49 protein-coding genes and 5 tRNA genes (2 of these 54 cut by a window edge) are annotated in these 57,671 nt (G+C 40.8%); 36 read left to right on the top strand and 18 right to left on the bottom strand.

The window, feature by feature from the left end:
* Nucleotides 1–640, top strand: partial view of a TonB-dependent receptor gene (locus AC570H_RS12375; RefSeq protein WP_497355224.1) — the 3' portion only. Its footprint begins 2,126 nt before the window's first position; the window shows 640 of its 2,766 coding nt (coding positions 2,127–2,766); its start codon lies off the left edge, out of view; it ends in the stop codon at nt 638–640.
* Between the two features lie 113 nt (nt 641–753).
* Nucleotides 754–2,196, top strand: a complete 1,443-nt coding sequence (locus AC570H_RS12370; RefSeq protein ID WP_497355222.1) for a beta-helix domain-containing protein — start codon at nt 754–756, stop codon at nt 2,194–2,196.
* 72 nt (nt 2,197–2,268) lie between these two features.
* Here the strand turns inward: AC570H_RS12370 and AC570H_RS12365 are convergent, their stop codons facing one another.
* Both AC570H_RS12365 and AC570H_RS12360 read right to left on the bottom strand, forming a co-directional pair.
* Complete coding sequence (locus AC570H_RS12365) at nt 2,269–3,432, bottom strand: hypothetical protein (RefSeq protein ID WP_497355220.1); 1,164 nt, start codon at nt 3,430–3,432, stop codon at nt 2,269–2,271.
* 366 nt (nt 3,433–3,798) lie between these two features.
* On the bottom strand, nt 3,799–5,550 hold the full coding sequence (locus AC570H_RS12360; protein WP_497355218.1) for a bifunctional lysophospholipid acyltransferase family protein/GNAT family N-acetyltransferase: 1,752 nt from the start codon (nt 5,548–5,550) through the stop codon (nt 3,799–3,801).
* Between the two features lie 70 nt (nt 5,551–5,620).
* Here AC570H_RS12360 and AC570H_RS12355 point away from each other — a divergent pair, with 70 nt between their 5' ends.
* The 4 genes from AC570H_RS12355 to AC570H_RS12340 all read left to right on the top strand — a co-directional run bounded on the left by AC570H_RS12355 (nt 5,621) and on the right by AC570H_RS12340 (nt 9,646).
* Nucleotides 5,621–6,535 (top strand): ComEA family DNA-binding protein, encoded by a 915-nt coding sequence (locus AC570H_RS12355; protein WP_497355216.1) that lies wholly within the window; start codon nt 5,621–5,623, stop codon nt 6,533–6,535.
* A gap of 1 nt (nt 6,536) precedes the next feature.
* On the top strand, nt 6,537–7,064 hold the full coding sequence (locus AC570H_RS12350) for an adenine phosphoribosyltransferase (protein ID WP_497355214.1): 528 nt from the start codon (nt 6,537–6,539) through the stop codon (nt 7,062–7,064).
* 302 nt (nt 7,065–7,366) lie between these two features.
* The gene (locus AC570H_RS12345; protein WP_497355212.1) at nt 7,367–8,518 is read left to right on the top strand and encodes an acyl-CoA dehydrogenase family protein; all 1,152 of its coding nucleotides are present in this window, start codon (nt 7,367–7,369) and stop codon (nt 8,516–8,518) included.
* 216 nt (nt 8,519–8,734) lie between these two features.
* Nucleotides 8,735–9,646 (top strand): hypothetical protein, encoded by a 912-nt coding sequence (locus tag AC570H_RS12340; protein WP_497355210.1) that lies wholly within the window; start codon nt 8,735–8,737, stop codon nt 9,644–9,646.
* Nucleotides 9,647–9,721: 75 nt separating this feature from the next.
* Here AC570H_RS12340 and AC570H_RS12335 read toward each other — a convergent pair whose 3' ends face one another.
* The gene (locus AC570H_RS12335; protein WP_497355208.1) at nt 9,722–10,096 is read right to left on the bottom strand and encodes a DUF8785 domain-containing protein; all 375 of its coding nucleotides are present in this window, start codon (nt 10,094–10,096) and stop codon (nt 9,722–9,724) included.
* A 237-nt stretch (nt 10,097–10,333) separates the two neighbouring features.
* On the opposite strand from AC570H_RS12335, the gene rpsU reads away from it, so the two are divergent.
* From rpsU to AC570H_RS12240, 19 genes are all read left to right on the top strand, one after another.
* A complete protein-coding gene (gene rpsU, locus AC570H_RS12330) occupies nt 10,334–10,528 on the top strand; it encodes a 30S ribosomal protein S21 (protein WP_199141706.1) in 195 nt (64 codons plus the stop codon).
* A gap of 115 nt (nt 10,529–10,643) precedes the next feature.
* Nucleotides 10,644–11,552, top strand: coding sequence for a tyrosine-type recombinase/integrase (locus AC570H_RS12325; RefSeq protein ID WP_497355206.1), 909 nt, complete (start codon nt 10,644–10,646; stop codon nt 11,550–11,552).
* A gap of 13 nt (nt 11,553–11,565) precedes the next feature.
* Entirely contained in the window at nt 11,566–11,913 is a 348-nt protein-coding gene (hpf, locus tag AC570H_RS12320) for a ribosome hibernation-promoting factor, HPF/YfiA family (protein ID WP_497355204.1), read from the top strand.
* A gap of 209 nt (nt 11,914–12,122) precedes the next feature.
* A tRNA-Thr gene (locus AC570H_RS12315) sits at nt 12,123–12,195 on the top strand.
* Nucleotides 12,196–12,280: 85 nt separating this feature from the next.
* Nucleotides 12,281–12,366 (top strand) — tRNA-Tyr (locus AC570H_RS12310).
* 77 nt (nt 12,367–12,443) lie between these two features.
* A tRNA-Gly gene (locus AC570H_RS12305) sits at nt 12,444–12,516 on the top strand.
* A gap of 83 nt (nt 12,517–12,599) precedes the next feature.
* Nucleotides 12,600–12,671 (top strand) — tRNA-Thr (locus AC570H_RS12300).
* Nucleotides 12,672–12,796: 125 nt separating this feature from the next.
* Nucleotides 12,797–13,984, top strand: a complete 1,188-nt coding sequence (tuf, locus tag AC570H_RS12295; protein ID WP_497355202.1) for an elongation factor Tu — start codon at nt 12,797–12,799, stop codon at nt 13,982–13,984.
* Nucleotides 13,985–14,047: 63 nt separating this feature from the next.
* A tRNA-Trp gene (locus AC570H_RS12290) sits at nt 14,048–14,118 on the top strand.
* A gap of 57 nt (nt 14,119–14,175) precedes the next feature.
* Nucleotides 14,176–14,370: a preprotein translocase subunit SecE gene (gene secE, locus AC570H_RS12285; protein WP_497355200.1), complete on the top strand. Its 195-nt coding sequence runs from the start codon at nt 14,176–14,178 to the stop codon at nt 14,368–14,370.
* Between the two features lie 9 nt (nt 14,371–14,379).
* Nucleotides 14,380–14,922 carry a transcription termination/antitermination protein NusG gene (gene nusG, locus AC570H_RS12280; protein WP_055132257.1) on the top strand — a complete coding sequence of 181 codons (543 nt, stop codon included), beginning with the start codon at nt 14,380–14,382 and terminating at the stop codon, nt 14,920–14,922.
* A 156-nt stretch (nt 14,923–15,078) separates the two neighbouring features.
* On the top strand, nt 15,079–15,522 hold the full coding sequence (rplK, locus tag AC570H_RS12275) for a 50S ribosomal protein L11 (protein WP_497355197.1): 444 nt from the start codon (nt 15,079–15,081) through the stop codon (nt 15,520–15,522).
* Between the two features lie 23 nt (nt 15,523–15,545).
* A complete protein-coding gene (rplA, locus tag AC570H_RS12270) occupies nt 15,546–16,244 on the top strand; it encodes a 50S ribosomal protein L1 (RefSeq protein WP_497355195.1) in 699 nt (232 codons plus the stop codon).
* A 2-nt stretch (nt 16,245–16,246) separates the two neighbouring features.
* On the top strand, nt 16,247–16,768 hold the full coding sequence (rplJ, locus tag AC570H_RS12265; RefSeq protein WP_497355193.1) for a 50S ribosomal protein L10: 522 nt from the start codon (nt 16,247–16,249) through the stop codon (nt 16,766–16,768).
* A 64-nt stretch (nt 16,769–16,832) separates the two neighbouring features.
* A complete protein-coding gene (gene rplL, locus AC570H_RS12260) occupies nt 16,833–17,213 on the top strand; it encodes a 50S ribosomal protein L7/L12 (RefSeq protein WP_497355191.1) in 381 nt (126 codons plus the stop codon).
* Between the two features lie 154 nt (nt 17,214–17,367).
* The gene (gene rpoB / locus AC570H_RS12255; RefSeq protein WP_497355189.1) at nt 17,368–21,171 is read left to right on the top strand and encodes a DNA-directed RNA polymerase subunit beta; all 3,804 of its coding nucleotides are present in this window, start codon (nt 17,368–17,370) and stop codon (nt 21,169–21,171) included.
* Between the two features lie 81 nt (nt 21,172–21,252).
* Complete coding sequence (rpoC, locus tag AC570H_RS12250) at nt 21,253–25,539, top strand: DNA-directed RNA polymerase subunit beta' (protein WP_497355187.1); 4,287 nt, start codon at nt 21,253–21,255, stop codon at nt 25,537–25,539.
* Nucleotides 25,540–25,940: 401 nt separating this feature from the next.
* On the top strand, nt 25,941–26,708 hold the full coding sequence (locus AC570H_RS12245) for a hypothetical protein (protein WP_497355185.1): 768 nt from the start codon (nt 25,941–25,943) through the stop codon (nt 26,706–26,708).
* Between the two features lie 409 nt (nt 26,709–27,117).
* Nucleotides 27,118–27,432: a DUF3467 domain-containing protein gene (locus AC570H_RS12240; RefSeq protein ID WP_497359151.1), complete on the top strand. Its 315-nt coding sequence runs from the start codon at nt 27,118–27,120 to the stop codon at nt 27,430–27,432.
* A 24-nt stretch (nt 27,433–27,456) separates the two neighbouring features.
* Here AC570H_RS12240 and miaA read toward each other — a convergent pair whose 3' ends face one another.
* From miaA to AC570H_RS12205, 7 genes are all read right to left on the bottom strand, one after another.
* Nucleotides 27,457–28,365 (bottom strand): tRNA (adenosine(37)-N6)-dimethylallyltransferase MiaA, encoded by a 909-nt coding sequence (miaA, locus tag AC570H_RS12235; RefSeq protein WP_497355183.1) that lies wholly within the window; start codon nt 28,363–28,365, stop codon nt 27,457–27,459.
* Between the two features lie 96 nt (nt 28,366–28,461).
* The gene (locus AC570H_RS12230; protein ID WP_497355181.1) at nt 28,462–29,115 is read right to left on the bottom strand and encodes an IS1096 element passenger TnpR family protein; all 654 of its coding nucleotides are present in this window, start codon (nt 29,113–29,115) and stop codon (nt 28,462–28,464) included.
* Between the two features lie 61 nt (nt 29,116–29,176).
* Entirely contained in the window at nt 29,177–30,583 is a 1,407-nt protein-coding gene (locus AC570H_RS12225; protein WP_497355179.1) for a CCA tRNA nucleotidyltransferase, read from the bottom strand.
* 108 nt (nt 30,584–30,691) lie between these two features.
* Nucleotides 30,692–31,258 (bottom strand): L-threonylcarbamoyladenylate synthase, encoded by a 567-nt coding sequence (locus AC570H_RS12220; RefSeq protein WP_497355177.1) that lies wholly within the window; start codon nt 31,256–31,258, stop codon nt 30,692–30,694.
* Nucleotides 31,251–32,033, bottom strand: coding sequence for a DUF5672 family protein (locus AC570H_RS12215; protein ID WP_497355175.1), 783 nt, complete (start codon nt 32,031–32,033; stop codon nt 31,251–31,253). Before AC570H_RS12215 ends, AC570H_RS12220 begins: the two co-directional genes overlap by 8 nt.
* A gap of 5 nt (nt 32,034–32,038) precedes the next feature.
* Nucleotides 32,039–33,010, bottom strand: coding sequence for a glycosyltransferase family 9 protein (locus AC570H_RS12210; RefSeq protein WP_497355173.1), 972 nt, complete (start codon nt 33,008–33,010; stop codon nt 32,039–32,041).
* Between the two features lies 1 nt (nt 33,011).
* On the bottom strand, nt 33,012–33,830 hold the full coding sequence (locus AC570H_RS12205) for a 2,3,4,5-tetrahydropyridine-2,6-dicarboxylate N-succinyltransferase (RefSeq protein WP_497355171.1): 819 nt from the start codon (nt 33,828–33,830) through the stop codon (nt 33,012–33,014).
* 251 nt (nt 33,831–34,081) lie between these two features.
* Between AC570H_RS12205 and rfaE1 the strand changes: the two genes are divergently transcribed.
* Genes rfaE1 through AC570H_RS12185 form a run of 4 tightly spaced genes read left to right on the top strand, consistent with a single transcriptional unit; the run spans nt 34,082 to nt 36,524 of the window.
* Complete coding sequence (rfaE1, locus tag AC570H_RS12200) at nt 34,082–35,026, top strand: D-glycero-beta-D-manno-heptose-7-phosphate kinase (RefSeq protein WP_497355169.1); 945 nt, start codon at nt 34,082–34,084, stop codon at nt 35,024–35,026.
* A gap of 3 nt (nt 35,027–35,029) precedes the next feature.
* Nucleotides 35,030–35,593 carry a D-sedoheptulose 7-phosphate isomerase gene (locus AC570H_RS12195; protein WP_497355167.1) on the top strand — a complete coding sequence of 188 codons (564 nt, stop codon included), beginning with the start codon at nt 35,030–35,032 and terminating at the stop codon, nt 35,591–35,593.
* Nucleotides 35,594–35,602: 9 nt separating this feature from the next.
* Nucleotides 35,603–36,097, top strand: coding sequence for a D-glycero-beta-D-manno-heptose 1-phosphate adenylyltransferase (gene rfaE2 / locus AC570H_RS12190; RefSeq protein ID WP_497355165.1), 495 nt, complete (start codon nt 35,603–35,605; stop codon nt 36,095–36,097).
* A 34-nt stretch (nt 36,098–36,131) separates the two neighbouring features.
* A complete protein-coding gene (locus tag AC570H_RS12185; RefSeq protein WP_497355163.1) occupies nt 36,132–36,524 on the top strand; it encodes an RNA-binding S4 domain-containing protein in 393 nt (130 codons plus the stop codon).
* 163 nt (nt 36,525–36,687) lie between these two features.
* Here AC570H_RS12185 and AC570H_RS12180 read toward each other — a convergent pair whose 3' ends face one another.
* Nucleotides 36,688–37,428 (bottom strand): EcsC family protein, encoded by a 741-nt coding sequence (locus AC570H_RS12180; protein ID WP_497355161.1) that lies wholly within the window; start codon nt 37,426–37,428, stop codon nt 36,688–36,690.
* A gap of 146 nt (nt 37,429–37,574) precedes the next feature.
* Between AC570H_RS12180 and AC570H_RS12175 the strand changes: the two genes are divergently transcribed.
* The 6 genes from AC570H_RS12175 to AC570H_RS12150 all read left to right on the top strand — a co-directional run bounded on the left by AC570H_RS12175 (nt 37,575) and on the right by AC570H_RS12150 (nt 49,916).
* Entirely contained in the window at nt 37,575–39,491 is a 1,917-nt protein-coding gene (locus AC570H_RS12175; RefSeq protein ID WP_497355159.1) for a TlpA family protein disulfide reductase, read from the top strand.
* Nucleotides 39,492–39,840: 349 nt separating this feature from the next.
* On the top strand, nt 39,841–40,923 hold the full coding sequence (locus AC570H_RS12170; protein WP_497355157.1) for an efflux RND transporter periplasmic adaptor subunit: 1,083 nt from the start codon (nt 39,841–39,843) through the stop codon (nt 40,921–40,923).
* A gap of 22 nt (nt 40,924–40,945) precedes the next feature.
* Nucleotides 40,946–44,116: an efflux RND transporter permease subunit gene (locus tag AC570H_RS12165; RefSeq protein WP_497355155.1), complete on the top strand. Its 3,171-nt coding sequence runs from the start codon at nt 40,946–40,948 to the stop codon at nt 44,114–44,116.
* On the top strand, nt 44,109–45,542 hold the full coding sequence (locus AC570H_RS12160; protein ID WP_497355153.1) for a TolC family protein: 1,434 nt from the start codon (nt 44,109–44,111) through the stop codon (nt 45,540–45,542). The genes AC570H_RS12165 and AC570H_RS12160 overlap by 8 nt, the downstream gene beginning before the upstream one ends.
* A gap of 240 nt (nt 45,543–45,782) precedes the next feature.
* Nucleotides 45,783–47,708 (top strand): redoxin domain-containing protein, encoded by a 1,926-nt coding sequence (locus AC570H_RS12155; protein ID WP_497355151.1) that lies wholly within the window; start codon nt 45,783–45,785, stop codon nt 47,706–47,708.
* Nucleotides 47,709–47,945: 237 nt separating this feature from the next.
* The gene (locus tag AC570H_RS12150) at nt 47,946–49,916 is read left to right on the top strand and encodes a tetratricopeptide repeat-containing sensor histidine kinase (RefSeq protein WP_497355149.1); all 1,971 of its coding nucleotides are present in this window, start codon (nt 47,946–47,948) and stop codon (nt 49,914–49,916) included.
* 81 nt (nt 49,917–49,997) lie between these two features.
* On the opposite strand, the gene AC570H_RS12145 is transcribed toward AC570H_RS12150, so the two are convergent.
* The gene (locus AC570H_RS12145) at nt 49,998–50,456 is read right to left on the bottom strand and encodes a nucleoside deaminase (protein ID WP_497355147.1); all 459 of its coding nucleotides are present in this window, start codon (nt 50,454–50,456) and stop codon (nt 49,998–50,000) included.
* Nucleotides 50,457–50,520: 64 nt separating this feature from the next.
* Nucleotides 50,521–51,120 carry an OmpH/Skp family outer membrane protein gene (locus AC570H_RS12140; protein ID WP_497355145.1) on the bottom strand — a complete coding sequence of 200 codons (600 nt, stop codon included), beginning with the start codon at nt 51,118–51,120 and terminating at the stop codon, nt 50,521–50,523.
* A gap of 254 nt (nt 51,121–51,374) precedes the next feature.
* Between AC570H_RS12140 and gyrB the strand changes: the two genes are divergently transcribed.
* Nucleotides 51,375–53,333, top strand: coding sequence for a DNA topoisomerase (ATP-hydrolyzing) subunit B (gyrB, locus tag AC570H_RS12135; protein WP_497355143.1), 1,959 nt, complete (start codon nt 51,375–51,377; stop codon nt 53,331–53,333).
* A 118-nt stretch (nt 53,334–53,451) separates the two neighbouring features.
* Here gyrB and AC570H_RS12130 read toward each other — a convergent pair whose 3' ends face one another.
* The 5 genes from AC570H_RS12130 to AC570H_RS12110 all read right to left on the bottom strand — a co-directional run.
* On the bottom strand, nt 53,452–54,378 hold the full coding sequence (locus AC570H_RS12130) for a bestrophin family protein (RefSeq protein ID WP_497355141.1): 927 nt from the start codon (nt 54,376–54,378) through the stop codon (nt 53,452–53,454).
* 15 nt (nt 54,379–54,393) lie between these two features.
* Nucleotides 54,394–54,891, bottom strand: coding sequence for a P-loop NTPase family protein (locus AC570H_RS12125; RefSeq protein ID WP_497355139.1), 498 nt, complete (start codon nt 54,889–54,891; stop codon nt 54,394–54,396).
* A gap of 217 nt (nt 54,892–55,108) precedes the next feature.
* Entirely contained in the window at nt 55,109–56,461 is a 1,353-nt protein-coding gene (locus AC570H_RS12120) for a HAMP domain-containing sensor histidine kinase (RefSeq protein ID WP_497355137.1), read from the bottom strand.
* Nucleotides 56,462–57,139 (bottom strand): response regulator transcription factor, encoded by a 678-nt coding sequence (locus AC570H_RS12115; protein WP_497355135.1) that lies wholly within the window; start codon nt 57,137–57,139, stop codon nt 56,462–56,464.
* 167 nt (nt 57,140–57,306) lie between these two features.
* Nucleotides 57,307–57,671 carry the 3' portion of an SRPBCC family protein gene (locus AC570H_RS12110; protein WP_497355133.1) on the bottom strand. Its footprint extends 172 nt past the window's final position, so 365 of the gene's 537 nt are visible here — the last part of the coding sequence; the start codon falls outside the window, past its right edge; the stop codon is at nt 57,307–57,309.

Raw genomic sequence — 57,671 nt, 5'->3', positions numbered from 1 at the left:
TCAAGCTGGACAAATCCTTTCGATATCTGGTTTTTACAAAAAATTCCATAACGCCATTGAGACGTTTAACATGGACGCAGCATCATCGAGGATCATCACCTTTATGAACTCAGATAAGGTAGATGTGTATGGGATAGAATTAGAGTTACGTAAGTCACTAGATTTTATCAGTCAGACCGATTTCTTAAAGAAAACTACTTTCTATACCAATTTCTCGTTAATCAAATCAAAAGTTGACCAAAGCAATACAGGTTTAAATCTATTAGAAACTAGTCGCCCAATGGTTGGTCAGGCACCTTACGTAATCAATGCAGGCTTGCAACACACTTTCTTAGAAGACAGGTTGAGCTTTAATGCCTTGTTTAACAGAGTTGGACGCAAATTGGCCGTTGCACCAGGCGTTTTGTTCCCTGGTATTTGGGATGCACCAAGAAACGTGGTTGATTTACAATTGGCTTTAAAAGTAATTAAAAACAAAGGCGAGCTGAAGTTTAATGCCGGTGATATTTTGAATAACCGCATTACGCAATACTACGATAGAGATAAAAACAAAAGCTACGACCGCGCAAAAGGCGATGAGACCATTTTGAGCTACAAACCTGGATCAAACTATTCGTTGTCGTTCTCTTACAGCTTCTAATGTTAACTTATTGTTTAGATAAGCCCTTGATTGTTAACAATAACTTAAGCTTTATTTAATCACTGAATTATATCTATTTAACAATTTTGAGAAAATAAATTAAAAAAATAAAAATGAAAAAACACTTATTATTTTGCGCATTGAGCGTATTGATCTTCTTGGCAAGTTGCTCAAAGAACGATAGTGGAGATGGCGATATCAATCCACCTACGCCTTCAAACACTGTTGAAGTATCAGGCGATATCTCAGCCAGTACAACTTGGACAGCAAATAAAATTTATTTATTAAAAGGTAATGTTTTTGTAACAGGTAATGCAACCCTTACAATTGAGCCTGGTACCATTATCAAAGGTGATAAAGCTACTAAAGGTGCCTTGATCATTACCCGTGGTGCAAAAATCATGGCTGTAGGTACAGTTGATAAACCTATTGTATTTACTTCAAGTATCGCTGCCGGTGCCCGTAAAGAAGGCGACTGGGGTGGTATCATCTTATTAGGTAAAGCACAAAACAACGTAGGTACTTCAGTGGCAATCGAAGGTATTTCTGATGCAACCGATAAAGGTAAGCACGGTGGTACCGATAATGCTGATAACTCAGGTACAATGAAATATGTACGTATTGAATATGCAGGTATCGCTTTAAGTCCAGATAACGAAATCAATGGTTTAACTTTTGGTTCAGTTGGTTCGGGTACTACAATCGATTATATCGAGGTTTACCGTTCAGGTGACGATGCTTACGAGTGGTTCGGTGGTTCGGTTAACTGTACGCACTTATTGGCTATCGATACTTGGGATGATGATTTTGATACAGACAATGGTTTCTCTGGTAAAGTACAATTCGGTTTGGCTCAACGTTTAGCTGTAACTGCTGATGCTTCTGGATCAAACGGTTTCGAATCTGATAACAACGCCGCTGGTGACAACTTAACTCCTCAAACTTCACCAGTTTTCTCTAACATGACAATCTTAGGCCCAGTTGGTTCAGGTGGTTCTACTATCAATCCAGCTTTCCAACATGGCGCACAAATCCGTCGTAACTCTGCAATGAGCTTATTCAACTCAGTAATTGTAGGTTATACAGAAGGTATCTTCTTTGACGATGCTTTGCCTGCTTCTGGTAATTTAAACGCTTCAGGTAACTTAAGTACTGGAAAATCAGTAATTGCAAACAACTTGATTTTCAACAGCAATAGCAAAAGCAACCAGATCAAAGCTTCTAACGCAACCGCTTTGGGCGTAATCACTCCATTGTTAACTGGTGTAGCTGCAACTAATACATTCGATGCAAGTGCTACTGCTGCAAGTATCATTACCGATCCTTACAAATACTCAGCTGACTTAGTAGGTGGTGCAAGAATTGGCGTTCCTAACTTTACTGTAGTTGCCGCTTCTGCCGCTGCTTCTGGTGCTTCATTCACTAACGCTAAAGTAGCTACTGGCTTTACTGCAGTTGCTTACAAAGGTGCTTTTGGTACTGAGAACTGGGCTGCAGGTTGGGCTCATTTTGATCCACAATCGTTGCCTTACACTACTCCAGGTGCTGTGAAATAATAAGATATTAAATTGTTTATTTGAATCCGTTCTGACTTTAGTCGGGACGGATTTTTTTTTGGACCAAACTCGCTATTTATTAAGCGGATCGTAATGATATACTACTTCGTAAGGCTTGTTTTTTAAGCTAGCTGATAATTCGCCCAATTTAAGGTTCTGCTGCTGTGGCGTAGGCTCGCATACGGTGTACGATTTGCCATTGTAGATGATTGCATTGCCACTAGGCTTATCAAACTGTACGGCCATGGTAATATGCGTAGGGTAGAGCATGGCGATCATAGGCAAGTTGTAGATCTCTTTTACCAAAAAGAAGAACAAGGCGGCTCTATCGTCGCAATCGCTGTATTTGTTTAACAAAGTCTGTTCTGGCGACATTCGCTTTTCCTTGCCAAAATTTTCCTCGTCATTTTCATACAAGAAGGCATAACGGGTAAAACGCATCAAATAATCTACGCCTTTTTTGGTATTCATGCCTTTTACATTTTCCTTTAATATCGGAATGAGCGATTGGTAGGTTTCTCTGCTTAAAGGAATATTAAAATAGGTTTCAAAATCAACACCTGGGTAGTTGGCAAAAATCTTTTCCACCTCGTTGTTCAGCTTTACCTTAAAATGGTAAGCCTTGTGCTTGTAATTAAAGGCGATCTGTTTTTCTACATAATCCTCAGGCTTAAAATCGGGCATGCGTGTAACCTTGTAGCTAAAAGCATCCTTAGCCTCCGGTATTTCGATGTTAACCGGTTTGTAGGCATCTTCACGCTTAAACAACTTGCCATAATCATGATAGTTAAGGCAGGTGTATTTTTTCTGATCAACCATAAAGTAGGGGATATCGGCAATATCCTCGTTGTTGCGGATGTAGAAAATAATTTGGTCGTTCCCAACGGCTACTTTGGCATCATAACCAGATTTGCTCATTAAAAACCATTTGTACAATGTATACCGGCCATAGTTTTCGGCTTTTGGGCTAAGTTCTTGAGCGGTTTTTCGTACCAGCTGATAATAGAGCCAATCATTCAGCTTGTATTTCTCTTTATAGCCGAGCAAGGCCTGGATGAGTTCTTGATAATGTCCAGTATTTATTTTGCTGTAAAAATCCTTTACCGATTGGCTAGTGAGTTGTGCTGCAAAAGGAATGTCAAGTGTAGAATCAGCCTCGAAATTGAAAGTGCCATCATAAAATTCAAAGCTATGGCGCTGTGCTTTTGCCTGCGCAAATAAAAGCACTAATCCCATGACGATGAGAAGCTTACGGACGATATGTTTGGCTTGACTTTTCAATGGCTTAACATTGAGATAATATTAAATATATATAAATTTAACATTAAAGCCTAGCGAATATTGTCCAAAAAATGTTAAATATTCGGAAAATTCAGTTTTTGCCGAATCCTATATTAAATAATCTTAAGATAATCCCGATTTCATAGGTTCTTAACATTGCCAACCTACTTTTGTGGTGTTAAATATTTGGTTAGTATTTATCATTACAGTTTAGGTTAGTTGATAGCAAAAAGCCCCGATGGATGTCAGGGCTTTTGCTTTTACCCCCAACCCCCTGAAGGGGAGTTATAGGTAAAAAGTCCCCTTTAGGGGATTTATGGGTTAGAAGTTTTTACCAATCTTCTCCAGCATCTCTGCCGGGATTTTATGTACATCAACCACCAAGAAGCCATCTAAACAATCAGAGAATTTCGGATCGATGTTAAAACAGATGATTTTGGCATTCAGCGTCATATACTGACGCAACAATACTGGAATTTTAATGTGTGAGTTTTCAATATCGCCAATCAAACTGTCGAGATCCTTTAGCGAGTCGCTGTTTTCGATCAACAAGTCGGTATCAATTGGCGTCAAATCTGCCTTGAATTTGTTTCGAGGCTTTACATAATGGGCTAATTCGTAGTTGAAGTGGTTTTTGGTAATGTAATCTACAATCAGCGATTTAGAGAATTTGGAGAAGTTGTTGCTGATACTTACCGGTCCAAACATATAACGATATTTCGGGTTTTCTACCAGGTATTTCAAAATCCCTTTCCACAACAAGAAAAGCGGCAATGGTTTTTGCTGGTACTCTTTTCTGATCCACGAGCGTCCCAATTCAATTCCCTGTCTTAAAACAGGATAAAAAGGCTCCTTTATTTTGAAAAGTTCCGATAGGTAAAAACCTCTCCGGCCCATGGTATTCAAAATCTCATCGCCTTTGCCTATGCGGTAAGCCCCAACAATGGTCTGGGCATCCTTATCCCATATAAAAAGGTGGTTATAGTAAATGTCGTAATTGTCAAGGTCGATTTTTTTGTTGGTTCCTTCTCCAACTTCCCTAAAAGTGATCTCGCGGAGACGCCCAATTTCTCTTAATATATTCGGAATATTAGAAGTTGGCGTAATGTAAACCTCATAGTTTTTTTCTTCCCAAACCCTAAAATCTTCCAGTTTGGCCACTTCCTTTATAATTAAATTGCGGTCGGTTTCCTCAACGATCTGAGCAGGAACTTTCTTCCTTTTGAAAAGGTTAATGGGGTTGAAGAGCTTCTTTTCCTCTTCTAAACTGGTTCCAAGCGCATAAGTTCTCGCCCTTAAGAAATCAAGCAGCTTATTGGTATTGTTCTTATAGGAAATGTCTTCGATCTTGATGGGCTTGCCAATCCTCACTTTGATTTTCAGTCCCTGCTTGTTCAAGAATTCTGAAGGCAGTTTGGCCGTTCTTAGCGTAGGGTGGATGAAACTCAGGATATTAAACAAAATACCATTGTTGCCATGAAAATAGATTGGCACAACAGGCAGCTTGGCCCTGGCAATCAACTTCCCCACTACCGGATGCCAAAGCCTATCGGTAATTTCTTGGGTTTCTAAGTTAAAGGTAGATACCTCGCCTGCTGGAAAAATACCAATTGGAGTACCGCTCTGCAATAAATCGAAAGTGGCTTTCAGTCCGCTGATGCTCGAGGAGTGCTGTACGTTTTCGAAAGGATTAACCGCTACAAAAAACTCGCTCAGGTTAGGAATCTTCTTTAAAATAAAGTTCACCATTACCTTGGCTTCTGGCCTTACCGTACAAAGCAGCTTAACTAGCGCCAAGCCTTCTACACCACCATAAGGATGGTTGGCAATGGCAATAAAACCACCACTCTTGGGTATGTTTTTAAGGTCATCTTCATCAAAATCTATAGAAACACCAATGGTTTCTAAAATCTTGTCAACAAATTCAAGGCCTTCAAAATGTTCGTTTTTAGAGAAGACTTTATTGATGTCGTTCAGCTTCATCACTTCCATCAACAAAGCGGCCAAACCCGGTACTCCTAACTTATCTATCTTGGTTGCTTTTGCAAACTCTTTTGTGGTAATAATCTTCATCTGTAAGGAGAAATTAATTCATAAAGCAATCTCAAAAATAAGATTTATATTTATAGTACCTATCTTATCTATGAAAAATTGGTTAAATAAGTACTTTGGCTTTACAAAGCGAGAGTACAATGGCTTATTGTTTTTAATGGCCTTACTGCTGATATTGGCGGTGTTTCCGTATGTTTATAACCTCTTGCCTACCAGGCAAATGCCTTTGAGGGAACCTGAACTTTTGGCTATCCAAAAGCTGCAGTTGGTGAGCGATGAAGAACCCGATGCTTACAGCCGTTCAGACCGTCGCTATGCAAAAGATGTGCGAAATGAAAAATCAGCGCTCTTTCGTTTCAACCCCAATCAGATCGAGGCATCAGCTTGGCAGCGCTTGGGATTGTCGTCTAAACAGGCGCAAACTATTGTGAACTATCGCAACAAGGGGGGCAAGTTTTATAAGGTGGAAGACCTGCAGAAAATGTTCGTCATTTCTCCGGATATGTATGAAAAACTGAAGCCTTATGTGGTGATAGAAAACCGCGAATCCGAATTTGAAAACAAAAAGCAGTTTGATCAAAGCAAGGTTTTTGTACCTAAAAAAGAGTTGACGATTATCGAGATCAATATGGCCGATACGGCACAACTCGACGAAATCAAGGGCATAGGAGCGGCCTTCGCCAAGCGCATAGTTAAATACCGGGAAAGACTGGGAGGCTTTTACAAAAAGGAACAGCTACTGGAAGTTTTTGGTCTAGATAGCCTCAAATTTGAAGAAATTAAAAATCAGGTACGCGTTGATGCCAGCCAGCTCAAGAAAATAAACATCAATACGGCTGTTTTTGACGATCTTAAAAACCATCCTTACCTCAAATACAAACAGATCAATGCCATTATCCAATATAGAAAGCAGCACGGTGCCTATAAAGATGTGGAAGATTTGAAGAAAGTAGCTATCTTAACGCCTCAAAATATTCAGAACTTAGCACCTTATCTTACTTTCTAACATGCTTGAAGCAAAAATCAAACAGACCTTGCGCGATGTAGCCGATTTTCCGAAACCTGGAATTATTTTCAAAGACATTACTCCGGTACTCCATAACCCAGAATTGTGTGCCGAAATAACCGAAGCTTTGGCCACGCAGTTAAAAGGGGTACAGATAGATGTGGTTGCAGGCATAGAAAGCAGGGGTTTTTTGTTCGGCTTGGCTTTGTCGCAGGCGCTTAATGTGCCGTTTGTACCTATTCGAAAGGCAGGTAAATTACCTTATAAAACCGTTCGGCAATCTTATGACCTGGAATATGGCAGTGCTACGCTCGAAGTGCATGAAGATGCATTTAAGACCGGTCAAAATGTGTTGATCCACGACGATTTATTGGCAACCGGAGGGACGGTAGTTGCGGCTTCTAAACTGGTAGGCCAATTAGGTGCAAAAGTGACCGGCTATTCCTTTCTCATTAGCCTCGATTTCTTGAATGGCAGGGATCGCCTAACCAGCTTTTGTCCGCATGTTTTTTCTTTGGCCAAGTTCTAGGCTGAGCTCATTTTCTGGGTAAAATTGTAATATTGATGTCCTATTAGCGGAAACCTGAAATTTTTTTTAATTTTTTTTCAGGCAAACGTTTGCCTTGTTTTATAAAGCTGTGTTTAATAGGTTAAATAATTGAACCAAATACTAAATCATTCTACTTTTTATGCCCAGAAATTAAGTTGTGGGGTATATATTATTTGTTTAATATTGCCCTCAACCAAATATAAATCTTAAGAAACTGTTTAAATCAAAACGCCAATTTTAGGCAGAATTTAAACAGTTTCTTTTTTTAATCTACTACTTATATGCAAACGGGCTTTAGCTTTGAAATAGCAGAAAACCAAGACATGATCAGAAAGATGGTCAGCGATTTTGCCGAAAAAAACATTCGACAAAACGTAATGGAATGGGACGAAGCACAACATTTTCCAATAGAAATTTTTAAACAATTAGGCGAATTGGGCCTAATGGGTGTTTTAGTGCCCGAAGAATACGGTGGTTCTGGCTTCGGCTATCAAGAATATGTAGACGTAATTGTAGAAGTAGCGAAAGTTTGCGGCTCTATCGGCTTATCGCTGGCTGCGCACAACTCTTTATGTACCGGACACATCTTGGCATTTGCCAATGATGCCCAAAAACACAGGTGGCTGCCTAAATTGACTTCGGCCGAGTGGATAGGAGCTTGGGGCCTTACCGAAGCTAATACCGGTTCTGATGCCTTACGCATGCGTACCACGGCTGTGCTCGATGGCGACGAATATGTAATTAACGGTGCCAAAAACTGGATTACACATGGCAAATCTGGCGATGTGGCAGTTGTGATGGTGCGTACAGGAGAAGCAGGAAGTTCTAAAGGAATTTCGGCTATTGTGGTAGAGCGTGGCACGCCGGGATTTTCGGCAGGCAAAAAAGAAAATAAGCTGGGCATGCGCGCCTCTGAAACTACCGAGATGATTTTCGATAATTGCCGCGTGCCCAAAGAAAATTTGTTGGGCAATGAAGGCGATGGATTTAAACAGGCGATGAAAGTGTTGGATGGCGGCCGTATTTCTATTGCAGCCTTGTCTTTGGGTATTGCAAAAGGTGCCTATTTGGCCGCCTTAGCCTATGCGCAAGAACGTTATCAGTTTGGAGTGCCAATTTCGAGTTTCCAGGGCATTAGCTTTAAACTGGCCGATATGGCTACCGAAATCGAAGCGGCAGAATTACTGATCCGCCAAGCAGCTGATTTGAAGAACCGCCACCTGCCAATGACCAAAGAATCGGCAATGGCTAAATACTATGCGTCGGAAGTGGCTGTGAGATGCGCTACGGAAGCGGTGCAGATTTTTGGTGGCTATGGCTATACCAAAGATTTTCCGGTAGAAAAATACTATCGCGATAGCAAGCTTTGCACCATTGGCGAAGGAACTTCTGAAATACAGAAGATCGTTATTGCTAGAGAAATCATGAAATAAGAAACTATTAACTAACCATAATTACTAAACTGGAGGCCGTTTGCAAATGCAGACGGCCTTTTTTTGTTTTTCCGTGGTCTCGAAACCACAGATCGGGCAAGAAGATTTTCAATCGGGGGGTAACAAATCTTCATGGTCTTTGATATGATGTTAACAAACAAATGGCGAAAGCAGAAAAGCCTGAACAGAGTAAGCAAAAGACTTAATAACAAGACCATGAAAAAATTGACTTTAATTGTAGCATTGGCCGTTAGTGTAATGGCCTGCAAAAAAGATGGAACGAACTTAGGCAGCAATACGCTTAGCCTAAATGAATTTAATGCCAAGTTTTCGGTGCCTTCGCAAAGCTTTAACGGCAACGCCGGAACCGCATTTAGCATTACCGGAACAAAAGGCATCAAACTGGATTTTCCGGCAAATGCGTTTTTAGACGCCAGTGGCAATCCTGTTTCAGGAAACATCAAATTAACTCTAAAAGAGGTGTTGAGCAAAAGAGACATCATGCTATCGGGCAAAATGACTGAATCTAACGGGCAGTTGTTGGTGTCGGGTGGAGAGTTCCAGATCCTGGCTTCCCAAAACGGACAAGCACTCAAATTAAATCCAGCGAGTATTACGACCGTAAAGGTGCCTACTACATTGAGCACGCAGCCAATGAATTTATTTGTTTTTACCGGTACAACAGTATCTGATAGCACTTGGATTACCAATGATAAATTTAGGGTAACCACCTCGCCGAGCTATTATGAATTCTCGTTGCCAAACTTTGGATGGATAAACTGCGACTATTTTTACAGCACCCCCAATCCTAAAACCACCATTACTGCAAGCCCGGTTTATGCAGGTGTTACACCAAGTATCAAAGAACAAAAAGCGTATTTAATATTTGATAACCTAAACACAGTGATAGGATTGCCATTTGTGTTGGCCATCAACAAACATCAATCTTACCTTAACTCCATGCCAATTGGTTTAACGGGAAAATTGGTCATTATTTCTGTAGGAATGGACAATGTGATCTATTTTGGGCATACCAATTTTACGGTAAGCGCTGATATGCATATCAATGTGCCATTGGCAACGGCCAACCAGCAAACTATTGATGATTACTTGAGCACAATTAATTAATCAGATAGTCAGGTACGCGCTCTTTTAATGAAAAATCCCCATCCTGATTTTACGCTAGGATGGGGATTTCATGTATTAATGCATGCTCACAATACTATCTACTACGAACACGCTAAAGCCTCGCCAAGGCAAGGCGCCTTTGTATTCGCGGTAATGGACCTCGAAAGATTTGCCGCTGTTGGCCATCATCTTTTTGGCCACTTCCTCGTCGGAAACCGAAAATTCGAATTCGTTAGATTGCACGCTGCCTACTTGCTTCGATTTAATGCCGCTTTGTATGATTTTGCCTTCGTAGGTTTTAAAGACATAGCCTTTCTTTACAATGTAATTAAGGTCGCCAGATTTTACCCCTTCGCCAAAAACAAAGAAGTAGCGGTAATAGACAATGATGGCCAGCACCAAAATAACAATTGTAGAGGTAATGAGTATGAACTTTTTCTTGGTCGTCATGATTTATGTTTTAGGTAGCTAAATGTAGCAAATGCATAGCACAATTCATACCAAGATACAAAGCGGAAAGCTCACTTGAACCAATTGTGATGTGCCTAAGCTTCAATCAGCTATTCTAGGAGGCCGATCAAACAAAAAAGAAGACAAAAACTTTCTCGTTTTCAATAATTTACTTACATTTGCATCCCCTACATAAACAGGGCATTTAAAATCGACTGAGAGGAGGTATTTCACGTTATGATCATTATTAATATTAAAGACGGCGAATCATTAGATAAAGCGTTAAAACGTTTCAAGAAAAAGTTTGAAAAAACTGGTGTGTTAAGAGAACTACGTAGCCGTCAGGCATACGAGAAAAAATCTGTAACCCGTCGTACTGAAATTAAGCACGCTGTTTACATCCAAGGATTGAACCAAGAAGGAACGCTATAGTTTCTAATTGTTTAAGATATTAAACGCCTCCGATTTTTCGGGGGCGTTTTTTTTTGAAAAAAAATACTTGCGCTTGCTATTTTTTGTATATTCACCAATATCGAACCCTAAGCCTATGCTGGTGAGCAATTTCATCATCTATTTGCAGCACGAGAAGCGTTACTCTCCGCATACCATACAAGCCTATCAAACAGATTTGCTACAGTTTGAAGACTTTATGCAGAAGGAATTCGAATTAGGCCTCGCATCTGCACAAGCCACCCATATCAGAAGCTTTATGGTATACTTGCTCGACAACAAGATGGCAGAAAGCACCGTTAAGGCAAAACTATCAACCTTGAGAAGCTTCTATAAGCACCTGCTCAGGGAAAAGGCCATAAAGGCAAGTCCGATGGCTCTTATCAAATCGCCCAAAGTTCCCAAAAGGCTTCCGGTTTTTATTGAAGATGCCAAAATGGACGGCCTGTTAGATGGCAGAATAACCGAAACAGGAGAAAAGATTGAATACTTTGACGACAGCTTTGCAAGCCAGCGCGATAAACTGGTGCTCGAGCTGCTTTTTGGAACGGGCATGCGTTTGGCAGAATTACTGTCATTAAAAGAAAGCGACATCAACTATTATGAAAGTGCCATTAAAGTGCTGGGCAAGAGGAGCAAAGAGCGAATCATCCCGTTGCATGGCGCATTGTTGCAACAAGTGAAATCGTATGTAGACTTGAAGTTTTTGCAGAATTTTAATAACAAAAGCGAGGCATTAATCGTTACTCATCTAGGCGCAGCTGCCTATCCAAAATTGATCTACAGAATTGTTACCCGTTACTTGACATACATATCAACGCAAGACAAGAAAAGCCCCCATGTGCTGCGGCATTCGTTTGCCAGCAGCCTTTTAAACAAGGGCGCCGATCTTAATGCGATAAAAGAACTGTTGGGGCATGCAAGCCTGGCCGCTACCCAGGTGTATACGCACAACTCAATAGAGCGTTTAAAATCTATATATAAACAAGCCCATCCAAAGGCATAAAAAAGGAGGAAAAATGAAAATCAGAGTTCAATCCATTCATTTCAATGCAGACAAAAAGTTATTAGACTTTATCCAAAAGAAAGTAGACAAATTAGATCAGTTTTTTGATCAGATTATAGGTGGCGAGGTTTATTTGAAGCTAGAAAACGTTGAAGACGAAGAGAATAAGATAACGGAAATTAAATTAATGGTTCCAGGAATGACGCTCTTTGCCAAAGAGCAGTGCAAGTCTTTTGAAGAGGCTACTGATTTGGCTATCGAATCCCTGAAAAAACAAATCACTAAACATAAAGACAAAACTCGTGCAAAATTAAGTGAGCATAAAGCCATACTTAATGCAGATGAAGTATCTGATTATTAGACGGATATTTCCATATTGAATTTTAAAAGACTTTGGCGGGCCTTGTCCCGCCAAATTTTTTTTTCAAATATATTTTTTTCCGAAATTAATTTTTGTAGATTTGCATTCCATTTCGGAAAGGGCGTTTGTTTAAGCCGAGAGATGGAAGTTCTGTGAAAGATTAAAAAGATACAAAACACATCAATTATTTAGATTGGTGTACCGTATAAGCCTCCTTAGCTCAGCTGGTAGAGCAACTGACTTGTAATCAGTAGGTCATTGGTTCGATTCCGATAGGAGGCTCTTTTTATTTTAGGTCGTAGATTGGCGATTTTAGGTTGGAGCATTTCAATTCTGGGTCGAAAATCAGAAAATCGCAAATAAAAAGGGGGAGATACCAGAGTGGCCAAATGGGACAGACTGTAACTCTGTTGTCGCAAGACTTCGAAGGTTCGAATCCTTCTCTCCCCACCAAATTAGTTGGCAGTAGCACTTGCCGGTTCTCAGTTGATTAAACTGTGAGCTGAAAATTGCAAGCTGAAAACTGAAAAGCGGAAGTAGCTCAGTTGGTAGAGCGATAGCCTTCCAAGCTATAGGTCGCGAGTTCGAACCTCGTCTTCCGCTCTTTATTAAGAGTTGAGCAGTTGGCGGTTAAATAGTTGGCAGTTTGAACTGTAAACTGAATACTGAGAACTGAAAACTAAAAAGCCGAAGTAGCTCAGCGGTAGAGCACTTCCTTGGTAAGGAAGAGGTCGTGGGTTCAAGTCCCATCTTTGGCTCAAAAGATATAAATGCTTTGTTAAAACTGCTCAAAAAGCAGATTGAACAAGGTTTTTTGTGTTGAAAATTGTATCAAAGCAATAAATAAATAAAAAAAAGTTAACCTACTAATAAGTATAAAAAAATGGCAAAAGAAAAGTTTGACCGCAGTAAGCCGCACTTAAACATCGGTACTATCGGTCACGTTGACCACGGTAAAACAACCTTAACAGCAGCTATCACTAAAGTGTTATCTGATGCTGGTTTATCTGAGGCACGTTCATTTGATTCGATTGACTCTGCACCAGAGGAAAAAGAAAGAGGTATCACTATCAACACTGCTCACGTTGAGTATTCAACAGCTAACCGTCACTATGCACACGTTGACTGTCCAGGTCACGCGGATTATGTAAAAAACATGGTTACTGGTGCGGCTCAGATGGACGGTGCGATTATCGTGGTTGCTGCTACAGATGGTCCGATGCCACAAACTCGCGAGCACATCCTATTGGCTCGTCAGGTAGGTGTACCTTCATTGGTAGTATTCATGAACAAAGTGGATATGGTTGATGATCCAGAATTGTTAGAACTAGTAGAGATGGAAGTTCGTGAACTATTGTCGTTCTATGAATTCCCAGGTGATGATATTCCAGTTATCCAAGGTTCAGCTCTAGGTGGTTTGAACGGCGATCCTAAATGGGTTGGCAAAATCATGGAATTAATGGAAGCTGTAGATAGCTACATTCCAATTCCTCCACGTTTGACAGACCTTCCATTCTTGATGCCAGTTGAGGACGTATTCTCAATCACTGGTCGTGGTACAGTAGCAACTGGCCGTATCGAGCGTGGTCAAATCAACTCTGGTGATCCAGTAGAGATTTTGGGTATGGGTGCTGAGAACTTGAAATCAACTGTAACAGGTGTGGAAATGTTCCGTAAAATCCTTGATTATGGTGAAGCAGGTGATAATGTAGGTTTGTTGTTGCGTGGTATTGAGAAAACTGATATCCGTCGTGGTATGGTAATCTGTAAACCAGGTTCAGTAACTCCTCACACCGATTTCAAAGCTGAGATCTATGTATTGTCAAAAGCTGAAGGTGGTCGTCACACTCCATTCTTCAACAAATACCGTCCTCAGTTCTATTTCCGTACCACAGACGTAACTGGTGAGATTTCACTAGCTGAAGGTACTGAGATGGTAATGCCAGGTGATAACGTAACGATCACTGTAAAATTGATCAACGCTATCGCAATGGAAAAAGGTCTACGTTTCGCTATCCGTGAAGGTGGTAGAACAGTAGGTGCTGGTCAGGTAACTGAAATCCTTAAATAAGGATAAAACATAACAAACAACAATTAGCTAATTAGCAAATTCGCTGATTAGCTAATTGTGTCTACGGGAATAGTTCAATGGTAGAATAGAGGTCTCCAAAACCTTTGATCAGGGTTCGAATCCTTGTTCCCGTGCAAAACAATATGAGAATTAGCTAATTAGCTAATTAGCTGATTTTAATTTTTATAAATATGGCTGGTGTAGTTCAATTTATTAAAGAATCATACGAAGAAATGACCCAGAAGGTAACTTGGCCTACATGGGGAGAATTGCAAAATTCTGCAGTATTGGTTTTGGTGGCATCACTTATCATTGCCGTTGTGATCTTCGGTATGGATAAAGGTGCCAACTATCTATTAGAAACTTTTTATAATTCATTAAATTAAGGACACTAGATGAACGATCAGTTAAAGTGGTATGTAGTTAGAGCGGTAAGTGGCAAAGAAAAGAAAGTTAAACAATATATCGACTCTGAAATCAGCCGTTTAGGTTTTTCTCATCTGGTTCCTCAAGTATTGATCCCTATGGAGAAATACTACCAAATGAAGGAAGGAAAGAAAATTGCCAAAGAACGTAACTTTTACCCAGGCTATGTATTGATCGAGGCGATTTTAGACGGAGAGTTAGAACATATTATAAAAGGTATCAATAGTGTAATCGGATTTTTGGGCGACAAGGCCGGAAATCCTATTCCTATGCGCCAAGCTGAAGTTAACCGTATCTTGGGTAAGGTTGATGAAATGAGCCAACAAGGTGAAACAATGAACATCGCTTATTATGTAGGCGAGAACGTTAAAGTAATGGATGGCCCTTTCAACGGATTTACCGGAGTAATTGAAGAGGTTAACGAAGAGAAGAAAAAACTAAAAGTAATGGTTAAGATCTTCGGTCGTAAAACACCGTTGGAGCTTAACTATATGCAGGTAGAGAAAGAGTAAGAAGTAGCAAGATATTAGTATCAAGTAGCAAGAGGGAAATCTCCAGATGAATAAGCTTGATACCTGATACTTACTACTCGATACTACCAATAAAAATCTTAAATGTTACATGCTTCCAATATTTAACATTGAGTATTACAATTAACAAATCAGAAAATGGCAAAAGAAGTCGGTGCACTTGTTAAATTACAAATCAAAGGCGGAGCGGCAAATCCATCACCACCAGTAGGACCTGCATTGGGTGCTAAAGGTGTTAATATCATGGAATTTTGCAAGCAATTTAATGCTCGTACCCAAGATAAGCCAGGTAAAGTACTACCAGTTGTAATTACTGTATATGCTGACAAGTCTTTCGAATTCATCATCAAAACCCCTCCGGTTGCTATCCAATTATTGGAAGCTACTAAATTACAGAGCGGTTCTGCTGAGCCCAACCGTAAAAAAGTTGGTTCGGTGACTTGGGATCAAGTTAAGACAATTGCTGAAGATAAGATGAGCGATTTAAACGCTTTCACTATCGAATCTGCTATGAAGATGGTAGCGGGTACAGCACGCAGTATGGGAATCACCGTTAACGGTGACGCACCCTGGTCTAATTAATTAACCAAAAACAGTTTACAACAGTGGCTAAGTTAACAAAAAATCAAAAAAAGGCACACGCTAAACTAGAAGCCGGCAAAGTGTATTCTTTACAGGATGCAGCTGCTTTGGTAAAGGAGATTACAACAACTAAATTCGATGCATCAGTTGATATTGATGTGAGTTTAGGCGTTGATCCACGTAAAGCCAATCAAATGGTACGTGGTATTGCTACTTTGCCTCACGGTACAGGTAAAACTGTACGTGTTTTAGTGCTTTGTACTCCTGACAAGGAAGAAGAGGCTAAAGCAGCAGGCGCGGATTTCGTAGGATTAGACGAATATGTGGCCAAGATTGAAGGTGGTTGGACAGATGTTGACATTATTATCACTACTCCTGCTTGTATGGCAAAAGTAGGTAAACTGGGCCGTGTTTTAGGTCCACGTAACCTTATGCCAAACCCTAAGTCGGGTACAGTAACCAACGAAGTTGGTAAAGCTGTAACTGATGTAAAAGGCGGTAAGATTGATTTTAAAGTTGACAAAACTGGTATCATCCATGCTTCGATAGGAAAAGTATCATTCTCAGCAGAGAAAATATATGAAAATGCGTTAGAAGTACTTCAAACCATTTCAAAATTAAAGCCTTCTGCTGCAAAAGGAACTTATTTTAAAAGCATTCACGTGTCTTCTACAATGAGTCCTGGAATTGCAATCGAAACTAAATCAGTAGCGGGGATCTAATTATGAACAGAGAAGAAAAACAAGAAGTAGTTTTAGCTCTTCAAGAGAAAATGCAGGAGTTTGGCAATTTTTATATTGCTGATACCTCAAGCTTATCTGTTGAAAATGTAAATAACATCCGTCGCAAATGTTTCGAGAGCGGTATCGAAATGAAAGTTGCCAAAAATACCTTGATCAAAATTGCGATCGAAGGTTTAGATGGCGATGCATCTGAGATATTCCCAGCATTAAAAGGCCAGTCGGCTTTGTTGTTCTCTAAAGTAGGTAATGGTCCAGCCAAGCTGATCAAAGCCTTGAGAAAAACATCTGACAAGCCAGTGCTTAAAGCAGCTTATATCGAGTCGGCTATTTATGTTGGCGATAACCAATTAGATTCACTAATCAGCATCAAATCGAGAGAAGAGTTGATCGGAGATATCGTTGGTCTATTACAATCACCAGCTAAAAACGTGATCTCGGCATTGAAATCGAGCGGAGGCAAACTTGCAGGTATAGTTAAAACACTACAAGAAAGAGAAGGTTAACGAAAACCTTGAGAAATTTCGTTATAAATTAAATTATTAAGTAAAATTTTTAAAAATCTATAAAATGGCAGATTTAAAAGCGTTTGCTGAGCAATTAGTAAACTTAACAGTTAAAGAAGTTAATGAGTTAGCTCAAATCTTGAAAGACGAGTATGGTATTGAGCCTGCAGCAGCAGCTGTAGCTATCGCTGGTCCTGCGGCTGGTGGTGCTGATGCTCCTGCAGCTGAAGAAAAATCAACTTTCGATGTAATTTTGAAAGAAGCTGGTGGTCAAAAATTAGCAGTTGTTAAATTGGTAAAAGACTTAACTGGCTTAGGTTTGAAAGAAGCTAAAGATCTAGTTGACGGTGCACCTAAAGAATTGAAAGCTGGTGTTGCTAAAGACGAAGCTGAAGCTTTGAAAAAACAATTAGAAGAAGCTGGAGCTACAGTTGAGATTAAGTAATCACTTAATTTCAATAAACCTTTAAGAAAAGACTCCGACTATTTAGTCGGAGTCTATTCCTGTTTATGAACATTGCATCTTGTTTGGTTGATCAATGTTCCCGAAAGCAAACCAAACTAATAGTTTATTCTTAAACTAAATTAAATTTAGTCCCTTGGCAAATAAAGTCGACCAAAGAGTAAATTTTGCACGTAGTAAGCATATCATAGATTATCCAGATTTTCTGGATGTGCAGTTGCAATCATTTAGAGAATTTTTTCAGATCGAAACTACTTCAGATAACCGTCACACAGAAGGTTTATTTAAGGTATTTGCTGAAAATTTCCCGATTACAGATTCAAGAAACATCTTTGTCCTTGAATTCTTAGATTATTTTATTGACCCACCGCGTTATGACATTCCAGAATGTATTGATCGTGGGTTAACTTACAGTGTTCCGTTAAAAGCAAAGTTGAAGCTTTCTTGTAACGATGCAGAACACGAGGATTTTGAAACCATCATTCAGGATGTATACCTGGGAACCATACCTTATATGACTCCCAAAGGTACTTTCGTGATCAATGGCGCAGAGCGCGTTATCGTGTCTCAGTTGCACAGGTCACCAGGTGTGTTCTTCGGCCAAAGCCGCCACACCAACGGTACTAAATTGTATTCAGCCCGTGTGATTCCTTTCAAAGGTTCTTGGATCGAGTTCGCTACAGACGTTAACAACGTAATGTACGCGTATATCGACCGTAAGAAAAAGTTCCCGGTTACCACCTTGTTGCGTGCCATCGGTTACGATTCTGATAAAGACATCTTGGAGCTTTTCGATTTAGCTGACGAAGTAAAAGTGAGCAAATCTGGCTTGAAGAAATTTATCGGCCGTAAATTGGCTGCAAGGGTTTTAAGAAAATGGGTTGAGGATTTCGTAGATGAGGATACTGGTGAGGTGGTTTCGATTGACCGTAACGAAGTTATCTTAGATAGGGATACCGTTTTAGAAGACGACCATATCGATATGATCATTGATGCAGGCGTAAAAACTATTATCTTGTCAAAAGACGATGGTGCCTCTCAAGCTGATTATACCATTATATATAATACCTTACAAAAAGATACTTCAAACTCTGAAAAAGAGGCTGTTGAAAACATCTACCGTGCTTTGCGTAACGCAGAACCACCTGATGAGGAAACTGCAAGAGGTATCATCGAGCGTTTGTTCTTCTCGGATAAACGTTATGATTTGGGCGATGTAGGTAGATACCGCATCAACCGTAAGCTGAAAATGGATACGCCTGATGACGTGAAGGTATTAACCAAAGCAGATATCATTGCGATTGTTAAATATTTGATCAAATTAATCAACTCTAAAGAAGAGGTGGATGATATCGATCACTTGTCTAACCGTCGTGTTCGTACCGTTGGTGAGCAATTATACGCACAGTTCGGTGTAGGTTTGGCACGTATGGCCAGAACGATCCGCGAGCGTATGAACATTCGCGACAACGAGGTATTTACGCCAACAGATTTGATCAATGCCCGTACTTTATCGTCGGTTATCAATTCATTCTTTGGTACCAACCAGCTGTCGCAGTTCATGGACCAGACCAATCCTTTGGCAGAGATTACGCACAAGCGTCGTTTGTCGGCTTTAGGTCCAGGCGGTCTGTCACGTGAGCGTGCAGGTTTCGAGGTTCGTGACGTTCACTACACCCACTATGGTCGTTTGTGTACCATTGAAACACCAGAGGGACCAAACATCGGTTTGATTTCTTCTTTGTGTGTTCACGCGAAAATCAACAACTTAGGTTTCATCGAAACTCCTTATAAAAAAGTAGTAGAAGGTGTAGTAGCAGTTGATGAGGATGTAATCTACCTGTCTGCAGAAGACGAAGACGGAAAAACCATCGCGCAAGCCAATGCCGAGTATGATGATAAAGGTAACTTTACCACTCCTCGCGTTAAGGCACGTTACGAAGGTGACTTTCCGATTATCGAGCCTGAGAAATTAGACTTGATGGATATTGCACCAAACCAGATCACTTCTATCGCGGCTTCGTTAATTCCTTTCTTAGAGCATGATGATGCGAACAGGGCTTTGATGGGATCGAACATGCAGCGCCAAGCGGTGCCATTGTTGCGTCCAGAAGCTCCAATTGTTGGTACAGGTTTAGAAGGCCGCGTAGCCCGCGACTCAAGAACCCTAATCAATGCAGAAGGCGAGGGTGTAGTTGAATATGTAGATGCAAACGAAATCACCATCAAATATGTAAGAAACGAGTCAGATCGTTTGGTTTCATTTGAAGGCGATAGCAAAACATATAGATTAACCAAGTTCAAAAAAACCAACCAGAATACTTGTATCAACTTGAAGCCGATTGTTCAAAAAGGCCAAAAAGTAACCAAAGGACAAGTGCTTTGCGAGGGTTATGCAACCGAAAACGGAGAATTGGCATTGGGAAGAAACCTAAAAGTTGCTTTCATGCCTTGGCAGGGATATAACTTTGAGGATGCGATCGTAATCAACGAGCGTATTGTGAGAGATGATATCTTTACTTCTTTGCATATCGAAGAGTTTGAATTGGAAGTACGTGATACCAAACGTGGAGAAGAGGAATTAACACCAGATATCCCTAACGTATCAGAAGAAGCGACTAAAGATTTGGACGAAAACGGTATCATCCGTATCGGAGCCGAAGTGAAAGAAGGCGATATCCTAATTGGTAAGATTACACCAAAAGGAGAGTCGGATCCTTCACCAGAAGAGAAATTGCTTCGCGCTATCTTCGGTGATAAAGCCGGCGACGTAAAAGATGCTTCGTTAAAAACTCCACCTTCAATCAAAGGTGTGGTAATTGATACTAAATTGTTCTCAAGAGCTAAGAAAACCACTAAAGCAGAGGAAAAATCAGCAATTGAGAAACTAGATAAAAAATACAATTTAGCTGTAGAGAACCTAAAGAACGAGTTAGTTGACAAATTGTTCCAAATTGTAAATGGCAAAACATCGCAAGGTGTATTTAACGTATACAAAGAACTATTGGTAGCTAAAGGCGCTAAGTTTACCCAAAAGATTTTGGCCGACCTAGAGTATGCACACATCAATCCATACAAATGGACTACTGATGACGACAAAAATGACCAGATCAAAATGTTGTTGCATAACTACGGTATCCGTGTAAACGAAGAATTAGGTGCTTATAAACGCGATAAATTTGCAGTAAGCGTAGGTGACGAATTGCCTTCGGGAATTGTTCAAATGGCGAAAGTTTATGTAGCTAAAAAACGTAAGTTAAAAGTAGGTGATAAAATGGCAGGCCGTCACGGTAACAAGGGTATCGTTGCCCGTATCGTACGTGATGAGGATATGCCATTCCTTGACGACGGAACACCGGTTGATATCGTGTTGAACCCACTGGGTGTACCTTCACGTATGAACTTGGGCCAGATCTACGAAACCGTATTGGCATGGGCCGGTAAAGAATTGGGCGTTAAATTTGCAACTCCGATCTTTGATGGTGCCAAGCATGATGAGGTGGAAGACTGGATCTCTAAAGCAGGTATTCCGGCTTCAGGTAGAACTTACTTGAACAATGGTTTAACTGGCGAGAAATTCGATCAGCCAACTACAGTAGGTATTATCTATATGCTGAAACTAGGTCACATGGTTGATGATAAGATGCACGCACGTTCTATCGGACCATACTCATTAATTACACAGCAGCCATTGGGTGGTAAAGCCCAGTTCGGTGGTCAGCGTTTTGGTGAGATGGAGGTTTGGGCATTAGAGGCATTCGGTGCAGCTAACATCCTTCAAGAAATCCTGACTGTGAAGTCTGATGATGTAATTGGAAGGGCCAAAACTTACGAAGCCATTGTAAAAGGCGAAAACCTACCAACCCCAGGCGTACCAGAATCGTTCAACGTATTGGTACATGAGCTTCGTGGCTTAGGTTTGGATATTACGTTAGACTAAAGTGAAAAGTATAAAGTTGAAAGTTAAGTCATTGTGACACTTTCAACTTTTTAAACTTTGAACTTTCAACTTAAAAAAGCTATGTCTTACAAAAAGGATAATAAATTAAAAAGCAATTTCACCTCGATTACCATTAGCTTGGCATCGCCTGAGAATATCTTGGAGCGTTCGAGCGGTGAGGTGTTAAAACCTGAGACCATTAACTATCGTACCTACAAACCTGAACGTGATGGTTTGTTCTGCGAGCGTATCTTTGGTCCGGTAAAAGATTACGAATGCCACTGCGGTAAATACAAGCGTATCCGTTACAAAGGGATTGTTTGCGACCGTTGCGGTGTGGAGGTAACTGAGAAAAAAGTACGTAGAGAGCGTATGGGACACATCAATTTGGTGGTTCCTGTAGCGCATATCTGGTATTTCCGCTCATTGCCTAACAAAATCGGATACCTTTTAGGCTTGCCAACCAAAAGATTAGACCTGATCATTTACTACGAGCGTTATGTAGTAATCCAAGCTGGTTTAATGGCTGAGCAGGGAATCCAATACATGGATTTCTTAACCGAAGAAGAGTATTTAGACATTTTGGATAAATTGCCTAAGGAGAACCAATACCTTGACGATAAAGACCCTAATAAATTCGTTGCCAAAATGGGTGCCGAAGCATTAGAGGACTTATTGAAACGTATTGACTTGGATACTTTATCTTATGATTTACGTCACCAGGCAGCTAACGAAACTTCTCAGCAACGTAAAAACGAAGCTTTGAAACGTTTACAGGTTGTTGAAGCTTTCCGTGGTTCGCAAACTCGTATCGAGAACAACCCAGAGTGGATGATCATCAAGATCGTTCCGGTTATTCCGCCAGAGCTGCGTCCATTGGTGCCATTAGAAGGTGGCCGTTTCGCTACTTCAGATTTGAACGATTTATATCGTCGTGTAATTATCCGTAACAACCGTTTAAAACGTTTGATCGAGATCAAAGCACCTGAGGTAATCTTGCGTAACGAAAAACGTATGTTGCAGGAAGCTGTAGATTCGTTGTTCGATAACTCGCGTAAGGTAAATGCGGTTAAAACAGAAGGTAACCGTGCCTTGAAATCGCTTTCAGATATCTTGAAAGGTAAACAAGGCCGTTTCCGTCAGAACTTATTAGGTAAACGTGTAGATTATTCTGCCCGTTCGGTAATTGTTGTAGGTCCAAACCTTAAATTACACGAATGCGGTTTGCCAAAAGATATGGCTGCTGAATTATTCAAACCGTTCATCATTCGCAAGATGATTGAAAGAGGTGTGGTTAAAACAGTAAAATCAGCCAAAAAAATCGTAGATAGAAAAGATCCATTGGTATGGGATATCCTTGAAAACGTATTGAAAGGACACCCAGTATTGCTTAACCGTGCGCCTACGTTGCACAGATTGGGTATCCAGTCTTTCCAACCTAAATTGGTTGAAGGTAAAGCGATCCAATTGCACCCATTGGTATGTACAGCATTTAACGCGGATTTTGACGGTGACCAGATGGCAGTCCACTTACCATTGGGTAATGCTGCAATTTTGGAAGCCCAAGTACTAATGCTAGCTGCGCACAACATCTTGAACCCTGCTAACGGTACGCCGATTACAGTACCTTCGCAAGATATGGTTTTGGGTCTTTATTACATTACTAAAGGCCGCAGAACCGATGCATCTCGCGTAGTTAAAGGTCAGGATTCGTCATTCTATTCTCCAGAAGAGGTAATCATTGCCTACAACGAGAAAAAAGTTGATTTGCATGCTTTTATCAAGGTAAAAGTGAATGTAAAACAAGAGGATGGCACTATCGTTAACAAATTAACAGAAACTACTGTTGGTAGGGTATTGTTTAACCAATTGGTTCCAGAAGAAGTAGGGTATATCAACGAGCTATTAACCAAGAAATCTTTAAGGGATATCATTGGTGAAGTAGTAAAAATGACTGGTATGGCCCGTTCGGCAAGGTTCTTGGATGATATCAAAGAACTAGGTTTCCAAATGGCATTTAGAGGAGGTTTATCGTTCAACTTACAAGACGTAAACATTCCTGTAGAAAAACATGCGCTATTAGAACAAGCGGCAGGCGAAGTTGAAGAGGTAAGAAACAACTATAACATGGGTTTCATTACCAACAACGAGCGTTACAACCAAATTATCGATATCTGGACTCGTATCAACAACCGTTTAACTACGTTTGTAATGACCCAGTTAGCTAACGATAACCAAGGTTTCAACTCTGTTTACATGATGCTTGACTCTGGAGCCCGTGGTTCTAAAGAGCAGATCCGTCAGTTGGCAGGGATGAGGGGCTTGATGGCGAAACCGCAAAAATCAGGTTCAGGTGGCGAGATTATCGAGAACCCGATCTTATCAAACTTTAAAGAAGGACTATCGGTATTAGAGTACTTTATCTCTACCCACGGTGCCCGTAAAGGTTTGGCAGATACGGCCTTGAAAACGGCCGATGCTGGTTACTTGACTCGTCGTTTGCATGATGTTGCCCAAGATATGATCGTTAATGCTGCAGATTGCGGTACTTTGAGAGGTATGTATACTACAGCCTTGAAAGATAACGAGGATATTGTTGAGCCACTTTACGAAAGAATTTTAGGCCGTACTTCACTGCACGACGTATTTAACCCGCTAAACGGCGAGTTATTGGTAGGCGCGGGCGAAGATATCAACGAAGAGGTTGCCAAAGCGATCGAAGAATCTCCGTTAGAAGGCATCGAAATCCGTTCGGTATTAACCTGCGAAAACAAAAGAGGTGTTTGTGCCCTTTGCTATGGCCGTAACTTGGCCTCTGGTAAACGCGTTCAAACCGGTGAGGCTGTTGGTGTAATTGCGGCACAGTCAATCGGTGAGCCGGGTACACAGTTAACACTTCGTACCTTCCACGTGGGTGGTACCGCATCTAACATCGCGGCAGAATCTCAAATCAATGCCAAATTTGATGGTGTGATCGAGTTTGAAAACCTACGTACGGTTGAAACCGTAACTGAAGATGGTAAAACTGATATCGTTTTAGGTCGTTCAGGCGAGTTTAAAATTGTTGAACCAGGTACCAACAAGGTTATAGTAAGCAATAACATCCCTTACGGTGCATTCTTGTACGTAAAAGAAGGAGATACGATAGCCAAAGGCGATAAGATCTGCTCGTGGGATCCATATAACGCGGTAATTATCTCAGAATTTGCAGGTAAGATCGAGTTTGATGCGATTGTTGAAGGTGTAACCTTCCGCGAAGAATCAGATGAACAAACTGGTCACCGTGAAAAAGTGATTATCGATACCCGTGATAAAACCAAAAACCCGTCAATCCGTGTGGTTGATAAAAAAGGTGAACTCATTAGAGGTTATAACATTCCGGTAGGTGCACACATTTCGGTTGATGAGTCTGAAGCGATCCAACCAGGTCAAATCTTGGCTAAAATCCCTCGTGCTACTGGTAAAACCCGAGATATTACAGGTGGTTTGCCACGTGTAACCGAGTTGTTCGAAGCACGTAACCCATCAAACCCTGCGGTAGTAACCGAGATTGATGGTGTGGTAACCTTAGGTGGCGTTAAACGTGGTAACCGTGAGATGACTATCGAATCGAAAGATGGAGAAGTTAAAAAATATCTAGTACCATTGTCTAAACACATTTTGGTACAGGATAACGACTTTGTGAAAGCAGGTATGCCATTATCTGACGGATCAATTTCTCCAGCTGATATTCTAGCCATCAAAGGACCAGCTGCTGTACAAGAATACTTGGTAAATGGTATTCAAGAGGTTTACCGTTTGCAAGGTGTGAAAATCAACGATAAGCACTTTGAGGTAATTGTACACCAAATGATGCAGAAAGTACATATTGAAGATCCAGGAGATACCCGTTTCTTAGAAAACGACTCGGTAGATCGTTGGGACTTTATGGAAGAGAACGACGAAATCTACGACAAAAAAGTAGTAGTAGAAGCCGGAGACTCAACCGTAGTAAAACCAGGTCAGATCATTTCTCTACGTAGATTAAGAGACGAAAATTCTCAATTGAAACGTAAAGACTTGAACCAAATTGAAGTTCGCGATGCAAAACCTGCAACCGCAAGTTCAATTCTGCAAGGTATTACCCGTGCATCATTGGGAACCAAATCGTTCATCTCGGCTGCATCGTTCCAGGAAACTACTAAAGTACTGAACGAAGCTGCGATTGCAGGTAAACGTGATAACATGTTAGGCTTGAAAGAAAACGTAATTGTTGGTCACTTGATCCCTTCAGGTACCGGCGTACGTGGCTACGAGCGTATCATCGTAGGTTCGCAAGAAGAATACGATAAATTATTGGCTTCTAAACAAGAAGAAGTAGAGGCTTAGTAATTAGCATATTTCATCTAATCAAGTCCCTCCCTAACAGGAGGGACTTTTTTGTTCGGGTCTATTGCAATGGGACAATGAATTAGCTTGTTACAGTGCAAACATAAGTGGATGACAAGCTGTTTTTTATCTTCGATCCATCTATTTAGGTTACGAAATTACCGCCAACACAGGTGCGGTGAGAAAAATAAATATTACTATAGTGACTAGTAGGTGTCCATTTGAAAACATAGTATTTCATATGATTGGTGAAGGACACTAAAAAATAGCGAATCAACTATCATAACTTTTCTGAAAATATTGCTGAATAGATTTTTTTAAACTTGATTGTTACACGACAAATTTAGGCTCGATGTCGCTCATTTTGTATCTTCGGCTCATCTAATTTAACCGAAAATCCAATGAAATCGTACAGAATTGCATTTTACAGCCTATTGTTTCTAATTACAATAATTTTGTTCTCTTGTTCAAAGAAGGAAAGCCCTAACGAACCGGAAAAACCAGTTATAAAAAGCCCATCGTATAACAAAGTTGTTAAAACAACTTCTATTAATCTTACAACTGGTATTGAAACTCCTGTTTGGCAGATTACCTATAACAATCAAGGCAAAGTGGGTTTTGCACAGTCAAATAATGTGACATTTGCTGTGGAATATAGTTCAGAAGGTCGAATTGCGAAAATTACCAAGACAAGTGGAGGCAGAAGCACGTTGATTACTGTAGATTATGACGCCCGAGGAAATTTGTTTAAACAATATGAAGAGGGGGTAGGGACCACTTACTATGTCTATAATGAAAATAAGGTATTCAGAGCTTATTTTGGCAATAATCCTAGTTCTACCTATAGTGAGTACACTTGGAGCAATGGAAATGCGGTTGAACAGAATTCATTTAGCCAGAATTCATTGCGATCAAGAGTATCAATTCCAACTTTCGATGATAAAATTAATCCTTTCCATGAATTGGAATATTTTATGGTGCCAATTGGAATATTAGGATCACTTTCTAAAAATAATCCAATTACCACGACTGTTTTAAATGCTGATGGAACCACAAGTGTTGCGGCTACCACGTCTTATAGCTATAACGCTTTGGGATCTATTGCAACCGCTCAAGTCACGACAAGTGATGGTACTGTTACAAAAAGTAAGTATTATTATGGAGAGTAAGAATTTTTTTGGATTTTTTGCCAAGAGTGAGTTTTGTTTTCAGCATCTTAAAATTTCATGTTGCTATTTTTAGCTTACGTAAGGTTTATTCTATTTGGAATAGATTTTTTGCCATTATTTGAAAGTAAAGCCATGAGTGTTACAGAAAATGAGAGGCTGAGCAATTGATTTCTTTTGTCCGAACAAAAATTAAAGCTGAATTTGATAACAAAAGAGAAATTTTGGCAATAAAGGAGAACATAGCCAACCTTTAAAGCGGATATCATCAAATAGATGTTTATTTTTTGGATTGGACAAATATCGGTACTGTAGGTTTTATTTTATCTTTTGTAATTAACCAGAGCAAACATACTGATAATAAAATAGAAAATTCCATTATTCTATAATGGAATTTTCTATTTTTGGCGCTATGGAAGAGCAACAAAACGAAAATCAATTGAATATAGAGCTTTCTGAAGAAATTGCAGAAGGAGTTTTTTCTAACCTGGCTATCATTACCCACTCAAATACAGAATTTGTACTGGATTTTATCCGTGTAATGCCGGGTGTGCCAAAAGCGAAGGTAAAATCGAGAATTATCTTGACACCTGAACATACCAAAAGGCTTTTACAGGCTATGATTGATAATGTAGAGAAGTATGAAGCCATTAACGGCCGTATAAAAACCCAAGAAGAGCCTCCAGGCTTTCCGATGAACTTTGGCGGACCAACTGCGCAGGCCTAATCAAGTTAGTTAACTGGCGATTTGCTAATTAGCTAAGTGCTGTGCTAAGAAAGCAATTACTTTTTCGGTTTCAGTCGGTTCAAACCAGGCTGTATCTCCGTCGCGCCTAAACCAGGTAAGCTGGCGTTTAGCAAATCTGCGCGTATTTTGTTTGATCATCGCTACGGCATGTTCCAGATCTGTTTTGCCGTCCAGGTAATCGAATAGCTCTGAGTAGCCAACAGTATTGAGCGCATTATATTGGCGATAGGGGATCAGACTTTTCACCTCTTCCAGTAATCCAGCCTGCATCATTAAATCAACTCTATGGTTGATGCGTTCATATAACAAGGCCCGGTCAGTGTTTAGGCCTATTTTGATCATGTTAAATGGTCTTTGTTTCTTGGTGGAGGTGAGCATTGAACTGAGTTTTTTTCCGGTAGAAAGCACCACTTCCAGGCCTCTGATCATGCGTTGTGGGTTCCATTGGTCTACTTTTTCATAGTATTGGGGATCGAGCTCCTGTAATTGTTTTTTAATGCTTTCTAAGCCTTCATCGGCCAGTTGTTGGTTCAGTTGCTCCCGAATAGCTAGGTCTATTTCTGGCAGTTCGTCTAATCCCTTGCAAATGGCATCGATATAAAGTCCGGAGCCACCAACCATAATCAGTATCTCCTGTTTCTTGAAAAGTTCTTCCATTAATTGAAGCGCCTGCACCTCAAAATCGCCAGTGCTGAAAAGCGTAGCTACCGAATGCGAATCGATAAAATGATGGGGCGCTTCGGCTAGTTCTTCCGCCGAAGGCTTAGCCGTTCCGATATGCATTTCCTTAAAAAATTGGCGCGAATCGGCCGAAATGATTTCGGTATGGTAATGCTTGGCCAATTGAATGGCCAAGGCGGTTTTACCTATGGCGGTTGGCCCTACTACTACAATTAAGGTTTTTTGTGGCATGGGCATACTAATTTTAGATTGTAGAACTGCGATTGTAGATTGAAATTAATGCCTCCTAACTCAAAAATTGGAGGGATTAATCAAATCAATCACCTGTTAATAGTCGTCTTTATCGCCACGACCATAATCCTCTTCGTAGTCGTCGCCACTGGCAAACTCATCGCTTTCATCTTCGTTTTCTTCCTCTTCGTCCTCCTCAACTTCTTCGGCATTGATGCCTCTGCCACCCATTGCTTCCAATTCTTCGGCATCTTCGGGCACAAAATCCAATTCGTTCAAAAAGTCGAAATCGCCTGATGAAGTGCTGGTTGCTGCAAAGCTTCCAATGTTGGTCTTGTCGATAATTTTAGGTGCTTCTCCGGTACTTTTAACCAAAAATGGATATTCGATATTCGGATCATTTTCTAAAATAATCTTGATCAGCTCTACATGAAAATCGTAGGGGCGCTCAAAATTGTAGATGTAATAGAACTTTTGATGCGGATCTTCAATAAAACTGCTCAGTTTTGCATTCTCCATCAGCTTTACGCCATTGTCTATCTTACGCTGGTTAGGCAAGATGGCAATTTCCTCTCCCTTAATCCAGTTGTCTGTACTTACATAAAATGATGATGATTTATCAGCACTGTATCCCGTAGAGCGATGGATTGCCCGGTGTAAATCCTCAAAAGTTTGGGTGGTTTTGATGTCGATTTCTCTCACTATATCGTCAAAATCCTCAAAAGAAATTCTAAATCTATAAATTGCCATTGCGCTGTTCTGTTTCTGTCTGTAAAATTAAGAAATAAAAAATAATTTTAAGAGCCAAAGTCTAGCTCTTTACCTCGCTCAAACCTAATTCTTTGGCTTTCTTTAGCATAAAGTCAAAGGCTTCTTCATAGCTGTTTTTGATTTCGCCTTCTAAAATCGCTTCTCTTATCGCATTTTTAAGCAAACCCACCTCGCGTCCGGCAGCCAATCCAAAAGTTTCCATAATATCGTTGCCAGAGATAGGGGGCTGCCAATTGCGCAGTTGATCCCTTTCCTCTACGTCTTTTAGCTTTTGCTTAACTAACTCAAAGTTGTTGCGGTATTTCTTTACTTTGTATTCGTTTTTAGTCGTTACATCGGCGTTGCAGAGCAACATGAGGCTTTCAATTTCTTCGCCAGCCTCAAAAAGCAAGCGACGGACCGCCGAATCAGTTACTTTTTCCTGAGCCAAAACAATAGGCCTTAAATGGAGCTGAACCAGTTTTTGGACGAACTTCATCTTCTCATTAAGTGGCAATTTAAGCTGTGCAAAGATCTGTGGCACCATACGGGCACCTCTATCTTCGTGGCCATGAAAAGTCCAGCCGTGGCCTTCCTCGAAGCGTTTGGTAGCTGGTTTGGCAATATCGTGTAGAATCGCGGCCCAGCGTAGCCACAAATCGTCTGATGTTTCGCAGATATTGTCTAAAACCTGCAGGGTATGGTAGAAATTGTCCTTATGACCTTTGCCTTTGATGATTTCAACGCCGAATAGATTGGCCATTTGAGGAAAAATAAGCTGCAGCAATCCAGTATCAAATAAATAGTTAAATCCGATGGATGGCTTTTTAGCCAAGATGATCTTATTCAGTTCATCAGTTATTCTTTCCTTTGAAACGATACTGATTCTTTCTTTTTGGCTTTTGATGGCCTGTAAAGCCGTTTCGTCTATGCTAAAGCCTAATTGGGTAGCAAAGCGGATGGCACGCATCATACGCAATGGATCGTCAGAAAAGGTAATTTCCGGATCCAAAGGGGTGCGCATCAGTTTTTGTTCCAAATCGGCCAAGCCCGAAAAGGGATCGATCAAACTGCCGTAATTTTCTGGATTTAAGGAAATGGCCAAGGCATTAATAGTGAAATCCCTGCGCAGCTGGTCATCTTCCAAAGTACCGTTTTCTACAATTGGCTTGCGCGAATTGGCACGGTATGATTCTTTTCTGGCTCCTACAAATTCGATTTCCAAATCGTTGTATTTGAGCATGGCAGTGCCGAAATTTTTAAAAACGGCTACCTTTGTTCCCAATTGCTGCCCTACTTTTTCGGCAAATTCAATTCCGTTGCCCAGCACCACAATATCAATATCTTTTGATGGGCGATTTAGAAAAAGATCACGTACAAAACCGCCAATAACATAAGCTTCTGTTTGGGTTTGCGCCACTGTTTGCGCCAAAACTTTAAATATGGGATTTTGTAGGTGCTCTTGCATAAATATTAGTTTTGTCATTCGGCGCGTAACGAGGAGTCTATTGTTGATAACGGCCCTTCATTTCTCCGGGTGACAAAAGAAAGCAAAATTAATAAAAACTATTGGCGATTACTTTCTTATAAATTCAAATTGGCCCGATGGACCTAATTTTATAATGGTTGAAGGTTTTTTAACCGTTCGGTCTTCTTGCTCCAAATCAACGATCAGGTCAACGGCCGATTTGATTTCCTCACTGATCTGGTCGAAAAACTGAGGCGAAGGCTGGCCGCTGATATTGGCTGAGGTAGAGACGATTGGCTTGCGGAAACGTTGCAACAATTGCTCACAGAAGTCGTGTCTGACAATCCTGATGCCCACGGTACCATCGGCATTGATTACATTCTTGGCCAAATTCTTAGCACCCGAAAATACGATGGTTAAAGGATTTTCTGCATATTCGATCAACTGATAGGCCACATCGGGAATCTCGGTTACATAACTTTGCAACTTGTTGTCGGTGTCTAAAAGCACGATGAGGCTTTTTTCTGCTGCGCGACCTTTAAGCGCGTTTATTTTGGCAACCGCAGCTTCATTGGTGGCATCGCAACCCAAGCCCCAAATGGTGTCTGTTGGATACAGGATGATGCCGCCATCTTTTAAAACGGCTAAAGCCTTATTGATTTCTTCTTTAAGCATGTGAATTCATTTCTGGTATAAATTTACGCCAAAATTCTGGATGATGCTTTAATGGGGCGTGGCAACCAAATGGCAAAGTTTCATTAAGGTGTCGATAAGCCAATTCGGGATGGAATTCTACTGCGAAACATAGCGCTTCCTGCCATTCGGGAATACGAAAATCCGGTTTTATTTTCGGTGCTTCTAAAGACCAAAAAACGTCTTCATTAAAGGCATCTCCTTCGTTAGTTGTATAGGTTTTTAGTACAGAATCTTCCACTTTCTCTAGTACCTGAAGTGCAGTTTGCACCTTGCGGAGCGATAAGCCTCCGTTGCCTACCTTGTTGTAGCGCTGACCGTAAAGCTTGTTTTTCTTGAAAGCCAATTTAATTTGTTGCCAAAAGTTAAATAAGCTATTTCTGTTGAGTTTATCAGGTCTAAACCATGGCGCCCCAATGTAATCGTAATTCTTCTCGCACCACAATTTAAGTTCATCCTTAAAAAGATAAACGTCTGCCTGGTGGATCAAAAGGTAATCAAATAAAGCAAAGGTCTTGTAAAAAGTCTTCGAAAGCAGCAATTGGTTATAGCCCTTAATGCCCTCAAAAAAATGCGTGGCAAAGCGTTTAACTTCGAGTTGTTGCAGTTGTCCAAATGCCTCGTCGATTTGCAATCCTTCTGGGGCTGCAATTACCTGTTTGTGGCCCTGGGTTAACTTTAATCCATTTTCTAAAAAGGCCAATTCTAAAGCATTTGGCGCTTGATATAGCGGGAAAACGACTACACTAGATGCCATAAATTTTAGTTGAGGTATTGCCTGATCACTTCAATGATTTTATAATTTGGTAAGAGCTGCAAACATTTCGGATCTCCATAGATACAGGTATTTTTTACACAAGGCTCGCAGGGAAGTTCGTTAAGCCTTAGGATATGTAGCGTTTCTTTATTGAATGGGGCTGTATTTTGCTCATTTCCAGCGCCAAATAAAACTAAAAGCGGTACATTTAAGCCATTAGCTAAATGAGCGGAACCACTATCTGTACTTAAAACAAAACTAGCACTTGCCATTAAATTGGAGAGTTCCTTTAAGCTTGTCTTTCCTGCGTAGTTGGTTATCTTTTCTTCAAATCCATCCAGCAATTGTTCAACGTATTCCCTTTCTTTTGGGGCACCGATAGCGCCAAACTTGGCATGTGGAAAGCTTGCTACAAGATCCTTGATCACCTCCCGGCCCTTTGCAATAGGCAAGCGCCTGGAAACCGCTTCCGAATTAAAATTAATGAGTAATAAGGGTTCGGTTTTTGGATTGTTATGATGTGCTAGTTCTAGAGGCTTTTGTGGAATGGACAGGTTTGCAAAGCTTTCTAATAAAAAAACGTATTCATATGCCCTGTGCTGTGCAATGGGTCTTTTATAAGTTGATGTAAAGAAAAATGAAGACCAAGTATTTTTAAATCCTATTCTATGCTTTATAAGGGTAGCGGCACTCATTACGGCAGAAGAAAAAGATTCTGGAAGGCAAAAAAGCAAATCAAAATTCTCTTTCCTAAAAGACTTGCCATAACTATAAGCACCACCTAATCCCCGATAATGGCTTTTGGCAAACGAATGAATAACTACCTTGTGTTTGATGAGTTCGGCTATGTCAATTAATTCTTTTTTAATGATTAAGTGAATTTCCGCTTGGGGATAATTTAGGCATAACGCATCTAGAAACGGTATGCCCATTATTAAATCCCCCAACGCATTTGGCATGCGAACCAATATCTTCATGCTATACGGCTACGTTGTTTTCTCTTAGCGCATCGTTTAGAGAAGTCTTTTTATCTGTTGACTCTTTACGCTTGCCAATAATCAAGGCACAAGGTACCTGAAATTCTCCTGCTGGGAATTTTTTGGTGTAAGAACCAGGAATAACTACCGAACGTGTTGGAACAATGCCTTTATATTCAACAGGCTTTTCGCCAGTTACATCAATAATTTTGGTAGAAGCAGTTAATACTACATTTGCACCTAGTACGGCTTCTTTCTCTACGCGAACGCCTTCAACTACGATGGCTCTTGAGCCAATAAAGCAATCGTCTTCAATAATAACCGGTGCAGCTTGTACAGGTTCTAAAACCCCACCGATACCAACGCCGCCACTTAAATGCACGCGCTTGCCAATTTGGGCGCATGAACCTACGGTAGCCCAGGTATCAACCATTGTACCTTCGTCTACATAGGCACCAATATTTACATAAGAAGGCATCATGATTACGCCTTTGGCCAAATAGGCGCCATAGCGGGCAATACCATGAGGCACTACGCGAACACCGGTTTCTTTGTAGTTGGTTTTCAATTCCATCTTGTCATGAAATACAAATGGACCAACTTTGATTTCTTTCATTTCCTTGATTGGGAAATACAGGATTACGGCCTTCTTAATCCATTCGTTAATTCCCCAGCTATTTAAAATAGGCTCTGCAACGCGCAATTCGCCTTTGTCTAATCTTAAAATTACTTCTTCTATCGCTTCGCAATAATTGTTATAGGCTAATAAAGATCTATCTTCCCAAGCGGCTTCTACTAACTTTTTTAATTCTCCAATCATGGTTGTTTCTAATTTTTTACAAAATAAGTCAAATTTTTTATTCTAAATGTAAACTCGCAGTCGTTTGTTGTCTATTTTTGATTTTTTATGCTGTAAAAAAAATGGCTGAATCGTTAGCTAATTGTAGCGTTCAGGTTGTTTAAAACGTAACATACGTTGAGCAGATACACGCTGTGTTTATCAAATTAACATAAATAACCGTATTTTTGTTGACTTGATTGGTATAAATTTCATAACTAAATTAATTCCAAGTGGATAAAAACATTAAAGTGCTGGTAGTTGGAGACATCATGATAGATCACTATATCTATGGCAATTGCACTAGGATATCGCCAGAAGCCCCAGTACAGGTAGTAGAAATCCAAAGGGAAGAATATACTTTAGGCGGCGCAGGCAATGTTTTGAAAAACCTGATCGCTTTTGATTGCGAAGTAGATATTATTTCTGTAGTTGGCGACGATGAGCAGGGGACTAAAGTTTTGAACGAATTGTTAAGCTTTGGCGTTTCAGGTGACGGAATTGTAGTGGATAATACACGTTGTACTACGGTTAAATCAAGGGTAATTGCAGCCCATCACCATTTGATCAGGTTGGATAAGGAAGATCTAACAGAAATAGTGACCTCGATGGAGGCAGAGCTGATCGAAATCTTTAAGAAAAAAGTAGATTCGTTTGATGTGATTGTGATATCCGATTACAACAAAGGACTTTTAACTCCTGGTTTTTTGAGCGAGATCTTTAAAATTTCCGGAGCAAAAAAAATCATGACCATCGTAGATCCGAAGGGAATTGATTTTAACAAATACAAGGGAGCGAGCATCATAAAGCCCAATAAAAAAGAGGCAGCTTTAGCTTGCGGAATTGAAATCAAAAATCATGAAGATCTAAAGGAAGTTTGTAAGTCGATTAAGGAAATAACCGAATGTAATGAGGTTGTGGTTACCTTATCAGAAGATGGAATTGCATTTTATGCAGCAGACAAACTCACCTTAAGTCCAACAAAGGCCTTAGATGTAATTGATGTAACCGGTGCAGGAGATACGGTATTGGCTTCATTAGCAGTTTGTCTAGCCTCAAAAAAATCGATGCTAGAAGCCTGTGATTTCGCGAACCACGCCGCGGCAATTGTAGTGAGCAAAATAGGAAGTGCGGTAACGAGTTATCAAGAAATCAATGAAAAATTTCCAAGCTTATAAATAATGGAAGAACAGGTTAAAGCTCAATTTATTGAACACATCAGTGTTGCCAACCAGTGCCATGATCAATTAGGCGATGTGATTGCAAAGGCAGCTCAAATGATTGTAGAATGCTTGAAAAATGGCAATAAAGTATTGCTATTTGGGAATGGGGGTTCTGCTGCAGATGCACAACACATTGCTGCTGAGTTTACCGGCCGTTTTGTGAAGGAAAGAAAATCTTTGCCCGCCATTGCCTTAACAACCGACACTTCGGCATTAACTGCGATCGGAAATGATTATGGCTTCGAGCGCATATTTGAACGTCAGGTAGAAGGTTTGTCAAATCCTGGTGATGTGCTTATTGGCATTTCTACGAGCGGGAATAGTGAAAATGTAATCAAAGCTTTAAAGCTTGGACAGTTATCGGGTTGTAAAACACTTGGCTTGACAGGAAGAGATGGAGGCGCTATGAACGACTGTTGCGAACTGAATATTATAGTGCCATCTATGGTAACGGCAAGGATCCAAGAGATGCATATTTTGATAGGACATATTATTTGTTCGGCTGTAGATTTGGCCAACTAATTCATGATTATGATTGATAACCTAGAAAAATTGAGCGCACAAAAAATTTGGTCAATCGATCAACTTTCTCAAATTGAAGAATGGAAAAGGGAAGGGGAAAGGATTGTTTTTACCAATGGTTGTTTTGATATTTTACACATTGGCCACCTCAGTTATTTGCTAGCAGCGTCTTCTTTGGGTAGTAAGCTTGTTATCGGATTGAATGCTGATGCTTCCGTGAAAAAGTTGAAAGGCAATGATAGGCCAATTAATCTAGAACAGAATAGGGCCTTAATGCTCGCCGCCTTGAGCTGTGTAGATGCAGTTGTTGTTTTTGAAGAAGAAACACCGTTGCGCCTGATCAAGCAAATACTGCCTGATGTATTAGTTAAGGGTGGCGATTATACAATTGAAACCATCGTGGGCGCAAAAGAAGTACAGGATAATGGAGGCGAAGTGAAAATCGTAAAATTCCTCGACGGTTATTCTACTACCTCGATTATCAATAAAATTAATAGTCTTTAAACCATAATTACCAGTTTGTATTTTTGAACGTTTTATGGAAGAAAAATTACGGATAGATAAATACCTTTGGGCCATCAGGCTGTTCAAAACCCGCAGTTTGGCCACAGGAGCCTGTAAAGCAGGCCGCATAAAGCTAAACGGACAGAACATCAAGCCATCTGCTATTGTAAAGGTAGGTGATGTTTATCAGGTATCTAAAGGAATAGAAAAGAAAGTTATCGAAGTGGTTGACTTATCCTATAACCGTACCGAAGCCAAAATAGCCGTAACCAAGTACAAAGATTTGACCCCAGTTGAAGAAACACATGCCTTTAAATCGGTGTTTCATGCGCCAAACCTCAAACGTGATCGCGGAACAGGCAGGCCAACTAAGAAAGACAGAAGGGAAACAGACGATTTGCTGGACAATTTTTTTGAAGAAGACTAGTTAGAGTCTGAAGTCAAAAGTCTTTAGTCCGTAGTCCATGGTTGATAGTTTATAACTTTCCACTTTTAACCTTCAGCCTTCAACTTTCCACTTTTAACCTTCAACCTTCAACTTTCCACTTTTGACTTTTCACCTTCAACTTTCCACTTTAATCCTAATACCCTCATTCCAAGCTCAAAGGTTGCCGATTGAGCACTCTCAAGCGATAAGCCATCATGGCCGTTTTGCCCAATTTTTGAAGCAATTGGTAATTAGCAACCGCACCTACGGCCGCGCCGACTACAGGAAGCAGCTGTGCCATTTTAGCTAAATCAATATAATCACGGTATTCTTGTTGAAAGGTTTGCCAATCAAACTGGTCGGCACTTTCTGGCAGGATGATCAATTTGTTTTCCCAGTTTTGCATTTGCTTAAATATTCGCTGAGTACCTCTTTTGCTCGAAAAGGCCAATTGAAAGATATGTAGGATGTACAAACGTTCACGGTAATCCCTTACGTCAAAGCCATAAAGAGATGCAATTTCGAAAAGGAGCTTAATCTTAATGCCGATCAGGATCGGAAAATCGGCCATGCTCATTAAAAAGCCTCCAGCACCAGTTATGCCTCCTTCTGCTGCGCCTGTCTTGCTATAAGAATCTATTTTTGATTTCACCAAAGCTTCCCTGTGCAACAAACTCATCTCTAGGTCGGGCATTTTTGCCGTAGTATAGGTCGAGCCAAAAAGAACGGCCTTAACCATTTGCTTAATCGTAACCGTAATGGCGTTGTGCACCTTTTGTGGAATATAGCTGTTGAGCTTTGTTTGTACCTTATTAGCCAAATTGCCCAAAAGAGAAGGCTTTTTCATGAGTTCCAATTCCCAAAACTCCAATTCATACCTTATTTGTTTCTCGTAGTTTTCCATAGCCTTTCGTTTACTTCAAAAATCATTCCTTCAAATGGTTAGACTAAAATCTGAGCAATTATTACAATAAAATATTTGGATGTAAAATATATTAACTATACATTTAGTTGTTAACTAAAAAACTAGTTCTATTGTAAGTAACCATTATGAAAAAAACATTCCTATTATTTTTGATGTCCATTGCCTTATTGGCGGAGATTCATGCCCAAACCATTAAATTTTCCAGTGCAAGTCCTGAAATTGGCAAGCCAATCAGTTTTGAGTATCATCCAAAGGGAGGCACATTGGGTCAGTATGCAACTATCGGATGTCAAGTTAAATCCTTTTCAAATCGAGACAGCTATACCAATAGAGAGATAAAGCTTGTTAAGGTAGGTGATAGCTATAAAGGAGAGTTTACGCCATCTGATTCAACACACTTGGCTCTGTTTGTTTTTTTTGCTGGCGAAAACATAGACGAAAATCCGGCAGGTTATTTTACCAAATTCTATAAAAATGGAACAGCTACGCCAATGAGCCTTTTTGTAGAGGGCTATTTATATGCTGGATTTGGAAACAGATTAGTTAAGCTCAAAACAAACAATGACAAGGCCTTCGATCGATATCAACAAGCCTTTAAAGCAAATCCAGCTTTAAAAGAGCAATACCTCAATGATTTTTTGGTTTCGCAAAACATAATCGACAAAACCAAGGCAACCGAAATGGCAAAACAGTATATTGATATTTATGCCAAACGCGGAACCTCAGAATCGAACCTGACAAAAACGGCATCGATCTATGTTTTTTTAAAAGACAAAGCAAGTGAAGATGCGACCAACAAACTGATAAGACAAAAATACCCAACTGGAGCTTATGCCTTAAAATTTACCTTAGACAGTATTTTTAAGGAAAAAGATGCCTATAAAAAAGAGGCGGCTCTAAAAAAGACAATTGCTGATTTCAAGCTCGACCTCAACAATAAAGCCGATTTTGCTAAGGTTGCAAGCTCTTTCGTGCGCTTAGGAATTGCCTTTGCAAATGTTAAAGACGCTGAAAAAACAATGGAATATATTGAAAAGAGCACGCTAAAGCAACACCGCTCCATGTACTACAATTCCTTTGTTACGAAAAGCATCCAAACTAAGGAGAATTTGGATTTTGCCTTAAAAATTTCAAAAAGGTCATTAGAGGTAATGGAAATGGTAATGAAAGAAGAGATGCCTGACTACTACAAGGAATATTTTTATACCAAAGAAGGCTATTTAAAAAGTCAAAACGATACGTACAATGCTTATAAAAATACCTATGCGGCCTTGCTCGCTGCAGCTGGTAAGGATGCAGAAGCGCTTGCAATGGTAGAAGAGGGCGTAAAACAAAACAACTATGAAAGCATTGAAATGAACGAAAGGTATATAGATCTTTTGATGAAGAGCGGTAAGTCTGAACGAGTGGGTGGCTATATAGAACAATTTGTAAAAGCAGGTACCTCTTCTCCAAAGCTTAAAGAAAACCTCAAAGCGGTTTATAAAGGTTCGATGCCATTTGACGCTTATTACATCGGACTAGAAAAAGAAGCCGCTGCACTAGAAGAAGCCGCACTCGCTAAAGAAATCATCAACGTGCCTGCGCCGGCTTTTTCGTTAACAAATTTAAAAGGCGAAAAGATAAGCTTAGCCAGTTTGAAGGGAAAAACAGTGATTGTAGATTTCTGGGCAACTTGGTGTGGCCCTTGCCTTGCTTCTTTTCCAGGGATGCAATTGGCAGTTAATAAGTATAAGGACGACCCGAGTGTGGTGTTCCTATTTGTGAATACCTGGCAACGAGAAGACGATAGGGAAAAGGAAGTGAAAGACTGGCTGGCCACAAAAACGTATACGTTCAACATCTTATTTGATTCGAGAAGCAAAGATAATCCATCGGAGTTTGACGTAGTTGATGCGTACAAAGTGCCAGGCATTCCTACCAAATTTGTGATTGACGGAAAAGGCAATATCCGCTTTAAAAAAGTAGGAGCTCCCGAAACAGAAACGGGAATCGTCAATGAAATAGACAGGATGATTGCATTGGTTAAAGACAGCAAATGATAGCTTCTTAATTTCCTGATCCTTAGATAAAAAAAGCAATAGAAATATTGCTTTTTTTGTTGTTGCCTAAATTTTAAAGAGGCAATCTTCATCTTAGTGTAAAGTATACACTGATTTCTTTCTTTTCAGGCCATAAAATTGCCATGCTACATTGCTTAGGGCATATGACCTGAATTTCAACTTCATTATAACTTCATAAATCTGTAGTTATTTCGGCCATTAATAACCAGATAGGGTGCACTAGTTTATCGAAACAAGCTGGCGGAGTTGCTAAATACAGAAAGCCAATTTCATAGATGGATTGCCCTACAAATTAGAAGAAAACAAATCAGAAAAACTAGTTAACACAATGAAAAGAAACATCATATGCCTCGCCTTGAGTGCTTTGATTTACGTAACAGGCTGTACGTCAAAAAAAGAAGAGAAAGAAGAAGTAGTTACCTGTGCAGTTACCTCTCCTCTACAAATCGACACCTCATTTACCAAAGAGTATGTTTCGCAGATCAAATCTGTTCGAAACATCGAAGTTAGAGCCCAAGAAAAAGGCTATCTGCAAAACATTTATGTTGATGAAGGCCAGCATGTACGTGCCGGACAGTTGTTGTTCAGGATTATGCCTAAATTATTTCAGGCCGAAGTGCTAAAGGCACAGGCAGAAAAACAAGCGGCCGAAATAGAGCTTCAAAATACAAAGCTGCTAACCGATAAAAACGTTGTTTCGCAAAACGAACTGGCTATGGCCAAAGCAAAGCTGCAAGCTGCAAATGCAGAAACATCGCTGGCTAAGCTTCATTTGTCGTTTACCGAAATCAGGGCACCATTTGATGGTACTATTGATCGTATTCCTCTAAAACTGGGCAGCTTGGTTGATGAAGGCGCATTGCTGACCAGCCTTTCCGATAACAGCCAGGTTTTTGCCTACTTCAACGTATCAGAGCCAGAATATTTGAGCTATCAGTCGTCGGCAAAAGCAAAAGTTACGCAAGATGTAGGCCTGCTCTTGGCCAATAACCAATTATTGAAATCAAAAGGCAAGGTAGAAGTTATCGAAAGCGAATTTGATAACGAAACCGGAAACATTGCTTTCAGGGCGAGGTTTAACAACGCCGACAACTTGTTGAGAAACGGCGAAACAGGCAAGATCCAAATGGTGGTGCCAATTAAAAATTCCTTGGTCATTCCTCAAAAAGCAACTTATGATGTACAGGACAAAACTTATGTTTTTGTAGTGGATAGCCGAAATGTGGTACACTCTAGGGCCATTACCATAGCTGGTGAGCTGCCCGATTTGTATATCATTGCCGACGGCCTAAAAACCGGCGATAAGATATTGCTTGAAGGTGTTCAGAAAGTAAAAGACGACGATAAGATCACCTATAAATTCCAGGATCCGAAACAGGTAGTTAATCAATTAAGATTAAAAGCCGAATAATTAATCCCTAAAACTTGATCTTATGTTTGGTAAATTCATACAAAGGCCAGTCCTTTCTATAGTTATATCTCTTATCATTGTGTTTTTGGGCGCGCTGGCAATTTCCTACCTGCCCGTAACACAATTTCCTTCTATTTCGCCACCAAAGGTGAACATTACTGCCGAATACCCCGGTGCCAATAACGAATTGCTGATCAAGTCGGTAATTATTCCGTTGGAGCGTGCGCTTAATGGGGTGCCGGGAATGAAATACATGACTTCTGATGCGGGTAACGATGGAGAAGCCAGTGTACAGGTGATCTTTAATCTGGGTACCGATCCCAACCAGGCATCGCTTAACGTACAAAACCGTGTGGCGGCCGTAACCAACAAGCTACCGCCATTGGTAGTGCGCGAAGGCGTAAAAATTACCCGTGAAGAATCAAACATGTTGCTGTACATCAACTTATATAGCAATGATTCAAAAATAGACCAGAAATTCCTTTACAATTTTGCGGATATCAACTTACTATCGGAACTTAAAAGGGTTGATGGCGTAGGTTTTGCCGATATTTTGGGCGATCGCGATTATGCCATGCGGATTTGGCTCAAACCAGACCGTATGCAGGCCTACAAAATTTCTGCAGACGAGGTAATGAAGGCCTTGGATGAACAGAGTTTAGAAGCATCGCCAGGCAAAACCGGCGAAAGTTCTGGTAAACGCTCACAGGCTTTTGAATATGTACTGAAATATTCTGGCCGATTTACTACCGAAAAAGAATATGGCGATATCGTTTTACGCGCCAATCCAAACGGCGAATTGTTGCATCTTAGAGATGTAGCAACCATCGAATTTGGAAGTTCTGCCTATAATTTATATTCCAACCTTAACGGAAAAGCTTCTGCAGCTATTGTATTGAAACAGTCTTATGGCAGCAATGCAAGCCAGGTAATCAAAGATGTAAAGGCCAAAATGGCCGAGATTAAGGAAAGCTCTTTTCCAAAAGGCCTGGATTACGAAATCAGCTACGATGTTTCTAAGTTTCTTGATGCCTCGATCGAAAAAGTAATCCACACCTTGATAGAGGCATTTATTTTGGTAGGCTTGGTGGTTTTCTTGTTTCTGGGGGATTGGCGTTCTACATTAATCCCAATCATTGCTGTACCGGTATCGCTTATCGGAACCTTTGCCTTTATGCAGTTTTTTGGCATCACGCTAAACCTGATTACCTTGTTTGCCTTGGTGCTGGCTATCGGGGTGGTGGTAGATAATGCCATCGTAGTAATTGAGGCGGTACATGCCAAAATGGAACATGACAAGCGTCTGTCAGCCTTAAGAGCAACGCAGCTCGCCATGAAGGAAATTAGCGGGGCTATCATTGCCATTACTTTCGTTATGGCCTCTGTGTTTATTCCGGTAGCCTTTATGTCGGGGCCAGTAGGTATTTTCTATAGGCAGTTTTCCATTACCATGGCAACCGCTATTATCCTATCGGGTATTGTTGCGCTTACGCTTACGCCTGCATTGTGTGCCATTATGTTAAAAAACAGCCATGGCAAACCTAAAAAGAAAAGTGTGGTTGATAAGGTTTTGGATGGTTTTAACAATTGGTTTGGCCGATTAACAGGCAGGTACCAAAATGTATTGAACAAATTGGTAAGCCGTAGGGCTGTTACGTTTGGTGCATTGATCGTTTTCTGTGTAAGTATCTGGTTGTTAAATGGTTCTGTACCTTCAGGTTTTATCCCTAACGAAGACCAAGGGATGGTTTATGCCATTATCCAAACCCCGGCAGGCTCTACTTTGGAGCGTACCAATCAGGTGGCCGAAAAACTCCAAACGATCTGTAAAAGCATTGAAGGGGTGCAGTCGGTGTCGTCGTTGGCGGGTTACGAAATTCTAACGGAAGGTACCGGTTCCAATTCAGGAACATGTTTAATTAACTTAAAGGATTGGAGCCAAAGGAAAAATTCTGCCTTGGATGTAATTGATGAACTAGAGAAAAAGACAAAGGATATCCCGGGTGCCACGCTTGAGTTTTTTCAGCCACCAGCAGTGCCGGGCTATGGCGCGGCGGGCGGCTTCGAACTCCGTTTGTTGGATAAAGCCGGTAGTGGCGATTACAAAAAGATGGAAACGGTAAGTAACGACTTTGTAAAACAACTGAATAAGCGCCCTGAACTTTCGTCTGTATTTAGTTTCTATAGTGCGAGTTTCCCACAGTATATGTTGCACATAGACAACGACCTTGCACAGCAAAAAGGCGTAACCATCGACAATGCGATGAACACGCTTTCCACCTTTGTGGGCAGTAATTACGAAACCAGTTTCATCAAGTACGACCGCCAGTATAAGGTAATGGTACAGGCCTTGCCGCAATACCGTGCCTTGCCGGAAGACATTTTAAAGTTGTCGGTTAAAAACGACCGGGATGAAATGGTGCCTTTTTCTGCCTTTATGAAAATGGAAAAAGTGTATGGCCTCTCGGAGATCACCCGACATAACCTTTCCAATTCTTCGGAGATCAGCGGACAGTCAGGTGATGGCTATAGCTCGGGCCAAGCCATCAATGCCATTAAAGAAGTGGCGCAAAAAACCTTGCCAAGAGGTTTTGGCATCGATTGGGCAGGTATTTCCAAAGATGAGGTATCTCGCGGCAACGAAGCCATCTATATCTTTTTAATTTGTTTGGGTTTTGTGTATCTGATTTTGGCGTCCCAATATGAAAGCTTTGTATTGCCTTTGGCCGTAATCCTTTCGTTGCCAGCCGGTATTTTTGGTACTTATTTGTTCCTTAAATTATTTGGATTGGAAAACAATATCTATGCGCAGGCAGCCATGGTGATGCTCATTGGTTTATTGGGTAAAAATGCAGTGCTGATTGTAGAATTCGCATCTCAACGCCATAGTCAGGGTGCTTCGGTAATGAAAGCCGCCATAGAATCGGCTACAGTAAGGTTTCGCCCAATTTTGATGACCTCATTTGCCTTTATTGCCGGCTTGATCCCTTTGATGATGGCCACCGGTCCCGGAAAAATCGGCAACAGAACCATCGGCTCTGCAGCTGCTGGAGGAATGTTGATAGGTACCTTGTTCGGTGTAATATTGATACCTGGACTGTACTATGTTTTTGCCAAGATAGCCGAGAAACACAAGCTGATCAAAATCGAAGAAGAACTTCCGTTAACCGAAGAAATTGAAGACAATGTTTAAGAGTAATATTTACAAAGGCCTTGGTTTGGGTTTGGTATGCGTTGCATATACAGCCTGTAAAGTTCCCGAGGTGGCACAACGTGCCGAAAATAAAAATGTGCCTGCAACTTTTAATGCTTCTGCTGATACATTGAATAGCGCAAATATACAGTGGCGCAAGTTTTTTACAGATCCTGATTTGGCTAACCTGATTGATACGGCATTAAAAAACAACCAGGAATTGAACATTACTTTGCAGGAAATTGAAATTGCAAAGAATGAGGTCAGGGCAAAAAAAGGCGAACTTTTGCCTAGCGTAAGTTATGGTGTTGGGGCTGGTTTGGAAAAAGTTGGCCGCTATACGAGTTCTGGCGCAGGCGATGCCTCAACAGAAATTACCCCTGGAAAAGAAGTGCCAGAGGTATTGCCAGATTATAAGTTTGGCTTACAGGCCGATTGGGAGGTAGACATTTGGCACAAGCTCCGCAACTCGAAGAAAGCAGCTGTTACCCGTTATTTGTCAACCGTTGAAGGCAAAAACTTTGTGGTAACCAATTTGGTGGCAGAAGTAGCCAATTCTTATTACGAGTTACTGGCTTTGGATAACCAGCTGGATATTGTGAAAAAGAATATCGCTTTGCAAAACAACGCGCTAGAGTTGATGAAAATCCAAAAACAAGCTAGCCGTGTAACTGAGCTTGCCGTAAGGAAATTTGAAGCTGAAGTGTTGAACTCAAAAAGCATGGAGTTTGATATCCAAAAGGATATTACCACCACTGAAAATAAAATCAACTTTTTATTGGGCAGGTTTCCGCAACCTATCCCAAGGAGCAAAACCAGTTTTACCGAGCTTGTTCCGCCAAGTGTTCAAGAGGGAATTCCATCGCAACTGTTGGCCAATCGGCCTGATATTAAACAGGCAGAGTTAGACCTAGCTGCGGCAAAATTGGATGTTAAAGTAGCTAAAACCAAGTTTTATCCTTCGTTAGGCATTTCTGCATCCATAGGATATCAAGCTTTTAATCCATCTTATTTGTTAAAAACGCCAGAATCCATATTCTATTCGCTGGCAGCCGATTTGGCCGGACCGCTAATTAATAAAAATGCCATTAAAGCAGATTACTTGACCGCCAACGCGAAGCAATTGCAGGCTGTTTACAATTATGAACGTAGCATTTTGAATGGTTACATTGAAGTGGCCAATCAATTGTCGAATATTAACAACCTGCAAAAAAGCTATGATCTCAAAGCCAAACAGGCAAAGGCGCTCACCGAATCGATAGACATATCGAATGATTTGTTCAAATCGGCCAGAGCAGATTATTTTGAAGTATTAATGACCCAACGCGATGCATTGGAATCGAAATTAGAACTGATCGAGACCAAAAAGCAGCAGCTAAACGCAGTGGTTAATATTTACCAAGCTCTAGGTGGGGGCTGGAATTAAGAGAAGGTCAATTTCAAACTAGGCAATTATTGCCGTCATTTTTATGGCGTTGTGATTAACGCAGAAGGATATTCTTCGAAAGGGTTTATTTTTCTGTCTTGATCGCAACGCCATTTTGTTTATCTGTAGAGGGTATTATAGCCTAACTTGTAGTTAATCAGTTAGTAATAGGTTAAAAAATTTGGAAATCTAAAAATTAAACTATATATTTAGTTAACCTTAAACTTAACCCGATTTATCATGAAAAAATTAGTTCTAACAGCGGCGTTGGCGTTGGTACTAGGCAGTAGCTATGCCCAAAGCGTTAAATTCTCATCGGCTACTCCTGTAGCTGGACAACCCTTATCTTTCGAATACGATGCCAAAGGAGGCAAACTGGACGGTTTGGCCAATGTGAAATGTGTGGCGCAAACCTTTGTAAACAAGAAACAAAAAGTAGTAAACATTGACCTTACCAAAGAGGGATCTGTTTACAAGGGCAGTTTTACCCCGGTTGACAGTACTGCAATTGCCGTGCTTACTTTTGCTGCGGATGGCACAAAAGACGACAATCCAAACGGTTATTATACACTTTTCTATCAAGGCGATAAACCAACTGCCATGGCCTATTATTGGGAATATTTTTATTATAACGGAATGGGCGCTGCATTGGCTGGTATTAAATCAGATAAAAGCAAAGCCTTGCAAGCTCTTGAAAATGCCTTCAAAATAGATCCAGCTATGAGAAAAACATATTTGATAGCCTACATGTCGTTACAGTATGGAATTGATAAGGTTGGTGGCGAAAAGATGATCGATGGGGAGATCGCCCAATTGAAAAAGATAACAAAACCAACGGAGATGGAAATGCAGGCTTTAGCTGGTTTATATACTGTAATTAAGAAAAAACCTTCAGCAGATTCTGTTAATAATTTAATATTAAGCAAGTACCCAATGGGGGTGTATGCCTATGGTCAAAAGGCAAATGCGTTTTATAGGGAAAAGGATCCTGTGAAGATGGAAGCCTTACTCAAAGGAATTATAGCCGAATTTAAGCTCGATCCTAATAAAAAAGCAGATGCCGAAAAAATAGAGGGTTTCTATGCACAATTGGCCAGTGTTTATGGTGCAGCTAAAAACAATGAGAAATTTGAATTCTATGCTAATAAAGTAACAAATAAAGTAAGCTTGGCAGGCATTTACAATAGTTTTGCCTGGGCCAACGCTGAAAAAAAGGAGAACGTCGAGTTTAGTGCGAAGATTTCCAAAAAATCGCTCGATCTATTAGAAGCTGCCAAAAATGATCCTATGCCGTCTTACTATGCCTCTAAAGAAAGTTACCTAAAAGGTATAGAAAGCAATTATGGCATGTATGCCGATACTTATGCCTTATTGCTCGATCATTTGGGCAAAAGCGCCGAAGCTTTGGTTTATCAAGAAAAAGCAGTGAGTGCATATGAGTTTAAAAATGCCGAGATGAATGAGCGTTATGTTACTTTCTTAAGGAAAAACGGCAAAAACGAAGAGGTTAAGAAATATGCAGAGAAATTCATTAAAGAAGGTCAGGGAACCGAACAGATGAAAGCCGATTTAAAGGCCGCTTATAAAGGTACTGAAGCTTTTGATGTCTACTACGCGGCCTTAGAAAAAGAAGCGCTTGCCAAAGAAAGAGCCAAGTTTGAGAAGGAAATGATCAAAAGACCAGCTCCGGCATTTGCCCTGATGAATTTAAAAGGAGAAAAAGTCGACTTGGCAAGCCTAAAAGGTAAGGTGGTTATTGTTGATTATTGGGCAACTTGGTGCGGACCGTGTGTTGCTTCCTTTCCAGGCATGCAAAAAGCAGTTGATAAATACAAAAACGATCCCAGTGTAGCGTTTTTGTTTGTTAACACTTGGCAAACAGAAGAAAATAGAGAAAAAGTAGTGAAAGACTTTTTGGCAACTACACCTTATACTTTTAACGTATTGCTCGACACAAAAAACAAGCAGGATCCGAGTAGGTTTGATGTGATCGATAGCTACAACATTAGTGGAGATGGAATTCCGCAAAAATATATCATCGATGGAGATGGGAATATCCGATTTAAGAAGGTAGGTTTTGGGGGCACTGCCGATGGAACCGTAAAAGAACTGGATATGATGATTGCGCTTGCCAGATCAGCAAATAAAGATAATGCCAAGAAATAAACAATGCATCGCTCAGTAATGGATGAACAGCGCTGCAGTTTGAATATTTATGGATGGTCTAATCCGTAGCAAGAGATTTTAGACAGTAAAATGCAGAGGCCCTGTTTCGATTTATATCGGGATCGGGCCTTTTGTTTGACCCTTTAAAAAGCTAGAGAAAACTAACTGAAAAGGGGATTATAAAATCCACGAAAACCAGTATTTTAACTTTGAGTTAATTGATTCAAATTTGTAAAGATGAAGAACCTTCTGGCCACTATTGGCTTTATTTTGATTTCGTTATTGCCTGCCTCTGCACAATTTCCTTTTACCAGGAAATACAATGCCGATAGTTTGGAGCTGGTCCTAAAAACCGAGAAATCGATGGAGGTTAAGGCAAGGCTCAATTACCTGCTGTCATTATATTGGTCGCTCATTGATGTAGAAAAAGCAAAGCCTTATTTGCAACAGGCCCAAAAAATTAAGGAGCAATCTCCTTTTCTGCATGCGGTTGCACCTTATTGCGAAGCTTATATCTGTTGGGACACAGATCCCGTGCGCAGCGAAGCGCTGTTTGTGCAAGTGAGCCAAACCATGGCGCGATTGAAAACCCCCGAGGCCTTTTTTTTAAGTGCAAAAAGCCTGCGTAACTATGCCTTGCATCAACAGGCAAAAGACGATGCCAAAGGCTATATAAATGCCTTGTTAAAGGCCATACCATTGGCCAAGCAGAGTAAAGACAGTACATTGGTTGGTATGCTTCACCAAGACGTTGCAATGACGTTTATGAACGATGAGCAGTTTGAAAAATCAGAAGAATACTATAAAACTGCCATTGCCTATTACCAAGGCAAAGGAACTCCCTATACAGATTTGGTAAAAGCATATGGATTACTCGTAGAGAATTATTCTTTTACGAGGAAAAACTTGGATCAGGCGAAGGTCATCCTCGATAAGGCGGCAAAGCAGTTGCAAGGGAAACCCATCACCGTGGCCAATACCGAATACTACCTGGCAGAAGGCATGTATTACAAAGCACTCAAGGACTACGAAAGCAGCCTAAAAAGTTTTGACAAAGGGATCGGGATGGCCAAAGGTATCCAGAATGCCTATATGGTAAAGCAAATGGCTTATCAGAAGTATTTCATCTACCAAGAACAACGGAACTATAAGGCCGCTCTAGCTACGCTCTTTGAATTTATGAATGCCGAGCCTAACCTGTCCATCCACAATAAGCAAAGGGTTTATTTCGACCTTTCAGAGACGTATGCGGGATTGGGCCAAGTACCAAAGGCCTATCAATGGCTTAAGCAATATTCTACCATTAGGGATAGCGTTTATGATGTAAACCTCAAGCAGGAGATAGGCGCTATGGAGGTGAAGTTTAAAAATGCAGAACACAAGAAGAAAATCGCTGAATTAGAAGCCGAGAAAAAGGAAGAGGCCCTTAAGGCGAAGAACAATAGGCTTTTCAATTGGCTGCTGGGTATAGGCTGCATGGCCTTGCTATTTGTGGCCCTATTTTCTTTCCTGCTCTACAGAAAGAGTAAGAGGCTTTCTGCGCAGCAGCTTAGGGAAATTGAACAACAACAAGAACTGAAACTAACACAAGCCATGTTGCAGGGCGAAGAGCGTGAAAGACAAAGGGTAGCGCGAGACCTGCATGATGGCATTGGAGGCCTTTTGGCCGGTATTAAGATAAATCTTTCAAGACAATCTAAAATGGAAAAACAGCAAAGCCTTGATGGAGTGATATTGCAAATAGACCACTCTGTAGCAGAATTACGTAGGATTGCCCGTAACATGATGCCCGAGAGCTTGCTTAGGGTGGGGCTGGAAGCTGCTTTACGCGATCTTTGCGAATCGCTGGAGAGCAACGAACTGCAACTAGAGTTCTTGGCTTATGGCCTTGGCCAAAATATGCCTGCCTCTACACAAGCCAATATTTACAGGATCGTGCAAGAAATCCTGTCAAATGCAGTGCGGCACGCCCAAGCTTCAAAAATAATGGTGCAATGCAGCCAAAATGAAGCTATTTTTCTCATCGATATAGAAGATAACGGCAAGGGCTTTGATACTTCAACCATTAACGAAGGAAACGGCATAGGTTTTAGCAACATCAAAAATAGGGTAGAATACCTCAAAGGAAAGATGGATGTTTCATCAACCATTGGTAAGGGAACATCGATCAATATCGAATTGAATATCGCTGAAGAAGTAAAAGGGTAGATGGAAGATGAAAATGGGAGAGGTAAGATGGAAAATGGAATAGGTAAGGCTGGCTAAGCAGCTCCGATGTCCGACTATCGACTACTCAGCTTTTGACTTCCAAAGCCGAAATGCATTCAATGCCTCGTCTCTCAACAGCTGCTTAATAGGCAACTTACGTTGGGCCATTGGTCGTTCGATCTCCTTATAGATGAACTGGTCGTCAAAATTGGCTTCAGCCGCATCTTCTTTGGTGTTGGCATAATAGATCGTTTCGATTTTTGCCCAATAAATGGCGCCGAGGCACATGGGGCAGGGTTCGCAACTGGTATACACTACGCAACCGCTCAAATCAAAAGTCTGCAGCTTTTTACAGGCCAAGCGAATGGCAGCTACCTCTGCATGTGCGGTAGGGTCATTGTTCAGGGCTACTTTGTTGGCACTTTTGGCCACCACTTTTCCGTCTTTTACAATCACGGCACCAAAAGGAGTTCCTATACTGTCTAATACATTTTTTTCAGACAGACGTATGGCCATCCGCATAAATTTTTCGTGTTCCATATCAAATTTCAAGCAAAAAAAATGCCCCGATTGCTCGGAGCATTTAGGATGTAGCCTTTGGCTATTATTTTTTGTCTTTGCTGTAAGCTTCGTTCAGTCCTTTTAATACTTCGCTGGTTACATCAAGGCTTTCGTCTGCAAATAAAATGGTGCTGCCTTTTGTATAGGTTAATACCATTTTATAGCCTTTGGTCTTCGAGTAGCCTTTTAAGTATTCGGTTACTTTGTTGTATAAAGCTTCCTGCTCTTTGGCATTTTCATTTTGAAGGGCTGCACCGGCATTTTGCTGGTAAGCCTGTAGTTCTTGTTGCTTACGGGCCAATCTTTGCTCTGTGGCAGCTCTTTGGTCGGCAGAAAGGGTGTTTTGTTGCTGTTGGTATTGTTGTACCTCGCGTTGAAACGCCTGGCTCTTTGCATTCAGGTCGGCATCTGCTGCTTTGCCTTTGGTTTCCATCTTGGTTTTAATCTCTTTGGCAAGCTCGTATTTGGTCAACAATGAATCAGAGTTCACATATACGATTTTTTCGTCAGCCGATACCGTAGCGGTACTGGTTTTTGCTGGAGTGGTTTCGGTTTTGTTGTCTTTATTTCCGCACGCAGCCATCACAGAAACAATAGCCGTTGCAGTTAGCAAGCTTCCTAATTTTAAGGTTGTTATCTTCATTTAATTTTAATTTTCTGATTTATATCTAAAGATTGAACGTTCTTGATTTTCACTTTATTACTTCGCCGTTCGTTTCAAAAGATCAGGTTCGAATTGGTTAAATTTTAGCAAATATAAAAATCAAAACCGACTATCCTAAAAACAAGCATTTTTTAATCATTTTTATACGATTTTAACACTCAAATAGTTATCCACATCTGCCTTAATTCGGCAAAAAATGGTTATTTTTGATTCTTTAAGTATTAAACAAAATTATGAGCGAAGAAAAAGATCCAAAGTCAAATTATTCGGCAGATAATATACAGGTTTTAGAAGGTTTAGAGGCTGTTCGTAAGCGTCCTTCCATGTATATTGGTGATACTGGAGTTAAGGGTTTGCACCACTTGGTTTATGAGGTGGTAGACAACTCGATTGATGAGGCGTTGGCAGGTTACTGTACAGACATTTTTGTCACCATTCATAAAGGCAATTCAATTACCGTAGAAGATAATGGCCGTGGTATTCCAACGGGCATCAATACAAAAGAAGGCAAATCGGCATTGGAAATCGTAATGACGGTTTTGCACGCCGGTGGTAAATTCGATAAAGATACCTATAAAGTATCGGGCGGTTTGCACGGTGTGGGTGTGAGTTGCGTTAACGCGCTTTCGATCCATGTGAAGACCGTAGTTCACCGCGAAGGCAAAATCTTTACCCAAGAGTACGAAAGAGGCAAGCCTTTGTTTGACGTAAAGGAAATCGGTGTTTCCGATAAAACCGGTACGATCCAAACTTTCCAGCCAGATGCAGAGATCTTTACCCAAACTACTGAATATCGTTACGACACCCTAGCTGGCCGTTTGCGCGAACTTGCTTTCTTGAACAAAGGAATCAGCCTAACGTTAACCGACGAGCGTGAAACCAATGAAGATGGCACTTTCCTTTCGGAAGTTTTCAAATCTGAAGGTGGTTTAAAAGAATTTGTTCAGTTTTTAGATGGCACACGTCCGTCGTTAATTCCTGAGCCTATTTATGTAGAAGGCATCAAAAGTGGCATTCCGGTTGAGTTGGCCATGCAGTACAACGACAGCTACTCGGAGAATGTACACTCTTATGTAAACAATATCAATACCCACGAAGGTGGTACGCACATTGCAGGTTTCAGACGTGGTTTAACCCGTACGTTGAAAGCTTATGCCGAAAAATCGGGCTTGCTTAAAAACGTAAAATTTGAGATTACCGGCGACGACTTTAGAGAAGGCTTAACAGCCGTAGTTTCGGTTAAGGTACAAGAACCTCAGTTTGAAGGGCAGACCAAAACCAAATTAGGTAACTCTGAGGTGATGGGTGCAGTTGATGTAGCCGTGGGCGAAGCATTGGGTAACTATTTGGAAGAAAATCCGAAAGAAGCCAGAATGATCGTTAACAAGGTGATTTTAGCCGCTACAGCACGTGCTGCCGCGCGCAAGGCGAGGGAAATGGTACAGCGCAAGAGCGTTATGGGCGGTTCTGGTTTGCCAGGAAAATTGGCCGATTGCTCTGATTCTGATCCAGAAAAATGCGAATTGTACCTGGTGGAGGGTGACTCGGCGGGTGGTACCGCCAAACAGGGCCGCGACCGTAATTTCCAAGCGATCTTGCCATTGAAAGGAAAGATCCTGAATGTGGAGAAAGCCATGGAGCATAAGATTTACGAGAACGACGAGATCAAGAACATGTTTACCGCGCTTGGCGTAAGTATAGGCACGGAAGAAGATGACAAAGCTTTAAACTTGAGCAAACTTCGCTACCATAAAATCATTATCATGACGGATGCTGATATTGACGGATCGCATATTACCACACTGATCCTCACTTTCTTCTTCCGTTACATGAAGAGCTTGATCGAAGCGGGTTATGTATACATTGCAGCCCCACCGCTGTATCAAGTTAAAAAAGGCAAGGAGTTTGAATATTGCTGGAATGATCAACAACGTGATGCTGCGGTACAGCGTTTAAAAGGTGCGGGTAAGGAAGAAAGCGTTCACATCCAACGCTATAAAGGTTTGGGAGAGATGAACGCAGAACAGCTTTGGGAAACAACCTTAGATCCGGCTAACCGTACCTTGTTAAAAGCCACCATCGAAAATGCAGCAGAGTGCGATCATACCTTCTCTATGCTAATGGGTGATGAAGTTGCACCACGCAGAGAGTTTATTGAGCGTAATGCCAAATATGCAAAAATAGACGCCTAACAGGCTAGTCTACAGTTGATAGTCCAGGCTATCCACTTGAAAATAAAGAACCCTCCTTGCCAAAGCTCGGAGGGTTTGTTGTTTATTAGGAGTAAAGAATGTGGCTTTGTTGTCTGTATTACAGGATGTAGTAAGAGCCAATTGGTGCCATTTCGGCATGTGGCTTGTCTTCATATAACTTATTATCGTCAAGCATTTGGCACAGGTCTTTTTCTATATTCCTGCAAATGGTCGTTGTAGGCGTATCGGTTGGCTTGTTCTCAAATGGATCCTGTAGATGCACGGCCATCTTTTCTACCAGTAAAAAGAAAGTGGCAATGGCAATTACTACAGGGACCTCCATATAGCCAAAATACTCGATCAGGCCGAAGGGAAGCAACACAATAAACAAATGGATAGACATGTTGATGTACTTGCTGTAGGTAACCGGAAAAATGGTATTCTTGATCCTTTCAGAACCGCCCATGTGGTTGCACAAAGCCGTAATGGTTTTGTCGATCTCAATTTGTTGGTATTGATTGATCCAACCTTCTATCAGGGCTTTCTTCAGGTCCATGGCATGGAGTTCCAATAAGGCCACGGTTACATTGCGTTGTTTTTTAATAAATTGCAGCTCCTCTTTATCGAGGTACCTTTCTAACCCTTTGGCGGCACTATGCCCCCTCAAAGACTGGCTTAGGGCAAAGCACCAGGCAATCTGTCGTTTAATAAAGCGGCTTTTGAACTGCTCGATTTCGTCTAAACCATAAGGATTGTCGACAAAAGAAAGGATCTGACGGCCCAGTGATCTCGAATCGTTTACGATGGCACCCCAAAGAATTCGGGCTTCCCACCAGCGGTCATAAGCCTGGTTAGACCTAAAGGCTAATAACAGGGAAATAATTGTACCTAAAAGTGCTGGAACAGCCACAGGGATGGAGATGCGCGTAACATGGAAGTTTTCATAAAGCACCACAATGCCAATCGAATAACTGATGACAAAGAAGAGCTCTTTTTTAATCTTTCCAAAAATGTAAGTAAAGGGAATATTGTTTCGTAACAGCATAAAAATTAAGTTTAATTAGGCGCTTAAGGCTTTAACAGCTTCTTTTGGCATCCTGGTTTCAAATAAGTTGTCGCCAATGGCGATATCGCTAATGTTCAGTTCAAATACTTTGCATCCAGAACGCATAATCAGGTATTTTGGATCGATGCTGTATTTGTTCAAAGGGCAGAAGTTGTAATCCTGGGGATAGGCAATGGCATCAACCTGTAAAGCTTCAATCAAATTCTTGAAGGCCACCAAAGTACTGCCGTAGAAATATTCGATGCCGATTTTCCCAATCCTGTTGGTATATTTTTCTTTGTAATGATCCATTTGTGCATAAAACTCGTTGCTTACGTTCTCATAGTCTCTGCTTCTTCTGCTCAGCATCAGCATATCGGTGATGGAATCAGAAAGCTTAAAGGCATGAAGAAAAATAATATTGAGCTCGTTACAGTTTTGGGTCAATAAAAAAGCATCGATGATCTTTGTGCTTTCGGGATTGAAGTCGGTGGGTACGAGTAGGGTTTTCATGGTCTTATCTTGTTTTAAGTGATCGATTAAATGATTGATACAAGATTAGCCCAAGAAAATTATAGCCGTATAAGAGCGAGATTAGAATGAGATTAGAATTTAGCTCATGGTTTATGGTCGATGGTTAATAGTTCATAGTCTTGTATTGTCACCTTTTAAGAATGCGTCATGCCGGACCTGATCCAGCATCCTTACTCGAGATAGACGATTTGATGAACTAAATAATCGGCAATATCACCTTAATCGTGGTACCAATGGCTTCTTGCGATTGAATGGCAATGCTGCCCCTATGCAGGCGGATGATGTTTAGCGAAAGCGGCAAGCCTACGCCATAACCTTTAAAATTTGAGGTATTGGAAGCCCGGTAAAAAGGCTCGAAAATATGCTGGATATCATCTTGGGGGATCCCAATTCCCTGATCAGCCACGGCAATCGTCAAGAGGTGGCCATTACTCTCCAAACTTACCTGAACAGGTTTGTTATCGGAATATTTGCAGGCATTGCTTACAATATTGGTGATGGCCAGCTTGATCAAATTCCTATTGGCCTTTAAGGTTACATCCTCTTCGTTGGCGGGCAATTTGCTGAAATCGATCTCTATCAAGCTTTCTGGATGTACCTGGTGTACCGATTCCTTGATCTCCCAAATCAGTTCATCCATCCTTACCTCTTCTCGCGGCTGAACTTTGCCGTTAAAACCCGACTGCGCCAAACCCAATAAACTGGTTAAAATATGTTCCAATCTTTCGGCTTCGTCTTTGATTTTTATGAGCGCCTTGTTTTGTTCGGGAGAACTTTCTCCAACTTTTAAGGCCAGTTCAACCTCGCCACTGATAATGGTAAGCGGGGTACGCAGCTCGTGCGAGGCATTGCTGATGAAGTTGTTTTGCGTTTCGAATGCAGTTTCCAATCGGTTGAGCATATTGTTAAAGGTCTGTGCCAATTGCGACATCTCATCGCTGCCTTTTTTAACATCAAGCCTTAAGTGGAGGTTTTCGGCCTTGATTTTCTTTACGCTCTTGATAACTTTACGCAAGGGATCGAGCATGTAGTTGGAGAATTTCCAGCCTACTATAAAGGAAAGAACGATGGAAAGAAAGAAGCCGGCAAACAGGATTTGCTGCAGGTCTTTTAATTCCCTAAAGCCAAAAGGATCATTGGCAGAAATAATAACGATATAGTTTTTGCCATTGCTCTTAAAGAACTTCCCGGCGTAGAATTGGTTCTCCTTGCGGTAACGTGCCATTTTGCCGGCACTAATTTTATCAAAAAAGCTTTCGGGAAGCTTTAATTCCTGTTTGGCCTTTCCTTGTTGGCTATCTTCGATAATGAGTTCCTTTTCAGATGACAGGCGTTCCAAATATTGGTTACGCATCTTGGCATATACGCTATTGTTCTCGTCGTCAAATAATTTGATTTGTGCGGTAATGTTTACCCTGGCTTCTAATCGTTTGTAAAAATCCTCAAAAGCAAATTCGTTAGAAAAATACCAAACAAAGCCACTGAGCAAAGAAATGATAATGGCCGAAAGGATAGCAAAAAGGAAGGTGATTTTTTTGGCAATGCTCATTTATTTTTCTTTTAAAACATAGCCCAGGCCCACTGCGGTATGAATGAGCTTTTGTGAAGCGTCTTTGTCAATCTTCTTGCGCAAATAGTTTACATATACATCAACCACGTTGGTGCCCAAGTTAAAATCAATATCCCAAACATTTTCTAGGATATCAATTCTCGATAGTATTTTCGATTTGTTCTTGGCCATGTATTCGAGCAAACGGTATTCGGTAGCGGTTAGTGTAATTTCTGTTTCTTTGCGTTTAACGCTCTTGGCGGTCAGGTTGAGCTGCAGATCGGCAATGCTGATGATCTGGTCTTGGCTTGCCATTCCATTGTAGCGTCTTAACAAGGTACGGATCCTGGCAAAGAGCTCGGCAAATTTAAAAGGCTTGATGAGATAGTCGTCGGCACCATTGTCAAGGCCGTTTACTACGTTTTCAGTCGTTCCCAAAGCCGTTAACATGAGGATAGGAACGTTGGGCTTGCTGTTTTTGATCAGCTTGCACAGTTCCAATCCATTGATGCCTGGGAGCATGATATCCAAAATAATCAGGTCGAAGTGATTGTTGATGGCCATATTTAGGCCGATTTGTCCATCGGGTGCTACGCTTACGCTAAATCCTTCATCTGTCAAACCTCTCGACACAACCGATACCACACTAGGCTCATCTTCAACAAGTAATAAATTCATCGGCTGGCAAATAATCTAAAAATCGGTAAATAACAAAATCTATGGGCAAATGTTTAGCAAATTGAATGTCTTTTTAACGTAAATCAGACATTTTTGTTTGCAAAGAGCATAAAAAAGCCTCTTGGCTGTTTTAACCAAAAGGCTTGTCTGTTTTTTAAAGACGGTAATTATCCTCCTTTTTCAGATTTCTCCTTCAAAAATTTAAGGCCATCTTCAAAGTCTTTTCCGATCATTTTGTCCATGCTTACAAAGACGCACATCCATTTGCTGATGAGGTTGTTTTCGCCACTCATGGTCCAGGTTACTTTTTGGCTGCTGCCTTCAGGCTGGATGTCGAATTTGGTATCGGCAATGCTTTCGAATGGCTTGATGAACTTTAATTCGATATCAACCATTTTCGATGGCTCGGCTTTGATGATTTTCATCTGGCCTGTACCGGTTTCTTTGCCTTCCCATGCATACAGCTGGCCTGGCTGTGCAACTGGGCCACTTACGGTTACTTTTGCACTAGGCTCCATTTTAGACCATGGGT

This window comes from Pedobacter sp. B4419 (assembly GCF_059693725.1).
This window is presented reverse-complemented; position numbering and strand designations above follow the sequence as displayed.

Excerpts from the sequence above, each read along its gene's own strand:
- AC570H_RS12370 (WP_497355222.1), top strand. The coding sequence starts at position 754 with ATGAAAAAACACTTATTATTTTGCGCATTGAGCGTATTGATCTTCTTG.
- AC570H_RS12365 (WP_497355220.1), bottom strand. The coding sequence starts at position 3,432 with ATGGGATTAGTGCTTTTATTTGCGCAGGCAAAAGCACAGCGCCATAGC.
- AC570H_RS12360 (WP_497355218.1), bottom strand. The coding sequence starts at position 5,550 with ATGAAGATTATTACCACAAAAGAGTTTGCAAAAGCAACCAAGATAGAT.
- AC570H_RS12355 (WP_497355216.1), top strand. The coding sequence starts at position 5,621 with ATGAAAAATTGGTTAAATAAGTACTTTGGCTTTACAAAGCGAGAGTAC.
- AC570H_RS12350 (WP_497355214.1), top strand. The coding sequence starts at position 6,537 with ATGCTTGAAGCAAAAATCAAACAGACCTTGCGCGATGTAGCCGATTTT.
- AC570H_RS12345 (WP_497355212.1), top strand. The coding sequence starts at position 7,367 with ATGCAAACGGGCTTTAGCTTTGAAATAGCAGAAAACCAAGACATGATC.
- AC570H_RS12340 (WP_497355210.1), top strand. The coding sequence starts at position 8,735 with ATGAAAAAATTGACTTTAATTGTAGCATTGGCCGTTAGTGTAATGGCC.
- AC570H_RS12335 (WP_497355208.1), bottom strand. The coding sequence starts at position 10,096 with ATGACGACCAAGAAAAAGTTCATACTCATTACCTCTACAATTGTTATT.
- rpsU (WP_199141706.1), top strand. The coding sequence starts at position 10,334 with ATGATCATTATTAATATTAAAGACGGCGAATCATTAGATAAAGCGTTA.
- AC570H_RS12325 (WP_497355206.1), top strand. The coding sequence starts at position 10,644 with ATGCTGGTGAGCAATTTCATCATCTATTTGCAGCACGAGAAGCGTTAC.
- hpf (WP_497355204.1), top strand. The coding sequence starts at position 11,566 with ATGAAAATCAGAGTTCAATCCATTCATTTCAATGCAGACAAAAAGTTA.
- tuf (WP_497355202.1), top strand. The coding sequence starts at position 12,797 with ATGGCAAAAGAAAAGTTTGACCGCAGTAAGCCGCACTTAAACATCGGT.
- secE (WP_497355200.1), top strand. The coding sequence starts at position 14,176 with ATGGCTGGTGTAGTTCAATTTATTAAAGAATCATACGAAGAAATGACC.
- nusG (WP_055132257.1), top strand. The coding sequence starts at position 14,380 with ATGAACGATCAGTTAAAGTGGTATGTAGTTAGAGCGGTAAGTGGCAAA.
- rplK (WP_497355197.1), top strand. The coding sequence starts at position 15,079 with ATGGCAAAAGAAGTCGGTGCACTTGTTAAATTACAAATCAAAGGCGGA.
- rplJ (WP_497355193.1), top strand. The coding sequence starts at position 16,247 with ATGAACAGAGAAGAAAAACAAGAAGTAGTTTTAGCTCTTCAAGAGAAA.
- rplL (WP_497355191.1), top strand. The coding sequence starts at position 16,833 with ATGGCAGATTTAAAAGCGTTTGCTGAGCAATTAGTAAACTTAACAGTT.
- rpoC (WP_497355187.1), top strand. The coding sequence starts at position 21,253 with ATGTCTTACAAAAAGGATAATAAATTAAAAAGCAATTTCACCTCGATT.
- AC570H_RS12245 (WP_497355185.1), top strand. The coding sequence starts at position 25,941 with ATGAAATCGTACAGAATTGCATTTTACAGCCTATTGTTTCTAATTACA.
- AC570H_RS12240 (WP_497359151.1), top strand. The coding sequence starts at position 27,118 with ATGGAAGAGCAACAAAACGAAAATCAATTGAATATAGAGCTTTCTGAA.
- miaA (WP_497355183.1), bottom strand. The coding sequence starts at position 28,365 with ATGCCACAAAAAACCTTAATTGTAGTAGTAGGGCCAACCGCCATAGGT.
- AC570H_RS12230 (WP_497355181.1), bottom strand. The coding sequence starts at position 29,115 with ATGGCAATTTATAGATTTAGAATTTCTTTTGAGGATTTTGACGATATA.
- AC570H_RS12225 (WP_497355179.1), bottom strand. The coding sequence starts at position 30,583 with ATGCAAGAGCACCTACAAAATCCCATATTTAAAGTTTTGGCGCAAACA.
- AC570H_RS12220 (WP_497355177.1), bottom strand. The coding sequence starts at position 31,258 with ATGCTTAAAGAAGAAATCAATAAGGCTTTAGCCGTTTTAAAAGATGGC.
- AC570H_RS12215 (WP_497355175.1), bottom strand. The coding sequence starts at position 32,033 with ATGGCATCTAGTGTAGTCGTTTTCCCGCTATATCAAGCGCCAAATGCT.
- AC570H_RS12210 (WP_497355173.1), bottom strand. The coding sequence starts at position 33,010 with ATGAAGATATTGGTTCGCATGCCAAATGCGTTGGGGGATTTAATAATG.
- AC570H_RS12205 (WP_497355171.1), bottom strand. The coding sequence starts at position 33,830 with ATGATTGGAGAATTAAAAAAGTTAGTAGAAGCCGCTTGGGAAGATAGA.
- AC570H_RS12195 (WP_497355167.1), top strand. The coding sequence starts at position 35,030 with ATGGAAGAACAGGTTAAAGCTCAATTTATTGAACACATCAGTGTTGCC.
- rfaE2 (WP_497355165.1), top strand. The coding sequence starts at position 35,603 with ATGATTGATAACCTAGAAAAATTGAGCGCACAAAAAATTTGGTCAATC.
- AC570H_RS12185 (WP_497355163.1), top strand. The coding sequence starts at position 36,132 with ATGGAAGAAAAATTACGGATAGATAAATACCTTTGGGCCATCAGGCTG.
- AC570H_RS12180 (WP_497355161.1), bottom strand. The coding sequence starts at position 37,428 with ATGGAAAACTACGAGAAACAAATAAGGTATGAATTGGAGTTTTGGGAA.
- AC570H_RS12175 (WP_497355159.1), top strand. The coding sequence starts at position 37,575 with ATGAAAAAAACATTCCTATTATTTTTGATGTCCATTGCCTTATTGGCG.
- AC570H_RS12170 (WP_497355157.1), top strand. The coding sequence starts at position 39,841 with ATGAAAAGAAACATCATATGCCTCGCCTTGAGTGCTTTGATTTACGTA.
- AC570H_RS12165 (WP_497355155.1), top strand. The coding sequence starts at position 40,946 with ATGTTTGGTAAATTCATACAAAGGCCAGTCCTTTCTATAGTTATATCT.
- AC570H_RS12160 (WP_497355153.1), top strand. The coding sequence starts at position 44,109 with ATGTTTAAGAGTAATATTTACAAAGGCCTTGGTTTGGGTTTGGTATGC.
- AC570H_RS12155 (WP_497355151.1), top strand. The coding sequence starts at position 45,783 with ATGAAAAAATTAGTTCTAACAGCGGCGTTGGCGTTGGTACTAGGCAGT.
- AC570H_RS12150 (WP_497355149.1), top strand. The coding sequence starts at position 47,946 with ATGAAGAACCTTCTGGCCACTATTGGCTTTATTTTGATTTCGTTATTG.
- AC570H_RS12145 (WP_497355147.1), bottom strand. The coding sequence starts at position 50,456 with ATGGAACACGAAAAATTTATGCGGATGGCCATACGTCTGTCTGAAAAA.
- AC570H_RS12140 (WP_497355145.1), bottom strand. The coding sequence starts at position 51,120 with ATGAAGATAACAACCTTAAAATTAGGAAGCTTGCTAACTGCAACGGCT.
- gyrB (WP_497355143.1), top strand. The coding sequence starts at position 51,375 with ATGAGCGAAGAAAAAGATCCAAAGTCAAATTATTCGGCAGATAATATA.
- AC570H_RS12130 (WP_497355141.1), bottom strand. The coding sequence starts at position 54,378 with ATGCTGTTACGAAACAATATTCCCTTTACTTACATTTTTGGAAAGATT.
- AC570H_RS12125 (WP_497355139.1), bottom strand. The coding sequence starts at position 54,891 with ATGAAAACCCTACTCGTACCCACCGACTTCAATCCCGAAAGCACAAAG.
- AC570H_RS12120 (WP_497355137.1), bottom strand. The coding sequence starts at position 56,461 with ATGAGCATTGCCAAAAAAATCACCTTCCTTTTTGCTATCCTTTCGGCC.
- AC570H_RS12115 (WP_497355135.1), bottom strand. The coding sequence starts at position 57,139 with ATGAATTTATTACTTGTTGAAGATGAGCCTAGTGTGGTATCGGTTGTG.